Here is a 54,130-nt window from a genome sequence, read left to right as displayed (position 1 = left end):
CCAGTACCGAGTCCCAGACTCAGAATTGCAGCGGCAACGCCAAGCGCGTTCCGGATAGTGGATTTCATGGTTGTCTCCTTGTTTATCGTGTGATTGCCGATGCGGTGCATCGGCCAATGCCGCTTTGCCTTCGGTTACGGGCGCCGCATCAATCGACTGGCAAGCCGATGAAGACTTTGCCGTCTTCGGTTTTTACCGGGTGCGTAACGAGATTGATGCACACAGGTGCCCCCTTCGCTGCGCCGGTAGGAATGTGAAAGCGCCCCATGTGCATCGGACACTCGATGACCTCGCCAAACACGAGGCCCTCAGTAAGACGCGCCGTTTCATGAGTGCAAAGGCCGGCCGATGCGTAGAAGCCGCTCGGCGTGTGATAGACCGCATACAGCTTGCCGCCGTGCTGGAACTCGATCACGTCTTCTTCGTCGATGTCATCGCACGCGCAGACGTGGTGCCACTGGAGGATGTTCATTGCGTGTCTCTTTACAGTTAGTCTTTACGGTTAGCGCGCTTGAGCCACGAACGGCGTATCGTCGGTTCGCTCTGCGTCGACGGTGGCAGATTTTCCGGGCACGCGGGGCGTCACCATGTAGTCGGGATCACGCCGCTGCATCCTGAAGACATGCAGGATTTCGCCCCATGTGCTGAAAAGGCCGTCGTAGGCAGGCGCCAGATCTGCTTCGATCGCCTTGCGCAGTTGCGGTAGCGCGTGAAACGGCACGTTCGGATACATGTGATGCTCGACGTGATAGTTCATGTTCCAGTAGAGGAACTGCAGGAATCGGTTCAGCTTGATGGTTCGCGTGGAGTAGCGATGATCGAGTTCGTTTTCACGCAGCCCGGTGTGCTGGGTGATCGCCAGCAATTCGTGCAACCATGCGCCGTAAGACCGAGGCAGCAGGAGGAACAGAATTGGCAACCCGCTGTGCGCGACGATTGCCCACGCGGCCACGCCAACGTAAAGCGTCAGGATCATGCGCGAATTCCGGCACATCGCGCGATATTCGGCGGCCGGGACCACGGCTTTCGCACTCTTCGAAACGATGCCAAAGCTATGCAGGACGATGTTGCCCAGGTGATGGATGCCGTGCGAAACGCGCAGAAAATCGGTGGCTAACTTCAGGTAGTTCGGCGGACGCTTGACAGCGATTTCAACATCGGATGGCACGGTGGCCGTCAGATGCGTGTACGTGTGATGTTGCGCGTGGGACCATCGGCTGTAGATCTGCTCGCGCCATGTCATGAAGCAGATCACCCAGTGCACCGATGCGTTCAGCCATTCGCTCTTGAACGGCGTACGGTGGCGCAATTCGTGTTCCATCGCCTCGGCGAAAGCATAGAGCGTCCCGTAAAGCAGGAACGCCGGCACGCACCAGAGCGTGCCGAGCGACAGCCACGCGAGCACGCCGCTTCCCACTACCAATCCCATGAAGCCGCCGAAGTGCAGGAGAGCGTCCCGGTCGTTACGCCGCGTGACCTCCTTGAGCACCTTTCTGTCGAGCCGGCATTTATACCAGTCGTCCATAGTGATCACTTTCGTGTTGTCTTGCTGTACGGACATGAGTTGCACCCAGTGCTTGATATTTGACGTTTGACCGAGCGATGAACCGCGCGAAGCATTGATCATCGTTGAGTGCATTTAAGACTCTTAATGAGCACCAGTCAAAGATTAAAATGACTCATTTTGAGCCATTCAGGGTATTCCACGAGACTTGGGCGCTGTTTCAAATTGGACGGATGCAAGAAAAACCTCGATAGCCTCAAATTGAGGCAAAATGAGGTCTGCGCGGGCGCCTCGGCCCGCACGACAGTCTGAGGACATACGATGAAAGGCAAGCCGACGCTCAAGCAACTGATGGAGGTCACGCAGCTCAGCCGCGCGACCATCGATCGCGCACTGAATGATCGGCCCGGTGTGCATCCACGTACGCGAAGCGCTGTTGAAGCAGCGTTGAGGCAACTGAGCTCCAGCTCGCCGGCGCGGTCGTCGACTCGTGCGAGGCAGAGCGCCTACAATTTCAGGTTGTTGGCTCAGGCAGGAGACGCATTCACCGACGAGCTGACACGCACTGCGGCTGAGCTCGAACCGGAATTTGTCGCGTCCGGGGCGCGTCTCGACATCGTGAGGTGCGTTGGAGCATCCGATGACGAGGTCGCTGCCAGAGTGCGCGAGACGACCACCGAAGCCGACGGCATCGGCATCATCTGCACGAACACTGCAATGACGACCGCAGCACTGCGCGAATGCATGGCCGCAGGCAAGCCGGTCGTCACGCTGATCACTGACGTCGATGCCGATGCGCGGCATACGTATGTCGGGGTCAACAACCGGGCGGCCGGACAGTCAGCTGCATTTCTCATGGGGCGGCATCTGCAAGCGCACACTTCGCCGGATGTGGCAGTGGTCGTCGCAACGTTTTCGTACACCTGCCACGAGGATCGCGAGATTGGGTTCCGCTCACTGCTAAGGCAACGATTCCCGAACGTGAATCTGATTGAAGTGATCAAGGGCGCTGATTCCGGGGCCGCGACCTACGAAGCGACCAGACGCTTTCTGGACGAGCACAAGAAGCTCGATGGCATTTACAACGTTGCGGGAGGAAACGAAGGATTGGCGGCGGCGCTGCGCGAACACAATCTTACGGGCCGGACGATCTACGTAACCCATGAAGTCAACCGGATAACAGAACCGCTGTTGCGTTCCGACGCGATCGACTATTTGCTGACACAGGACCTTCGGCTCCTGTTGCGTACCGCTGTCAAACACTTGCGGTCTGCGCGCGAAGGCAGGGACGTTCCCACGCAAGCGATCATCCCGATAGAGACGTATTCACGCTACTCGTTGTATTAGCTTGAAACTCAATAATTCCTTGCAAAAAAAGCGTCCGAGCTACATTCGAGCTACCACAAAGGCAAACCCGTTTAACCAGATTCGGGCCGCTATCTCAAGGTCCAGGCGCCTTGCCGGTACGATCGTTCTCGTCTTCACGCCCCTGGACGTGCGCGGCTTCTGTTCTGGTTTGTTCGTCGGCGTGGAGCAACGCGGATGAAAAGAAGCAGCCCATGACTGCGGACGGGATAATGAAAATCGAGGCCGCATCGACCAGCAGTCCGAAACGCACGAAAATAAAGAAGCAGCATAAAAGATTCAGCAAATGCAGGAAGAGGCCCAGAACGGTGGAACCTTTGGGGACGGCTCTTATAAATACCGCAAACCGAGATTGGGTGCGGGGCACATACCAGATGATCAGCAGCCCGACCGCCATGATAAAGGCGCTTTCTGCCCATTTCAGCCAGGCGGGACGACGCAGGAAACGTCCCTCGAAAATCGTCTCGATGACCTGCGCTTGAATCTCGATTCCCGGCACCAGTTCCCCCAACGCGGTCGTGCGCATGTCAGTCACGCCGGTGCCCGTCAGTCCGACCAGTACCAATTTGTCCCGGATCCGTTCCGGATCGACTGTTCCCTGCAGGATGTCGCGTGCCGACACGTAGCGGCTCAGCGTCGACCGGATGGACGCGAAATGCAACCAGATGTCACCGCCGGGCTGCGTGGGTACCAGCACATCCGCGACACCCACCGCCTGCACGCCCGATGCGTCCGCAAAGACGTCGATCGCCGATGAACCCGTGGCGAGGCGGAGCATTTCCATCGGCAGACTGGGGACCAGTTTCTCCCCCAAACCCATGATGAGAGGAATATGCCGGACCACGCCTTGTTCGAGCGCCACGCTCAGCATCGCCTGCCCGTGGGCCGCCGCCTGCAATTCTGGCAGGCTGGCGAGCACATAGTCGAACCGTTGCACGTGGCCCAGCGGGTCGGTGCCATGTACGAGGATCGGCGCGCTTCGCAGATCGGTGCTGGTGGTGAAGGTGGGATGATCGAGCGCCGCGGCACCCAGTATGGTCGGCGCTGCACGCAACGAGCTGGCGAGAATGGCTTCGTGACTGGGAAGGGCCCGCAAGCCTTCGGCCAGGGCCGCAGCCGTTTCCGGCAGATTGCCAGCCACCTTGTCGGGAGAGGTCTGATCCGGCTCCGGCATGTAAATGTCGAGACCGATAACCAGCGGTTTCAGTGCCGCAATGGCATCGATCAGGCTCGCGAGTCGATTTCGCGGCCAGGGCCATTGACCGACGGTCGCCAGCGTCTCCTCATCAATCTCGACAATGGTCACGGGCTGAGCGGTCGGCTTGCGCGGGAAGCGACGTTGATACTGGTCGAACAGAATTTGCCGGGCCGTTTTAAAGGAGTCAGGAAGCGCCTCGTCAAGCGCGCCCACGAAAGCCGGACGCGCTATGTCGCTCGGCCATTCGCTGGACAGGTTGACCAGGCTCAGGCCGAACAACACCACCAGTGCCACCGGACGCCCCCGGCCCGCCTTCAGCAGACTCCTGATCCGGGCAAGCCATGGGTCGTAATAGCGTTTCATCAAAGGAAAGGCCATTCAGCGTCGATGACTGGCGCGGGTCATTGGATTGTGATGACTACGCGCCGGTTCATGTGATTGGGAACACCATCTGCCGTGCGGACCAGTGGCTCGCGCTTGCCACGGGCAGCAGTCTCTATTTGTTGAGCAGGAATCCCTTGCTTGATCAGGAACGCTGCCACAGTCTCCGCTCGCCGCCTGGACAGTCTGTCGTCGAAGTCCTGCGAGCCCGCCAGATCGGTGTGACCGACTACCACGAGCTGTGGCGCAGGCCAGGTAGCCAGGACCGCTTTTAGCTGTTTAACCGTGGCGAACGACTCGGGGGCCAGGTCGGTGGCAGAGTCGAAGAGAAAGAAAATCGTAAATGTCATGGGGCGAGGAGGCCGGGCCGCGAGTAGCTCGGCATATCGTTTCTCCACACTGGATTGGCTATCCATCGTTTTTTCGATGGCACCGCCCTTCGTGACGTCCACGCCAGCGAAAGCCTTGTTTATTGTTTGCTCTCCGGTGGCGCTGTGGACAATGACCGCTCCGACCTTGCCTTCCGGATCGGGCAATAAAATAATTCTGTCCGAGGGCGTGCTGCACCCGGACAGGACAGCCAGCATGACGAATGCCGCTGCAGATGCTTGGCCGTAACGTCGGATGAAGGCATTCAACGCGCACCCTCCCCGTTACCGCCGACTTCGATGATAAATGCAGTGCCGCGCACGCCCAGCGTGGTAGTCGGCGTGCTGAAGCGGACAGCATCCGGATTTGCCTTCGCCAGCTTTCCGGAAATCACTGCCAGGGAACCGCGTTTGACAGTGGCATCGAGCACCCCGTCATGGGTCGTGGTATTGAACGCGAATTTGTTGAGGTCGAGGATGGTATTGGCGCCGGCCGAGAGTTGGGTGTTGTCGCGCAGTGTGATACCGACGGACGATTGCGGGCCGGTCACTATGCGATCGCTGCCATAAACCTCGCTGCCGATGGCCGCGCCCGAACTTGTTCCAGCCCGCTCGACCTGCACTGTGCCCTTGAGGGTCTTGACGACGCCGGCAGCATCGGCAGCAAGTGCATCGGCGACAACCATGCACCCGCAGGCAAGAATCAAGGCATATTGCATGGTTTGAAGACGCATCGGTGGCACCTGATTGAGTAAACGCTGCTTTCCGTGCGGCGGCGCGGCTCCCCGATGTCGACCTGATGTTGTGAGCGATCTATTCCCCGACTGCTCGTAGAGCTGGGGCTTGTGAAGGACGTGCAGAAATACCGCTCTTGGAAGTCAGGTGAAGACGTTTCTGCGGTACCAAACAGAGTATGGCCCCCGACCCAAATGACTCTGTGCGCTTCCGCGCATATCGCCACCAGACACTTCTTTGACAGCCAGTTTGCAGCTACAAAAGAAACTTTCAATCAAGGCTCCGGGGCGGAATAGCGCAGTTTCTTGAGCGCAGGCTTAAGAAATGTCATTGACCATTCCGGTTGGGGGGGATTGAGTGGAGATGTCAGGCGTGCGGTGCTTCAAGCAAAGTGGCTTCGTTGCGAAGCCACGCGGTTGATTACAGCCGCGTAAAGAAAGTGTGAGCCGTCACGGCCATTTCTGCAGTCGGCTTATGGGTCGGGTACCCGCCGCTTCACGCCGCCGGATTTCATCGACGATTACATCGCGGGAATCATCACCGGAGCATCGGTATGGTCTTCCACGCCCTTGACGCCCTGCACTCTTTCCGCAGCAATGCACATGGCACGCGCTTGCTCGGGCGAGGTGACAACGCCCCATAGATGAACCGTGCCTTCATTCACAATGACGTTCTCGGCGGGCACGGCCCAGCGGTGACCGCTAAGTTCTCCAAGAACCGCCTCGCGGATGGACTGATCGGCGGCCACCAGTTTCACACCCGCTTCCTTCGGCGCGCTCGCCAAGGCCTTCACCAGATTCGCCCTGCTAACGATTCCAAGAAGCTCTCCGTCGTAGAGCACCGGAACGCGCTTGATTCGATGCCGCTCCAGAAGATCGGCTATTTCACGCACCGGCGTTGTCTCTTTCACGGTAATCACCTCGGGTGTCATGACGTCCCTCACCAACCGCGCGTTCTCCTTGATATAGGTCGCGGCAAGATCCTGAGTCGACGAAAATAACTCGAGCCACCACGAGCGTCGCCGGGCTTCTGTTCCGATCTCGGTTCTATGGAGCAAGTCGCCCTCGGTGAGCATGCCGAGCAGCCGGCCCTCGTCGTCCACTACCGGCGCACCGCTGATGTGATTGTCCGCTAATAGACGGGCTGCCTCTCGCACCGTCGTCCCGGGTCCCACGGTGATGACCGTTCTGGTCATGATATCGACTGCTCGCATACGCTTCTCCTCAATGTGATCGGGCGAACGCTTGAAAAAGGATTGACCCTCCCTCACCAGGACTCGCCTACAGTAGGAATGCTAGTGAAGGATCGCACCCCGGACTTGACTCAGATCAACCGTGCCCCCGTTCACCCCGCCAACAGAGCAACCACGATTAGAAACGCATCCCCACGCCAACGCCGACTACCAGCGGGTCGATCTTGAGCGACCCGAGGGAGACACCGTCCGCCGACGCGCTGGTGCGCATCCAGATTTTCTTGACGTCGAAGTTGAGAAACAGATTGTGGGCAACCTGCACGTCTACGCCCGCTTGCAGGGCTGGCCCGAAACTTGAGTTCTTGATCGATACGGGCGTATCTCCGGCGTGAAGCCCGTTGTTGTAGAACAGCGTGTAGTTCACGCCTGCGCCGACATAAGGGCGTACCTTCCCCGCAGCGTTGAAATAGTACTGAAGCAAGAGCGTGGGGGGCAGGACGTTCACGCCGCCAAGCGCCCCGCTGTTCGAGCTCACCTGATGACGCGACGTGGCGAGAATCAACTCAATACCAATGCTCGGGCGCACCATATAGACAAAATCGAGTTCGGGGACGATTGTGTTCTTGACCCCTGTCCCGATGGTTCCAAGCGTGCCGCCCGCGGAGACTTCGGGCTCGATGCTGATTGCCCTGACTCGCGCGAGGATGTCGCCTTGGTCGGCCCGCGCCGGCAGGCATGCCGCCGACAACGCCGCGCTCAACAAAGCCGCTGCAAATAATGAATGTTTTCTCACCAATGTTCCCCTGTTTTTTCCGGTCGCGAATGCGTTTTTCCGTCTCGGGATTGTCCGAATGCCGCCGGCGTTGCGCCATGACGTGGATCAGAAAACCGGCATAACAAGGGTGCGGCGTATTGCGCCTTTCGAGAGAGCAGCACCGTCCGCTTTCCACATCGGTGCCAAGCCCGTTCCCGGCTGGCCACCCGGCGTACCCCGCCGTATACAATTGATCCCGGGCGAACATGCTCTCAGCCAGTCCGCGCGTCGCGCGGGCGGGCCGGCTGTTTAACAACCGATACGAGCAATCCGAGCGGGAGAACCACGTGCCAGGCGATCCATTCTCTTCACCTCAGCCCGGTAGCGCGCCAGCGAGCGACGAACTGGCAAGCAAGGCCTTCCCGCATACGTTGAGCGATATCCATTTCAGGCTGCTGGTCGACGCGGTACAGGACTACGCCATCTTCATGCTGGATCCTGACGGGCGTGTCGTGAGTTGGAACCGCGGCGCGCAAAGTATCAAAGGCTACGTTGCCGGGGAAATCGTCGGACAGCACTTTTCGGTGTTCTATACACCTGAAGATGTTACGATCGGCAAGCCGCACGCGGAACTGGCGCTTGCCGCATCGGAAGGTCGCATCGAAGACGAAGGCTGGCGCATGCGCAAGGACGGCTCGCGGTTTTGGGCAAACGTAACGATCACCGCTATCCGCGCACCAGACGGCGCGCTTCACGGTTTCGCCAAAGTGACGCGCGATATGACCGATCGCCTGCGGCTGATTGAGCTTCAGCACGCCAGCGCGTTGTCCTCGCACGTGCAGAGCGCACGCGAGGAAGAAAGAACCCGGATCGCGCGCGAGCTTCACGACGATCTCGGCCAGCAACTGGTCGCACTCAAGATGGACGTCGCTTTGCTGGATCAGCCCGCGGAGGGCGACGACGGGACCGCGTGTCACGCCATCTCGCAGACGATCGCGTTGCAGGCTCAAATCGATTCGATCATCGCCTCGGCACGGCGCATTGCCGGAGGTCTGCGTCCGCCCATGCTCGACGATCTGGGCCTGGGCGCCGCGCTCGAGTGGCTCGCTGCGGAATTCCGTAACCGCTACGGCCTCGTTGTCACCGTGCAAAACACGGCGGATCAACTGCCGTTATCGGCAACGGCCGCAACCGCAATTTTTCGAGTGGTGCAGGAAGCACTGACCAACGTAACGCGTCACGCGGAAGCCACCCAGGTACGCGTCGAAATGCGGCTCGCGCAAAATGAATTCCGGCTGCACGTCGAGGATGACGGAAAAGGGACCACGCTGGACGGTCACCAAAGCAACGAGAATTTCGGATTGCTCGGCATGCAGGAGCGGGTGCGTCAGTTGCGCGGGAAGATCGCCTTCGACAGCGCGCCTGGCGATGGATTTCGAATCGACGTCCGGTTACCCATCGAAGTGGTCAAAGCAAAAGACGACGGCAACCAAGACGCCTCTCTTGCACGCCGGGCTACAGATGAATCGTTTCCGAGCGCTTGAGCTGGATCCATACCATGCCCTCGCGCAAGCCATCGAGCACCGTCTCGGACTCGGTTACGAAGATTTCCGAGTGCCGGAATCGATGCTTGAATTCACCACCCGCGCCGCCGTGGCCAACGTACACTTCGCAGCCAAAGCCGCCGTCGACCGGGAAGGTCTGGGTGGAAACGGTCCAGTCGTCCCCAGTCACTTGACCCGTGAGTGCCATGTCGTGTCTCCCTTACTCTACGACCGGACGGCCGCCCCGTGTTAGTACCGCCAACTATCCGCCGTGCCGCATGGAAGCCGGCACGGACGGGACACCATCAGCTTCTTTACGCCTCGATGATCACCTTCAGCGCATGCGTATCGGCGGCCTGAGCGAAGGTGTCGTAGGCCTTGATGACGTCGTTCAGGCCGAACCGGTGCGTGATGAGCTTGCCCGCTTCCAGGCGCCCGGAACGCACGGTCTTGAGCAGCATGGGCGTGCTGACGGTATCGACCAGCCGTGTCGTAATCGAGATGTTGCGGTCCCACAGGCATTCCATATGCAGATCGACTTTCACGCCATGCACGCCGACATTGGCGATAGTGCCCCCGGGCGCAATGATCGATTCGCATAACTCGAAGCTGGCCGGCACGCCAACCGCTTCGATCGCGCAATCCACGCCTATGTTGCCGGTCAGCTTCATGATCTCGGCGACTGGATCGCCACTCGAATTGTTCACGCACGCCGTCGCACCGAAGGTTCGCGCCACTTCCAGCCGGTTCGCATCGCGGTCGATCATGATGATTTGCGCCGGTGCGTAGAACTGCGCCGTGAGCAATGCGGCAAGTCCAATAGGACCCGAGCCCACAATGGCGACCGTGCTGCCGGGCTGCACTTTCCCGTTCAGCACGCCGCACTCGAAACCGGTCGGAAGAATGTCCGACAGCATGACCAGTGCTTCTTCGTCAGCACCGGCGGGGATGGGATACAGGCTCGTTTCCGCGTGCGGAATACGCACATATTCGGCTTGCGTGCCATCGATCCGGTTGCCGAGGATCCAGCCACCTGTCGTGCAATGGGAGTACATGCCACGGCGGCAGTAGTCACATTTTCCGCACGACGTGATGCAAGAAATAAGGACGTGGTCGCCGGGTTTGAACGTCGAAACCGCTGCCCCCACTTGCTCGATGACGCCGACGCCCTCGTGTCCCAGGATGCGGCCCGGTTCGCAAGTTGGCACGTCACCTTTCAGGATGTGCAGGTCGGTACCGCAAATCGTCGTGCGCGTGACTCTGACGATGGCGTCCGTGGCCGACATGAGCTTCGGCATCGGCCGTTCGTCGAGAGATTTGCTGCCGGGTCCGTGATACACGAGTGCCTTCATCGTCAATCTCCATTTGTCGGGGGAAAAGGGGGCTTCCACGACAAAACTTTAGGCTCGCGGACGGCGGCGCGGTTGACCTATATCAACCGATAGGGGCATGGACGAAGATGTCTGCCTGGTGAGAATGGAAAATGGCGGCGGTCCGCTCAAGATGCGCCGGCGTGCAGTTGCTTGATCTGCGTCAACGGAAAAAGAGCACGAAGTCATAGACTTTTTGTAAGCGCCCGCGGATCTCGACCGATTCTGGACCAACGCCGGTTGCTCACTCAGTCACAGACTCACTAGCCCCCTAGCCCACTAACGGAGCAATTGCGATGAGCTACAAGAGCATTGTCGTTCAACTCGACATGAGCGCGCGTGCCCATCCGCGCCTCGAATATGCGGTGCGTCTTGCCAGGCAATTCGATGCACACCTGACCGGCGTGTTCTCAGCGTTCACTCCAGATCCGCGTTCTTTCTACGTCATGGCCGGCGCGGCCGACTACTATGAAGCGCACCGCCAGTCCCGTCTGGAGCGCCACGGCGCACTCGAGCGGATCTTTCACGCGGAATTGTTGCGGGCGGGCGTGACGGGGCAATGGATCGACCACCATGAGTCCGCGAGCGAAGCGATCCCTTGCTATGCGCGCTACGCGGATCTGGTCGTGGCCGGACAGGACGATCCGGACGATCCGGAATCGTTTATTGCCGATCACTTCCCCGAAACGCTCGTGATGTCCGCGGGCCGGCCTGTGCTCTTCATTCCCTATACAGGCGTGTTTCCCGCGCTCGGCGCGAACATCATGGTTGCGTGGAACGGCAGCCGCGAGTCGGCCCGTGCTGTCCACGATGCCCTGCCGCTGCTGCAGCGGGCCGAAAACGTCACCGTTGTCAGACTCAACGAGCACAAAGACGAGCCGCGTGATAACCGCATTCCGGGAGCCGACATCGCGCTCATGCTGGCCCGGCACGGCGTCAAGGCGGAATTGGCGGCACTCGACGATGTCGGCAACCTGCCGCCGGGCGACGTGCTGCTTTCGCGCGCGTCAGACCTGGGTGCCGACCTTGTGGTCATGGGCGCGTATGGCCACTCGCGCTGGCAGGAACTCGTGATGGGCGGTGCGACGCGCAGCATGCTGGAGTCCATGACGGTGCCTGTATTGATGTCGCATTGATGTTCCGTTGAAGCCAGGGAGATTCTTCATGTACGCCCGCATTCTTGTGCCTGTCGACGGCAGCGAAACGTCGGCGCACGCCCTCGACGCCGCTCTGGAACTTGCTCGCGAACACGACGCGGAGCTCAAGCCGATTTATGTGGTGGACGCGCCGCAACTGATGTATTCGGGGCCGGTCTGCGATCCTTCGCTCATCCGCGAAGCCTTGGTCAAGGAGGGCGAGCACGTGCTCGCCGACGCTACCGCGAAGATGCTGCGCGCGGGGGTCAAAGGCTCGACACGCGTCCTCGAAGTCGAACTTGTCGGCGACGACATCTCGCAGCAGATCACGGCCGCCGCGAAAGAGTTCTGCGCCGATCTTGTCGTCATGGGCACACACGGGCGGCGCGGATGGCGGCGGCTCGTGCTGGGCAGCGTCTCTGAGCGCTTCTTGCGGATTTCAACCCTGCCGGTGCTGCTGGTTCCGCTGCATTCCGCGGAAAAGAGGGACCTCGCGCAGTGAGCATGCCGGACGTTGCCGGCGCATCCTTATGAGCGATAAGACTATCCTGATCCATCTCGACGCCCAAGCGCGGCCGCACGGCCTACCCGGACCGCGCTAGAACGCCAGTGCCGCGTCACGTTGATCGTCACGAACGGTGAGGACCGGAACATGGCTCGATCGCAAAACCGTTTCCGCAACGCTGCCCAGCAGATGCCGGCGCACGGCACGCGGTCCATGCGCGCCCATCACGATGAGATCCGCTTCGAATGCTTGAGCAGCTTGCATGAGCGCACCCGGGATGCTTGCACCGTGCGCATCGATTATCTGGGTGACGCCGCGTATCCGGTTCCGCGCGCAGAAGTCGCGCGCGTGATCGAGTTGCCGGCGTACGGTCACATCGACCGCTTCTGCTTCAACAACCCTAAGCACGGGATCGCAAATAGACACGTCGTGCGAGACAACGCGCGCCACCATCAACATCGCATCGGCGGCCTGCGCCAGCTTGAACGCCTCTTTGAGCGCAAGGCGCGCGCTGAGGCTACCGTCGAGAGCCACGAGAATTCGTTTGTACATGATCCGCTCCCCGGATGTCGTCTACGCTTTAGTAGACTCTAGTAAGCTTCAGTGTCCGCGCACAGGTCCGCGCGCCGCTTGATCCACATCAATTCACGCTGTCGGCTGGCTCATGACATGGAGCTTCATGTCCGCCCACCGCACGGAACAGGTCAAGAACGGCACGGGCTGTTCAGCGCAGCCTCGGCCGCGCGCGTTTTTTCCCCTTGTCGGAGACACCATGTCCGGGCCGCCCACCGCACGGCGTAACACGGCATCGAAGCGTAGCGATCGTCAACGGACTCGCTACGCCAGCGTGACTGGCATTGCCGGAATGGCCGGCGCCCTCCTACTCGCCGCAAGCGCGGGCTTCATGGCGCGACGGCGCGAGACGAAGAATCCAGTGCCACCCACTCCGTCACCGCTTGGCGAAGCACGACTGCTCGGCATCATCCGGTCGTCGATGGAAGCGATCATTACCATCGACGAAAAGCAGCGTATCGTCATGTTCAATCCGATGGCCGAACGTTTGTTCGACTGTCCGGCGGCAGAGGCGATCGGAACCTCGCTTGCGCGCTTCGTGCCCGAGCGCTTTCGCGCCGGGCACGAAGCGCACGTTCGTCAGTTCGGCGTGACCGGCGTGTCCGACCGGCAGATGGGCGGGCGGCGCATACTGTACGGCTTGCGCACGAATGGCGACGAGTTCCCGTTCGAAGCATCGATTTCTCAATTCGACGACGAAAACGGCAAGCTTTACACGGTGATGTTGCGCGACATCAGCCCGCAAGTCGACGCGGAACGTTCGCTGCAGCACTCGCACGAGGAACTGCGGGAGCTCTCCGCAAACCTGCTGAACATTCGCGAAGAAGAAAAGTCCCGCATTGCGAGAGAATTGCATGACGACCTGGGCCAGCAACTGACCGCGCTGAAAATGGATATATCCTCGCTCGAACTTGCGCCTGGGACGGACGCCGAGGCGCGCGCGCAATTACGCGGCATGCAGCGCCTGATCGATGCGACCGTCGCCTCGATGCGCCGGATTGCCGCCGACCTGCGGCCCGTGATGCTCGACGACCTGGGGCTGGTTCCGGCCATAGACTGGTTGGCGATCGACTTTACAAACCGGTACGGTATCGACGTCGAGCGGCGGATCGACGCAAGACATACCATTTTCAGCCGCGACGGCGCTACCGCCGTGTTCCGGATCGTGCAGGAGGCGCTCACCAACGTGGCGCGCCATGCACAAGCCACGCACGTCGATCTGGCCTTGTATCTGGAAGCGGGCCGCTGCATCCTGCGCATCGCCGACGACGGCATCGGTGCGCACGAGCGTGCCGATGCCGGGCGCAAGTCGTTCGGCCTGATCGGCATACGCGAGCGGGCGCACCGGCTGGATGGTTCGGTCGCGATCGAGTCCGGTGTCGGAAAAGGCTTCACGTTGACCGTGACCTTCCCGCTGGTCACCTTGCAACAGGACGACCCTTTCTCCGACAATCCCGACAACACCGAGGAAGAACCACTGCGATGACCCGAGTATTGATCGCCGATGACCATGCCCTCGTGCGCGACGGACTGCGCCATATCCTGCGCAGCGCGAGCGGACTGGAAGTGGCTGGCGAAGCCAGCGACGGCGCTACCACCATTGCCATGATCCGCACCACCGCGGCAGACGTGCTGGTGCTCGACCTGTCGATGCCGGGCAGGAACGGGGTCGAGCTGCTCAAGCAGATCAAGGACGAAAAGCCGGCGCTGCGCATTCTCGTCTTGACGATGCATGCGGAACAGCAATATGCGGTGCGCGCGTTCAAGGCGGGGGCATCGGGTTATCTGACCAAGGAAAGCGCGAGCGCTGAACTCGTCACAGCCGTCAGCAAGGTCGCCGCGGGCGGAGTGTACGTCAGCCTGGCCATGGCCGAGCGGCTCGCACAAAGCCTGAATGAACCGGCCGACGATCTGCCGCATCAGCGGCTTTCCGACCGCGAATTCGAAGTATTTCGACGGATCGCGGCGGGCGAAACGATCACGCAAATCGCCCAGGCGCTGTCGGTCAGCGCCAAGACAGTCAGCACATACAAAACCCGCATCCTCGAGAAAATGCAGATGCCGCACGAAACGGCGCTGGTCCGCTACGCAATGCGGCACAAGCTCTTCGACGACGACTGCGACGACTGATAAGCCTCATACGCCAGCGCCCTTCTTGCGCTGCCAGCGTGTAGTCCGATCCCTACACCGCTTCCCAAACGCCTACATCACGTCTGGCCGCTCACCGATTTTATTTTGAGATAGCTAGGAAGATACTTTGAGGCATGAGCTCAAACCGTTGCACGCCATGCTGAAGATCTTCCTTGTCGATGACTCCGGCCTTGTGCGTCGCCGCCTCTCTGCCCTGATCAGCGCGCTGGCCGGCGTGGTGATCGTCGGCGAGTCGGAAGAGGCGGACACCGCGCTTGCGTGCATCCACATGACCCGCGCCGACCTCGTGATCGTTGACCCGCATCTGGCGGGAGGCAACGGCATGGAGATTGTCGAATCGCTGGCACGCGCCACCCCGCCCGTCCTTACCATGGTGTTGACCAACCATTCGGGACCGGCGTTTCGTGCCGCCTGCCGCCGCGCCGGTGCGGGCTATTTTTTCGACAAGACGTGCGAATACGAACTGGCCCGCGACACGATCGAGCGATTAGCCAATGGATCGACCGATAAGTACGCCGCCGAGCCGACACCATGCGAGCCGGCATGACGGACCCGCTCTCAACCCGCCTCAGCTCGCCAGTCCATCCATTCACTGATCATCCGACTCTTCTGGAGACAGGCATGACCTCAGCTACCGCTTGCACGTCCGCAGTTTCGAACGTGGCGCCTTTTACTTATATGGCCCACGCGGCCAGCATGAATTCGCCTCCGGCGGCTACCCGCCCGGACACGAACTGCTCCGCTTGTTCGTTGCACTCCATCTGCATGCCGTCTCAGTTGAGCGCGACCGAACTGGCCCGGCTCGATGCCATTGTCTGCTCCACGCGGCTGGTGCGACGCGGTGAGACGCTGTACCGCGCCGGCGATGCGTTCAAAAGCATCTACGCCGTGCGGGTCGGCTGCTTCAAGACCGTCATCACGCATCGCGACGGCCACGAGCAGGTCACCGGGTTTCATATCGCGGGCGAACCGCTGGGACTTGACGGCGTGTGCTCCGATGAACAGAATTGCGATGCGATCGCACTCGAGGACAGCAAGGTGTGCGTCATCCCGTTCGACTTGCTCGAGGACCTGTGCCACGACGTGAAAGCCATGCAGCAGCATGTGCATCGCATGATGAGCGGCGAAATCGTGCGTGAATCGGGGCTCATGATGATGCTCGGCACCATGACCGCCCAGCAGCGCGTCGCTGCGTTCCTGATCAATCTTTCGTCCAGGATGAAAATGCGGGGCTACTCCGCTGCGCAATTCAACTTGCGCATGACGCGGGAAGAGATCGGCAGCTATCTCGGGTTGAAACTCGAAACCGTGAGCCGGATGTTCTCGAAGCTGCAGAAAGCAGGTGTTATCGATACAAACGGCAAGCAGGTACACATTCTCGACAGCGAGAAGCTCGCCGGAGTCTGATCGAAGCGAACAACATGCCCATAGAGTACCTGCGAGGTTTCACCCGACCGGAGCGCACCGACCAGAATAACCGGCGCCTCGGACGCTGGCTTGCGTTTATCGCGGGTGCGGCCAACGCCGGCGGCTTTCTGGCCGTCGGGCAGTACACCTCGCACATGTCGGGGATCGTGTCGGCACTCGCCGATAACCTCTCGGTAGGCGAGATCGGCCTCGTGGTCGCAGGATTCAGCTCACTCGCGGCATTCATGGCCGGCGCCGCTACCTCCGCGATCATGATCAACTGGGGCCGGCGCCGCCGGGCACAAAGCGAGTACGCACTGCCGTTGATACTGGAAGCCGTGCTGCTGCTCGTCTTCGGTCTGCTCGGCTCGCATCTGGAAAACAACCGGATCCTGTTCGTGCCTGCGACCGTGGCGTTGCTGTGCTACGTCATGGGCTTGCAAAACGCGATGATCACAAAGATCTCCAAAGCCGAGATCCGCACCACGCACGTGACCGGCCTTGTCACGGATATCGGCATCGAACTCGGCAAGCTTTTCTATTGGAATGTGTCGGAGTCAGGGCCCGGCGTTGCCGCTGTCAGGGCAGACCGGTCGAGGCTCCGGCTCCTGGCATCGCTGCTCGGCATGTTTTTTATTGGCGGCCTCGCAGGCGCACTGGGCTTCAAGTACGTGGGTTTCATATCGACCCTGCCGCTTTCGGCGATGCTGGTCGTGCTGGCCGTCGTGCCGCTGATGGACGATCTGGTAGGTCAGCGCCGGTGAGCAGTCCGAGCGCTTGGCCGAGCTTGGCGAATGCGTCTGTCCTGCCTGTTTGACCTGTATCAAAGCGATATCCATTGGGCAAACGCATAGTCGGTTAACGGCAGCGCGTTATCGACAAGCGCCGGCCGCGCGCAACCGGTGCGCTCCCCGACACGGACACTACGCGGGCTGGATCCATTTCGGGCCATCAAGAGCCCTTCCCCAAGCGACGATCCCTGTTGGCTCGCCGATCTCACGATTAAAGCGAGGAGACTATGTCTACCATCGAAACGAGCCATCACGTCCCTGCTCAGGACATTCCTTTGACAGGCCGTGCCGTGATTAAGAGCATGGAGGCTTACCGCGCGCTCGTGGAGGAGGCCGCGCAGGATCACGAAGCCTTCTGGGCGCGGCTTGCCCGCGAGCACCTGAGCTGGCGCCGTCCGTTTACGCAGATTCTCGACGACCAGAATGCGCCGTTCTACAAGTGGTTCGAGGACGGGGAACTGAACGCGTCGTACAACTGCCTCGACCGCAATCTGACCAGCGGCAACGCGAACAAGACCGCGATCATTTTCGAGTCGGACGACGGCCGGGTGTCGAGCGTCACGTATCAGGCGCTGTATCACCGGGTATGCCGGCTCGCCAACGCGCTGCGCGCTCGCGGCGTGAAGAAAGGCGACCGGGTGGTCATCTATCTGCCGATGTCGGTCGAAGGCGTTGTCGCGATGCAAGCATGCGCGCGCATTGGTGCACCGCATTGCGTCGTGTTCGGCGGGTTTTCCGCGAAGTCGCTTCATGAGCGGATAACGAACGTTGGCGCTGTGGCAATCATTACCGCGGACGAACAGGTTCGCGGCGGCAAGACCCTGCCGCTGAAGAGCATTGTTGACGAGGCGCTGGCGATGGGCGGCACCGACGCCGTCAAGACCGTCGTCATCTACCGGCGCACAGGCGGGCGGATTCCATGGATCGGCGGCCGCGATGCCTGGCTGCACGAGCTGGAGCACGCGCAGCCGGACACCTGCGAGCCCGAATGGGTGAGCGCCGAGCATCCGCTGTTCGTGTTGTATACGTCCGGGTCCACCGGCGCGCCGAAGGGCGTGCAGCACAGTACTGGCGGCTATTTGCTGTGGGCCGCCGTCACCATGAAGTGGACCTTCGACATCAAGCCGGACGATGTCTTCTGGTGTACCGCCGACATCGGCTGGATCACGGGGCATACGTACATCTGCTATGGGCCGACTGCCGTCGGCGCGACCCAGGTCATTTTCGAGGGCGTGCCGACTTACCCGAACGCGGGCCGCTTCTGGGACATGATCCAGCGCCACAAGGTGACGATTTTCTACACCGCGCCCACGGCCATCCGGTCCCTGATCAAGAGCGCCGACGCAGACCGCGCAGTGCATCCCGGCAGCTACGACCTGAGCACGCTGCGCATCCTCGGCACGGTCGGCGAACCTATCAACCCGAGCGCCTGGACGTGGTATGCGGAGCATGTCGGCGGCGGCAAGTGCCCCGTACTCGACACATTCTGGCAGACCGAAACAGGCGGTCACATGATCACGCCGTTGCCGGGTGTCACCCCGCTCGTGCCGGGATCCTGCACGCTGCCGCTGCCGGGCATAGATGCCGCGATCGTCGATGAAACCGGCCAGGAGGTACCGAACGGGCACGGTGGAGTACTGGTCATCAGAAAGCCCTGGCCTTCCATGATCCGCACCGTATGGGGCAACCCGGAGCGCTTTCGAAAGGGTTATTACCCCGACGAACTGGGCGGCAATCTGTATCTCGCCGGAGATGGCGCGATCCGCGACCCCGACACGGGCTATTTCACGATCACCGGCCGTGTTGACGATGTGCTGAATGTATCGGGACACCGGATGGGCACGATGGAAATCGAGTCGGCGCTGGCGGCCTGCCCGTTGGTTGCTGAAGCGGCGGTCGTCGGACGGCCGGACGAAACCTTCGGCGAGGCCATCGTTGCATTCGTCGTGCTGAAAGGCGAACGACCCAGCGGTGCCGACGTAAAACGCGTGGCCGACGAGTTGCGCGCGTGGGTCGGCAAGGAGATCGGCCCGATTGCCAAACCGAAGGAGATCCGCTTCGGCGACGCGATGCCAAAGACGCGCTCCGGGAAAGTCGTGCGCCGCCTGTTGCGCTCGGTCGCGAAGGGCGAACCGATCTCGCAAGACACGTCGACAGTCGAAAACCCGGCCGTGATCGCGCAGTTCGCGGACCCCGCGTAAGGCGCCTGACGGGCATGGGCCCCGACAGGCCGCGCACCCGTTCTCGCACTCGAAGCAGTCCGAACGAAGTCATTTTCAAGCTGCCGCGTGCACATTAAGTCGCGTGAGCGCAGTCCGTCTGAAGGAAGCAAATTGAACACTCGCTATCCCGTCGCCGCCATTGAAAATCCTCCCCCGACGGGCGGTGTGGAAAAGCCGAGTGCAGTCGAGCCGCTTCTGAAGTTCGACCAGGCGGCCGTTGCGCCTGAGCCATTGGTCCCGGCCGGCGGACCGCAGGGCCATGTAGTCGCGGTACGGGGCGCTATCGTGGATGTCGCTTTCGATCATGCTCCCTTGCCGCTCATCGAAGAATCGCTATCCATCTTCACCGATCGCGGGCCGCCGATCATCGCGGAAGTGCAGGCTCACCTGGACGAATGCACGGTGCGCGCGCTCGCGTTGCAGTCCACCAACGGGCTGCATCGCGGCACGCCGGTGCGCGCATCAGGCGGGCCGATCCTCGTGCCGGTGGGTGAGGCCACGCTCGGACGCCTGATCGACGTCACCGGCACGCCGGGGGACCGTGGCGCACCCTTCGCCGACGACGTCCCGCGCCGCCCGATTCATCGTGCGCCGCCGCCGTTTGCATCGCAGAGCGCAGCCACCGAGATCTTCTGGACCGGGATCAAGGTCATCGACCTGTTGACTCCGCTCGCGCAGGGCGGCAAGGCGGCGACGTTCGGCGGCGCCGGGGTCGGTAAAACCGTGCTCGTGATGGAGCTCATCCATGCGATGGTCGAACGCTATCAAGGCATCTCGGTCTTCGCCGGCGTGGGAGAGCGTTCGAGAGAAGGCCACGAGATGCTGCTCGATATGCGTGACTCCGGCGTGCTGCCGCGTACCGTGCTGGTCTACGGCCAGATGAACGAGCCGCCCGGCGCGCGCTGGCGCGTGCCGCTGACTGCGCTTACGGTCGCGGAATACTTTCGCGACGAACGGCACCAGAACGTGCTGCTGTTGATGGACAACGTCTTTCGCTTCGTCCAGGCGGGGGCCGAAGTCTCGGGCCTGCTTGGACGGCTGCCCTCGCGCGTTGGCTACCAGCCGACGCTCGCGAGCGAGGTTGCCGCGCTGCAAGAGCGCATTGTGTCGGTCGGCGGCGTATCGGTCACTGCGATCGAGGCTGTCTACGTTCCGGCGGACGACTTCACCGACCCGGCCGTGACGACCATCGCGGCGCACGTCGACAGCATGATCGTCCTGTCCCGGTCGATGGCCGCCGAGGGCATGTATCCGGCCATCGATCCGATCGCTTCGTCGTCCATTCTGCTCGACCCGGCCTTCGTCGGCGACGAGCACGCCGCGATCGCGATCGAGGTGCGCAAGACCATCGAACATTATCGGGAACTGCAGGACGTGATCTCGTTGCTCGGCGTAGAGGAGCTCGGCGTGGACGATCGCCGCATCGTCGGACGGGCGCGCCGGCTGCAGCGCTTCCTGACCCAGCCGTTCACCGTCACCGAGGCGTTTACGGGCGTCCCCGGCCGTTCCGTCGCAGTCGCCGACACGGTTGCCGGCTGCAAGGCGATCCTCGCCGGGGATTGCGACGCCTGGCAGGAAAGCTCGCTCTACATGGTCGGCACGCTTGATGAAGCCCGCGCCCGCGAGGCCGCTTCGTCAACGCCGCTTGCGGCTGACGCAAAGCCGGTGGCGGAGCACCTCGAATCATGAATGCGCTCCTGCATTTGACTATCGCCACGCCGGCGCGCGTGCTGTTCGACAGCACGGAAGTCGTCGCGCTGCGCGCCGAGGACGCCACGGGCAGTTTCGGCATTCTGCCCGGCCATGCGGCGTTCCTGACTGTGCTGGCGCCATCCGTGCTGCGTTGGCGCGCCGCCGACGGCATCGAACAATTTTGCGCTGTGAAAGAAGGCGTGCTGCGCGTTTCGGGCGGACACGAGATCGCGATTGCGTGCCGCGAAGGTGTAATGGCCACGAGCGGCACTTCGCTCGAGGTACTTGAGGCGCAAGTCGATGCTGCACGCGCGGCGCAGGTCGACGCAGTGCGGCGTGCCCGCGTCGACGAAACCCGTCTTCACGCACAGGCCGTTCGTCAGTTGCTGCGCTATCTGCGCCCGAGCGCGAGACCGGCGGACTGAACCGAACCATGACACAGCCCTCCCCTGACGGCATCGATCCCAAGCGCGACGCTGACCCTGACACCGACCGCATGGCCCGCGCTGCCTGGCAAGCAGTACAGCGCGAGCGCCAGGCGAGGGAAGAGCCGGAACCTTCTCTCGGAGCCCGCCTCGGTCAGATCGGCATTCTCGGTTGGACCATCGTCGTGCCGACGCTGCTTGGGCTCGTGCTTGGCCACTGGCTCGACCGGTACTTCAACACCGGCGTGTTTTTCTCAGCTCCGCTGCTGATGGCCGGTGCGGCTGTCGGCCTGTGGTCCGCATGGAAATGGATGCATCGGCAAACCCGGAGAGATCGGCAATGACATATCACTTCCCGCTGGCAGCCCAGATTGCGATTGGCTCGTGTGTCGGCCTTGCTGCCGGTGCGATCCACTTCGCGACCTTGCGCTGGAATGTCCGGCTGCTGGTCGCCGGCACGCCGGCCAAGGCAATCGGGCTGCAACTCCTGCGCCTCGCGGGCGTGGCCGTTCTGTTCGCCGTGCTGGCGAAGTTTGGCGCGTGGCCGCTCCTATGCGGCGCGGCCGGGCTGCTGCTGGCAAGAGGCTTCATTCTGCGACGTGTCCAGGTGACGCCATGATTGCTTCGCCTCTCGCCACGGCCACCCTCTTCCATATCGGCCCGATCGGCGTTTCAGCGCCCGTAGTGGCGACGTGGGCCATCATGGCCCTGCTCGCGGGCGGCTCCGCCTGGACCACCCGCCGGCTGTCGCTCACGCCGTCGAGAATGCAGACGGTGCTCGAACTGGTGGTCAGCACGATCGACGACCAGATTCGCGACACGATGCAAGCCGAGCCTGAACGATATCGCGCGCTGGTGGGCACGCTCTTTCTTTTCATTCTGGTCAGCAACTGGTCGTCGCTCCTGCCGGGCGTCGAGCCCCCTACCGCTCATGTCGAAACCGACGCCGCGCTGGCCTTGATCGTGTTCTGCGCAACCATTTTCTACGGCATCCGCACGCGTGGCCTCGGCCGTTACCTCGCCACCTTTGCCGAACCCACGTGGATCATGATCCCGCTCAACGTGGTCGAGCAGATCACGCGGACCTTCTCGCTGGTGGTGCGCCTGTTCGGCAACGTGATGAGCGGCGTCTTCGTGGTTGGCATTGTGCTGTCGCTTGCCGGGCTGCTCGTACCCATTCCGTTGATGGCGCTCGACCTTCTGACCGGCGCGGTGCAGGCCTACATCTTCACGGTTCTCGCAATGGTCTTCATCGGCGCCGCGCTAGCCGAAAACTCCGCAAACACTTCCAGCAAACAGGCAGGCCAGCAATGAACAATCTGATCCAGGTAGTGAGCATTCTCGCCGCGGCGCTCGCCGTCTCATTCGGCGCGATAGGACCGGCTCTCGGCGAAGGCCGCGCGGTCGCGGCCGCGATGGATGCGCTCGCGCGGCAGCCGGAATCGGCCGGCACGATTTCGCGGACGCTGTTCGTCGGTCTCGCGATGATCGAGACCATGGCAATCTACTGCCTGGTGATCGCCTTGCTCGTGTTGTTTGCGAATCCGTTCGTGAAGTGAGCGAGCACTGATCATGCACATCGACTGGTGGACTCTTCTGCTGCAGACCGTCAACGCGCTGGTGCTCGTCTGGTTGCTGGCGCGCTTTCTGTTTCGCCCGGTGGCGAAGATCGTAGCCGAGCGCCAGCACGCAGCCGCGGCGCTGATGGCCGATGCCGCCGCAGCAAAAGCCGCGGCGCTCGACGAACAGCAGAAGGCCGCCGCCAATAGCGCTCATGTCGCGGCGCTGCGCGCACATCTGCTCGATGCAGCGACGGCCGAAGCGGCGCAACTCAAGGCGTCGCTCGAGAACGCGGCACGCACCGACGCAGAGCAGATGCGCGCGGCCGCGCAAACCGCGATCGACGCGAGCCGGCGTGACGCCGCTGCTGCCGACTCCGATCGTGCATCGCAATTCGCACTCGATGTCACGGCGCGGCTACTCGATCGCCTGCCCGCCGAGGCACGGATCGCGGGTTTCATCGCCGGCCTGGCGCGTGAGCTCGCCGCACTGCCCAACGCTACCCGGGCGCAACTGACCGGCGACGATGAACCGGTCCGCCTGATCGTGCCTCGCGCACTCACCACGGCCGAACTGGCCGCGTGTCACACGGCGTTCACCCAGGCGCTCGGCCACGCGTTGCAGGTTCAGGTCACGGTCGATCCCGCCGTGATCGCAGGACTTGAACTGGAAGCGCCGCATGCACTCGTGCGCAACAGTTTTCGCCACGATCTCGCGGGCCTGAAAATGGAACTCCTCGGCTCATGACATCCATCCAGCCCAACCTGGCTTTGAGCGACAACGACTGGCTCGTCAGCAGCCGCGCCACCCTCGCTCGCTCGCGTTTTGTCGCCAAGGCTGAAACGATCGGGCGCGTAGGGCACGTGTCCGATGGCATCGCATCCGTCTCCGGCCTGCCCGATGTGCGGTTGAACGAACTGCTGCGCTTCGAGGGCGGCCGGCTGGGCTTTGCGCTCACACTGGACGCCGATGCCATCGGCGCGGTTTTGCTCGACGACGGCGACGCGATTTCCGCCGGTTCGCGAGTCACCGGAACCGGGCAGGTGGTCGAAGTGCCGGTCGGTCCGGGGCTGCTCGGACGAGTGGTCGATCCGCTCGGCAGGCCGCTTGATAGCGACGAGCCGGTGCTCGCCGAGATGCACCTGCCGATCGAGCGGCCTGCGCCTTCCATCATCGACCGGGATCTTGTCGCGCAACCGGTCGCCACCGGCATCCTGCTGATCGATGCGTTGTTCGCAATCGGGCGCGGCCAGCGCGAGTTGATCATCGGCGATCGGGCGACCGGCAAGACCTCGATAGCCATCGACACGATCGTCAACCAGAAGCACACCGACATGATCTGTGTGTATGTGGCGATCGGTCAGCGCGCCACTGCCGTGCAGCGCGTCATCGACGCCGTGCGCCGCCACGGCGCGCCCGAGCGATGCGTATTCGTGGTCGCGCCGGCGGCTGCGTCACCGGGTTTGCAATGGATTGCTCCGTTCAGCGGAGTCTCCATCGCTGAATATTTTCGTGACCGCGGGCAACATGCGCTCATCGTCATCGACGACCTGAGCAAGCATGCCGCGACGCATCGCGAACTCGCCTTGCTCACGCGCGAACCGCCCGGTCGCGAGGCGTATCCCGGCGACATTTTCTACCTGCACGCCCGGCTGCTGGAGCGTGCGGCAAAGCTGTCTGCGGAACTGGGCGGTGGTTCACTCACGGCCTTGCCGATCGCGGAAACCGATGCCGGCAATCTGTCCGCCTACATTCCCACCAACCTGATCTCGATCACCGACGGCCAGATCATGCTCGACGCAGCGCTTTTCGCAGCCAACCAGCGCCCCGCGGTGGACGTTGGCTTGAGCGTAAGCCGGGTCGGCGGCAAGGCGCAGTTACCCGCGTTGCGCAAGGTATCCGGACCTCTGCGGCTCGATTATTCGCAGTTTCTGGAGCTCGAAATGTTTACGCGCTTTGGCGGCGCGATAGAGCCGAGGGTCAAGGCGCAAGTGGTCCGCGGCGAGCGCATTCGCGCACTGATCACGCAGCCGCGCTTTGCGCCACTGCGCCCCATCGATGAAATCGCGCTGCTGGCCGCACTCGCCGATGGCGTGTTCGACACGCTGCCAGTCAGTTGCGTTGCGACGGTTCGTACCCGTCTCGCCGCACATCTCGATGCGCGCGGCGGTCCTGCGGCGGCGGCTCTCGTTGCCACGGGCTCGCTCGATGCGCCCGCGCTGACCGAGCTAGTCACGGTCGTACGCGATCTCGCCGCACAAGTTGGCGCAGCGCCTGCGCCTGAGGCCGCTTCGACATGAGTAATAAACTCAGTGAAGTTCAATCGCGCATGAACGGCGTTCGCGGGCTCGAATCCGTGGTCGGTGCAATGCGTGGCATCGCTGCAGCGCGCTCGCGTGAAGCGCGCAGCCGTCTGGACGGTATTCGGGCGTGTGCGCGCATAGTCGGAGCGGCGATCGGCGACGCGCTGCTGCTGATTGACAAACACACGTCGCACGACGCCACTGACCTGGATCGAGGTGCAGATCGGGACGCAGCCGTGGTGATTGTCCTGTGCGCAGAACAGGGTTTTGTCGGTACGTTCAACGAGCATGTCATCGACGCGGCGCTTGCATCAGCTACCGCATCAACGCGTTCCTCGTCGACGGAATATCTGATGCTCGGCGGCCGCGGCATCGTGGCGGCCGCCGAACGCGGGCTGAGCGTCGGCTGGTCGGCGCCGATGGTCACCCATGCCGACGAAGTGCCGGCGCTCGCCGATCGCCTCACCAGTGCTCTGTTCCAGCGTCTCAATGGCGGACGGGCGACCCGCGTAACCGTGGTCCACGCAACACCGAACCCGTCAGCAAGCGTCCAGACCGTGGAACAGACCTTGCTGCCGTTCGACTTCGGGCGATTCCCGATCACACCGCGTCGCGACCCGCCCCTCATTACCGTCGCGCCCCAGCGCTTGCTGACGCAGCTCGCAGAGGAATACATCTTCGCGCAGCTGTGCGAGGCCATCATGCTGTCGTTCGCCGCTGAGAACGACGCGCGTATGAGGGCCATGATCGCTGCACGCACGAACGTGGATGACAGACTCGAAGCATTGACCGGCGACTTTCGCCGGCTGAGGCAAGAGGAGATCACGTCGGAAATCGTGGAGCTTTCCGCAGGAAGCATCGCTGCCAGCAGACTTTCAAAAAAACCGGGCCCGCGCAATGGGCACGGCTCCGACCACGCCGTCTGACTACACCGAGCCATCATGGACGAGCCTGCCCAGGAATACGACGCAGAGGGCCCTGATCCGGTTATCGGCCCCACTAAACCCCATTTGCTCGGCGTGCTGGGGCCCGGCCTCATCACAGGCGCCTCCGACGACGATCCCAGCGGCATCGCCACTTACAGTCAGGTGGGCGCTGCCTTTGGCTACGGACTGTCCTGGACGCTCCTGTTCAGCTACCCGCTGATGGTCGCCATCCAGATGATCAGCGCACGCATCGGACGCACGACGGGGCACGGCATAGCAGGCGTACTGCGCCTGCACTACTCGACATGGCTGCTGCAGTGGATCGTGGCGCTGCTGCTGATTGCGAATATCGTCAATCTGGGCGCGGATCTGGGTGCAATGGCCGACGCACTCGCGCTTTTGCTGCCCGGTCCGAAGTGGCTGTATGTACTGCTGTTTTCAGTGATCTGCGTCGCGATGCAGTTGTTGCTGCAATACACGCGCTACGTGGCTGTGCTGAAGTGGTTCACGCTGTCCCTCTTCGCTTACTTTGCCGTGCTGGCGGTGGCGCATGTCGATTGGGGCCATCTTGCCAGCAGTCTGTTCCTGCCGCGTCCGGTCTGGACGTCGGCGTATCTGACCGCCGTCGTGGCAGTGTTCGGCACCACGATCAGTCCCTACCTGTTTTTTTGGCAATCCGGTGAGGAAGTCGAGGACATGCGCGTGCATCCACGCCGGCTGGATCTATTCAATTCACCTGAGCAAGGTCCTGCGGCGCTGCATCGTATCGAGGTCGATACCGTCGCCGGCATGGGATTGTCCAACGTGGTCGCACTTGCCATTTTGGCTACCACGGCGGCTACCCTCCACGCAGGCGGTATCGTCGATATTGAAACGTCGGCTCAGGCGGCGCAGGCTCTGCGGCCTATCGCCGGACCCTTCGCAGCGCTGTTTTTCACGGTTGGACTGATCGGGACCGGTCTGCTGGCTGTGCCCGTGCTCGCCGGGTCGGCGGCGTATGCGATCGGCGAAGCGCGCAACTGGCCGGTCGGTTTCACCCGCAAAATGCAGGAAGCAAAGGCTTTTTACGCCACGATCGCGATCGCTACGCTGATCGGCATGATCATCAATTTCACCTCCATCAATCCGATCAAGGCGCTCTACTGGAGCGCGGTGCTCAACGGCGTAGTCGCCGTGCCGGTAATGTTCGTGATGATGAAAATAGTGTGCCGCCCGGACATCATGGGAAAGTTTGCGGCTCGGGGCTGGCTACGGGCGCTGGGTTGGCTGGCGACTGCCGTAATGCTGGTGATTTCGGCCGCGATGCTGGTCACCTCGGTCTGAGGCTGCACGGCCGCTGCCGCGAGCGCGCACGATCGCCGCCGATGGTCACGCACGGCTGGCCATTTTTTCGCCCGGCTCCGCGTTGACCTACACTCGTTAAACGACGTGCCCTCGCCGTCGCAGCGCTTCAGCTCAGACGAAAACTCGTTCTCCTTCTCTTTTAGGTCTCACATGAAATTCAAGGACTATTACGAAGCCTTGGGAGTCGAACGCACCGCAACACACGCGGACATCAAGAAAGCTTATCGCAAGCTCGCCCACAAATATCATCCCGACGTTTCGGCGGACCCGAACAGCGAAGCGAAATTCAAGGACATCGCGGAGGCTTATGCCACGCTGAAAGATCCAGAAAAGCGCGAAGCCTACGACAACCTCGGCAAACATCCGGCCGGCGAATCGTTCACGCCGTCACCGGACTGGCAGCAACATTTCCACGCCGGCGAAGCGGGCCTCGACGACGTCGACCTCGCCGATCTTTTTTCGGCTTTTGGCCGTACCGCCGGCGGCAGTCAACGAAGACAAAGCTTTCCCGTCCCGGGACAGGACTATGAAATCGTCGCTCTCGTTTCGCTGGAGCAAATCTATAACGGCGAAGAAATCGAACTGAGCGCTGAGCTTCCCGAGTACGACGCAAATGGCCTCGCGCATCGCGTCGCGCGGACCTTTCGAATCACTATTCCCAAAGCGGCGGCCGATGGTCAGCGCCTGCGGCTGGCCGGCAAGGGCGGCCCGGGTTTTAACGGCGGCCGGCCGGGCGATCTGTATGTGTCACTTGCCCTACAGCCGCATCCGCTCTATCGGCCCGATGGCCGCGACCTCTATATCGATCTGCCGCTCGCGCCCTGGGAAGCCGTGTTGGGAGCGAGCGTGCACGTACCCACTCTTGCGGGCACGGTGGAGCTCACCGTCAAACCGGGCACTACTGCAGGGCAAAAATTGCGGCTCGCCAAACGCGGACTTGCGTCGGCCGACGGCAGCGTCGGGGCGCTCTATGCTGCGGTCAGAATAGAAGTGCCGAAAACGGTCGGCGCTCGTGAACACGAGTTGCTGAAACAACTGGCGGCGGCATCGAACTTCAACCCCCGCAAGCATTTTGCGTAAGGAGCAAAGCCATGAGCGCACCATTGAGCGATTCGATCTGGCTTAACGACGTGGACCTTTGCCCGCTTGAACATCTGGCCGAGGTGTCGGGCCTCTCGATCGATGAAATCGAAGACCTCATAGACACCGACGTCATCAAGCCAGTGGACACCGGTTCACAGACGCCCATGTTCCAGCTGCGTTACGTCGTGACGGTCAAGACAGCACGGCGGCTGCGCGACGACTTCGAACTCGACCGGCAAGGTCTTGCGTTAGCGCTGTCGCTGTTGCAACGCATCGATGAACTGCAAGCGGAGATACACGCGACGAAGGCGCGGCTAGGACGCCCCAGATGATATCGCGCAGAAACGGGCTAGCACGGGTGCGGAAACCCCATCCCCGGTCCAGTCCGACTCACGCCGGCCCTTCAGTTTTTTCCAAAGCGGTTGGTCATGCCGCTATGACTTACCGCACAAGCAGGCGGACCCTTGTTGCACCCTTATGCGAATTGCACAGCTTGCTGCGGGGCCATTGACGCCGCGGAGTGCTGCGCAGCGACGTCGGCCCTGTACGGCGATTTTGTCAAAGCAGACAGCATCGCGTGATCGTTGAAGCGAAACGAGCAAAGCAGATGATTCGACGCCGCGAATTTCACCGCTTGAGCCGAGGTAAGGTTAGCCAGAATATCGGCGACTTCCTTTGACAGCCCGAGGCGAAGCATTCCGACGGGGCCATCCTCTTGCAGCAGCTGCCGCGCGAGCGTGATGTACGAGAGGTTAAGTTCCCGAATCGATTCCAACGTGTCATTGAAAGTTTTCACTGCGTCCCCGCAATCGGTTCCAGACGCGTCACGCTGTCAGGCGGCATCGGTAGACAAAACGTAACGTCTCGTTACAGTTCGTAACATGTTGCGGATTCTGCAGTCACCGCAAACGTTCAGCAAGGGCTTTAGAGGGTATTTTTCGATGTTGTGTGAGGACGACGGCACAAATTACGCGTTGCGGAATTATTGACCGGCGCATGGCTCGCGGGGTGCCGGCACGAATCCCGGACAGAAGGTCAGCACCGCAACATCCCATGACCCCTGCCCGAGACCGCTAAAGGCTTTGCACCCCCGCGCCCGAAGACATCTTCAACGAACCGGTTCGTCTACCGCTAGTGGTCGATCCCGAGACCCGGCAGGACTCTCGTTTCTTCTTCCGCGACCGAATGCAACAGTTCCGGGTCAAGATCGAGTACGCCCAGGATCGTCGGTGCGACCTGTGTGGTCAGGACGGCCCTGGAGACGGTGCGACCGTGCTGGATTCCCTGGAACGACACGACAAGGCCCAGGTGGCTGTCGTCAGGCGCATTGCCGCCGTGCTCCTCGTCCTTCGCCGTGCTGGACGTGTAGATCACGCCCGGGTTCGGCTGCACGATGATGTCCGGGGTACGGCCTCGTGCCGGATCGCCGAACCGTGACGCGAGGTTCGGGCCGTACAGGATGTACGCCGCGGGACCATCCGCACAGATGCCGGGGGCATTGCAGCTGAGATTGTCCTTGAGCGTCGTCACCGCCGCGTCCAGCTGAGTGCGGTCACGCAGCCAGATGAGCCCGATGTCGTCGGTTTGCACCATGCCGGTGTCGACGAGTCCCGTACCGTCGTTCAGATTGCCCGACGTCGTGGCGTTCTGGCCGAAGTTGCCGTTGGGGTCCAGATAGTTATTGGCTTCCAGGAGCTTGGACAGCGTATCGCCGTTCTTGACCAGTTTCGTGTGGTCGGTCGGCGACTGCCCGTGCTTGGCCGTGACGATGATGACAGTGGACGAATAAAGGTTTCGTTCCTTCAGCTCGGACACAATGCGACCCAGCGCGTCATCCAGGTAATCAATCGCGCCAGCGACCTGCGGACCCGGCGTGAAATCGGCATCGAGGTAACCCCCACCCTTTGCCACAGGTGCCTTTTGGGCCACGCTCAAGGTCTGGAAGTTCGTGCCGAACACCGTCGGCACGGAAGCGCTTTTCCCGGTCGAGTCACGGCCATTGATCTGGTTGATGAGCGCCCGCACGTGATAGTTATCGAATTTCTCCGTGTGCGTATACGTGTCGAGGTAGTAGGTCTTGGTCGCAGGGTCGATCGAGTTGATCTCGGTGCGCGCCAGATCGTCCACGCCGCGGCCGGACGGTCCATTTAGCCAGTCATAACCCCATGCATGCTTGTCGGCCCAAGCCGTACGCGCACCGCGGATATGCTCCTTGACCACTTCGAAAACCGTATTCGTCTTGATGTAGTTATGCGGATAGACGGGCGTACAGACGCCATTGACCATCGCATTCGGAATGGCCTGCGGATTGAATGCGCCGCCGCCGTTGAGATGGATCAGCGGGCCTCCGTTCTCGCCATCGATGCCGGTCGTCTCATCGAACACGACGTTCCATCCCTGCTTGCCCGAGCAGGTCGTATCCGTCGGCGCGTAGAGGGTGCGGTCATATGACACGTCATAGAAAAGACCTACGGTCTTCGGCGAACCGCCTGTTACCAGCGCGGCCAGACCGGGAAAGGAATCAGACAGGCCCGGGGTATGCGCATTCGTGTACGTCACGCCTGATTTCGCCAGCAGCGCCAGGTTAGGGCAGGTATTCGCACCGATGCAGCGCGCGACATCCTGCTCATGCAAACCATCGAAGCTGATGAGAAGCACGCGCTTCGCGTCCTGCATCTCATGCGCTTGTGCCACCGGGGGTATGCCTGCCAGCGCCATCACGCCAGCACCGACTACTGCGCTCAACCCGGACCACTTCCTGACTTTATCCATGTCTCACCTCATTGTTGTATGACGGAACGGACCTGTGCCGAAAGACTCGGTAATATTCTTTAAGGCACGGTAACGTAATGTGGGTTCCGATTACGAACATGTGATGAAGGCAAACTTTCAACTCTCTGTCAGCTGTTTGTCTGAGGAAAACGGGGGACGCGCGGAAATGAAGACCGCGTGCGGCAAAAAGAAATGGATACCCATGCCCATTGCGCTTCAATCGATGTCGACCGTAAAGCGTCGATCCATCGAAAATTCATGGTCCGATGAAGTATTAAGGAATGCTGGCGATGCGGGGATTAGAGGAATTGCTATCGTCCGAGCTCGATCGGCTGGCCGTGCGGAGTACGTTGCGCAGCCGCCTCCCACTCATTCCGACGCTGCGAAAGCAGGCCGCTTGTCACCAGGCCCTTGTTGGCGCTGATGCGCTCCAGCGCCGTCATCCAATGGACATAGTAGGTGTTGCCACGGTCCGGGTCGCCGGCGGCCTGGGCGTCGCGGATTGCGTGGTTCAGGCATTCAGCCCATTCTGCCCATGTGAACAAACCACGCTCGTACAAGGCCAGCGTCATCGCGAAGGCCTGTGCTTCCCACGGCGCACTGAAGACGGGCCCCGCGGCGTCGCAAGGCAATTCGGGCAAGGCAATGTGCAGTTCCGGCAGGCTCGGCTTGGCAGCAGTCATGTCAGTCAGGCCCGGCATTCGGGTAGTCGAGATACGATTCCCAGCAATCGACGCATACCGACGCTGCGGTCGTATCCGCACCCCAGAGTTCAAAGGCGTCGAAACGCACGGTATAGAGCCATTGCGGTTGCTCGCCCAGCCCGATCGCGTTGGTATCGGGAAAGACGTGCGTGCCATGCGCGGCGATAATCCTCCCCCGTTTGCCGCGGCAATAGCGCGGCAGCCGCGTGTGCGTTGATGGATGCATCTGACGGGTCTGCACACTATCGCCAACCTCAAAGCGTGCCGCGGCAGTCGCCGGACGATCAGCCGGACCGCCTCTCAGCAGCGCGGCTGGCACCTGGTCGGCCATCAGGACGCGAGGGACCGGACTCGCCGCACTCTTCAACTCGCCCGCCTCGATTTCCTCAGCCGTCGCGAGCCCTGTATTCAGCAGCAGCCTTTTCAGTCCTTCGAACCAGATCTCGTAGTAACTGCTCGAGAGGTACTGCGCCGGCGGCAAGCTCTCCCGCGCGGCGCGAGATGTGTCGATGTTCCACTTGCCGGTCGCACCCATCGCGAGCGTCATTGCCAGCACCCGGCGCTCCCAGTCGGCATGAAAGAGCGAGACGTCGTCTTCAGGGTCTTCAGGGTGTATTGGGCCGAAAGCCTGCATGCCGCCCAGATCTTGCGCGCCGTTCATGTGAGCTCCCGTTTCGGTTCGGGCGTCTTCGGCAAACCGGTGCCGATCATGGAATCACGCGTCACCAGTTCAGCCAGATCCTCCTCCGATAAGCCGTCGGTTCCCGGGGGCCGCATTGGCAACACCAGATAGCGGACCTCGGCCGTGGAGTCCCACACGCGGAACTCCGTTTCGGCGGGTAGTTCGAAGCCAAACTCCCTCAACACGCCGCGCGGATCGATGACCGCGCGAGACCGGTAAGGCGCCGACTTGTACCAGACCGGCGGAAGCCCGAGCACCGGCCACGGGTAGCACGAGCACAACGTGCAGACCACCATGTTGTGCACGGCGGGCGTATTCTCCAGCGCAATCATGTGTTCGCCCTGCCTGCCGGTGTAGCCCAGCGAGGCGATTGCGGCGGTGGCGTCATCGAGCAGCCATTGCCTGTATGCCGGATCGCTCCAGGCCTTTGCAACCACGCGTGCGCCATTGCGCGGTCCAACCTTGTGCTCGTAGGTCTCGATCAGGATATCCAGCGCATTCGGATCGACGTATCCCTTCTCTACCAGCACGGATTCCAGCGCGCGCACGCGCAATTCCATCTCGGACAACTCGCTGCCGTGGTGATGGTCGTGATCGTCGGTGTGCCGATGTCCTGGTTGCTTCCCTTGAAGATTGCTCATTGAAGTTCGCCCGAGAAATTTCCAACCGGACCAGTATGGTTGGCTCAGGACGCGAATGCAAACCGACAGGATAGAGCCCGGCGTTGCGCCGCGTGCGGCGGAGCTTGCCGAGATCGGCCCGCGTATCAGCGGCACTGCACTCGATGTATGCTGGAGCGAGCCGTCGCTCGATCCGGGTTTCGCCGAACTCAACAACGTCGTGCCGCGACCGAACAGATCGAGCGCCCCGGTAGAAACCCGTACGGCAATGGCCGGCCTGGTCCGCGACAATCAGCATGCGTTCTTCAACAACCGGCCACTGCTCACCGAATACACGCAATAAACCACCCGTCTGCTCCCCGCATAACAAACCCGCCATAGCCACGCTCATGACACCCTCCAAGCCCACCGACACCCATACCGATACCGATCACAACGACACCTCCACGCCGCGCCTTCGCAGCCGCCGCTGGTTCGACGATCCCTCGAACCCCGGCATGACCGCGCTCTATCTCGAGCGCTACATGAACTACGGCATCACGCGCGAAGAACTGCAATCGGGCAAGCCGATCATCGGCATCGCCCAGACGGGTTCGGATCTCGCGCCCTGCAACCGGCATCATCTCGATCTGGCGAGCCGCGTTCGCGACGGTATCCGCGACGCAGGCGGCATCCCGCTCGAATTCCCCGTTCACCCGATTCAGGAAACCGGCAAGCGCCCCACCGCCGCGCTCGATCGCAACCTCGCTTATCTCGGTCTCGTTGAAATCCTGCATGGCTATCCTATCGATGGCGTCGTGCTCACCACCGGCTGCGACAAGACCACGCCCGCGTGCCTGATGGCTGCGGCCACGGTCAACATTCCAGCCATCGTGCTGTCAGGCGGACCGATGCTCGACGGCTGGTATCACGGCAAGCTTGCCGGCTCCGGCACGGTGATCTGGGACGCCCGCAAACGGCTGTCCGCAGGCGAGATCGACTACTCCGGGTTCATGGACATGGTCGCGTCGTCGGCGCCATCGGTCGGGCATTGCAACACGATGGGCACGGCCCTTTCCATGAACTCGCTCGCCGAGGCGCTCGGCATGTCGCTGCCGGGTTGCGCGGCGATTCCCGGACCGCATCGCGAGCGCGGCTGGATGGCGCATGCCACCGGCAAGCGCATCGTCGGCATGGTGGCGGAGAACCTGCGCCCGTCGGACATCATGACCAAGGGGGCATTCGAGAACGCCGTGGTAGCGGCTGCGGCCCTTGGGGCTTCATCGAATTGTCCGATTCACATGATCGCCATCGCGCGTCACATGGGTGTCGAGCACACGCTGGAAGACTGGCAGCGGCTTGGCCCCGAGGTACCGTTGCTGGTCGATTGCCAGCCTGCCGGACGTTTCCTCGGCGAGGCATTTCATCGTGCTGGCGGCGTGCCGGCCGTGATGAAGGAACTGCTCGATGCAGGTCGTCTGAACGCCGACGTACGCACGGTTACTGGACACACGCTGGGCGAAGATCTGGTCACAGTGCCCACGCCCGATCGCGAGGTGATCCGCGCGTATGAGAACCCGTTGAAAGAGTCGGCGGGATACGTCGTGTTGTCGGGCAACATCTTCGACAGCGCCGTCATGAAGGTCAGCGTGATCGACCAGGCGTTCCGCAAGCGCTTCCTCGCCGACCCCGATCATCCCGACGTGTTCGAGGGCAAGGTGGTCGTGTTCGAAGGCCCGGAAGACTATCACGCGCGTATTGAAGACCCAGAGACAGGAGTCGACGAACGGTCCATTCTCGTGATCCGCAACTGTGGTCCGGTAGGCTTTCCGGGTGGTGCGGAAGTGGTCAACATGCAGCCGCCGGCTGCGCTGCTCAAGCGCGGTATCGACACCCTGCCCACTCTCGGCGATGGCCGTCAAAGCGGTACATCGGCGAGTCCGTCCATTCTCAATGTATCGCCGGAAGCAGCCGTTGGCGGCGGGATTGCGTTGCTCGTATCGGGCGACAGGATCCGCATTGACCTGAAGACACGCAAGGTCGACCTGATGATCCCCGAAGCCGAGCTTGCCGAACGCCGAGCGGCATGGAAACCGCCCGTGCTGAAGAACATGACACCGTGGGAAGAGATCTACCGGAGCATGGTCGGGCAGCAAGGCAGCGGCGCGTGCCTGGAACCGGCCACGCTGTACTTGAACATCGTCGAGACGCGCGGCGAATCGCGGCATAACCACTGAGGCGCACGGACGCCCGACCCTCATCCCTCTGGAGACACGCAACATGCCTCGCGCTTTCCTCCCCTCCGATCTCGATGAAGCCTTGCTCATCGGCCGTGTCTGGCGGCCGGCACCCATCGACGGGCCGTCGGTGGTCGTCGTGCGACGCGGCGAAGTCTTCGACATCACGCCAACGGTTGCGACCACCGCCGATCTTTTCGATCGCGACGATGCGGTGGAGATCGCGCGCCACGCGCCGGGCGAATCGCTCGGACCTGTCGATGCGCTGATCCGCGCGTCGCTCGATTCATCCACCCATGCAACGCGTTTGCTCGCGCCATGCGACGTGCAAGCGATCAAGGCCTGCGGCGTGACGTTCGCGGTGAGCTTGCTGGAGCGCGTGATCGAAGAACACGCGGGCGGCGATGCAAGCAAGGCGCAGGAAACCCGCTCGATGATCAACGAGTTGATCGGTGCCGATTTATCGAAGATAGAACCCGGCTCGGAAGCTGCGGGAAAGTTGAAGGCCGAACTCGAACGGCGCGGCGCGTGGTCGCAATATATGGAAGTCGGCATTGGTCCGGATGCCGAAGTATTCTCCAAATCGCAGCCGATGTCGTCAGTCGGATTCGGTGCCGATGTGGGTTTATATCCAACGTCGAAGTGGAACAACCCCGAACCGGAAATCGTGCTGGCCGGGAACAGCGCGGGCACGATCGTGGGTGCAACGCTTGGCAACGACGTGAACCTGCGCGACGTCGAAGGCCGTTCCGCTTTGCTGCTCGGCAAAGCGAAGGACAACAACGGTTCATGCGCGATCGGTCCGTTCGTGCGGCTGTTCGACGGCACGTTCACGCTCGATACCGTGCGCGAAGCAAGCGTGTCGCTGCGCATTGAAGGTGCAGACGACGGTTTCGTACTGGACGGCGTCAGCCACATGCGCGAGATCAGCCGCGATCCGGCGGACCTCGTGGCGCAAACGCATGGCGCGCATCATCAGTATCCGGACGGCTTCATGTTATTTCTCGGCACGATGTTCTCGCCGATCAAGGATCGCGACACGGCCGGCGGTGGCTTCACGCATCATCTGGGCGACGTGGTGACCATCTCGACGCCATCGCTGGGTGCGATCGTCAACACCGTGCGTTTATCGACGGAAATTACGCCCTGGACATTCGGGGTACGTGCGCTCTATCGCAATCTGGCGGCGCGCGGCATGTTGAACGGCGCACGCGTTTCTTGATGTGAATCCATGCGGCGCATTCATCTGACGATGTTTGCCGCTGCTTGACTACGTCCTTGCGCAACAGCCCCGCAAGGACGCGTCAGTCACTCTTACTGGTTCACCAGGTCTTTGAACGCTTTACCGGCAGTAAACTTGACCGTTTTTGCGGCTGCGATCTGGATGGTGTCGCCGGTCTTGGGATTGCGACCCGTGCGCGCGGCGCGTGCGCCGGTGCTGAAGGTGCCGAAACCGACGAACTGAACGCTGTCGCCGTTGACAACGGCTTGCGTCACGGTAGAGATAAACGCATCGATAGCTTCGGCGGCTGCGGCTTTGCTCGTACCGGTGGCGGACGCCACGGCGTCAACGAGTTCTTGCTTGTTCATTTCTGTTTTCTCAAAGATGGGTACAACGCACTGCCCATGCGACTGCATGGTGGAAGCGTCACCTTACCGGACACTCCCGTTGGAGGCAAATCCGTTTTCTCCCCGGTTTGTCCCTGACCGCAGTTGGGATTTGCCTCTTCGGATCGCTACGATCCGCTCGTGCAGCGCACGAAGCAGCGCGAAAAATCGCAACGTTCATGGAATACAAATGCGAATTCGATGGTTTGCGGCGCGCCAGAGCTGTGTAAGCATTCTTGTTGCCTTCATCGTTGAAACGCGGCTAAAACTGCTGTATTTGCGCGGTTTTCTTCGCCACGGTTCACTCGCCCTGCCTTTCGCTCCTCCCTTCGCGCGCCACTCAAATGAGCAAGAAAAAGATCCTTCTGAACGCGTTCAACATGAACTGTGTCGGTCATATCAATCATGGTTTATGGACGCATCCGCGTGATCGATCACAAGATTACCGAAAGCTTTCATACTGGACGGATCTTGCAAAACTGCTCGAACGCGGACTGTTCGACGGACTCTTTATTGCGGATATCGTGGGGGCGTACGACGTTTATCAGCAATCGGTCGATGTAACGCTCAAGGAGTCGGTGCAGTTGCCGGTCAACGATCCGCTGATGCTTGTTTCCGCCATGGCGGCCGTCACGCAGCATCTTGGTTTCGGCGTCACGGTCAACCTGACTTACGAAGCGCCCTATCTTCTGGCACGACGTTTTTCCACGCTCGATCATCTCACCGAGGGGCGGATCGGCTGGAACATCGTGACCGGTTATCTCGACAGCGCCGCGCGCGCGATGGGCCTCACCGAGCAAATAGCACACGACGAGCGCTACGACCGCGCCGACGAATACCTCGATGTCACCTACAAGCTCTGGGAAGGCAGTTGGGAAGACGACGCTGTCGTGCGCGACCGAGCCGCACGCGTGTTCGCCGATCCGCAGAAGATCCACAAGGTCAATCACCACGGCCGCTACTACAACGTAGAGGGTTATCACTTATCCGAGCCGTCGCCACAACGCACGCCGGTGTTGTTCCAGGCAGGTTCGTCAGGACGAGGTCAGGCGTTTGCAATCCGTCATGCCGAGTGCGTGTTCGTATCGAGCCAGAGCAAGGAAAGCACGCGCAAGCTCGTCGATGCACTGCGCAAGCAAGCGGCCGGAGCAGGCCGCGATCCTGCCAGTCTCAAGGTCTTCATGGGTCTCACCGTCGTGGTGGGGCGCACCACGACCGAAGCCGAGGAGAAGTTCGCCGAGTACGCCCGCTATGCAAGTGCCGAAGCGGGACTCGCGCACTTTGCGGCGGGCAGTGGCATCGATTATTCGACGTTCGATCTCGACGATGAACTCGAACCGCCGGGCGGTCACAAGAGCCGCGGCATAGAGTCGTCGGTGCAACGCGTGACGGACGGACAATCCGGCTGGACCGTGCGTCGGCTGCTGGATCAGTTGAGGCTGGGTGGACGGTTTACGACTATCGTCGGCGATCCGGTTCAGGTGGCTGACGCGCTGGAATCGTGGATGGATGAAACCGGCATCGACGGTTTTAATCTGACGCGTACTGTGACGCCAGAAAGCTATGAGGATTTCGTCGACCTGGTGATTCCCGAGTTGCAAGCGCGCGGTGTCTACAAGACTTCTTACGCCGACGGCACCCTGCGCGAGAAGTTGTTTGGCCGCGGCGCGAAGCTGCCGGACGAGCATACGGGAGCGTCGTTTCGCAGGCTCCACGCGCAGTGATAGCGGCGGCAGTTGTCACGCTGCCGTCAGCCGTGTCCCGACCGGTCGCGCACTGCCCGCGTGGTCAGAATAGCCGCGATCTGGCTTTTGCATTGCGCCGATACGATCGACGTTATATCGCGTCCCAGCAGTCTCGGACCCGCGCGTTCGAAAGCGTAGTCGCAGGCCGCCAGCAATAACACTCCATGCAGGTGGTACATCAGGATATTGCGGGCCGTGGCGCCCACCACGAAATACCGCAGCCCCATCGAACCGGCGATGCGATCCATCGCGCGCAACAGCGCGCGTTGTTCAGGCGGCAGCGGTGTTTTAAGAGAAATAATGCTTATCTAGAGGAGCCAGCTTTCACGAATCAATGCGGGCGCTGACTTGAGGAGTCTGGGGTAGCTTTGACACGCCCCTTTGTTCAAGTATTTGTTTTGTTCATCTTTTCTGAACAAAACAAATACTTGAACAATCGTCCCTGAAATCCAAGCTAAATTGGCAAGATTACGTATCGATTTGACAAATTGGCTATTATTGCCATAATTACCCTATTCAGTCAGCTTTCGAGGACACCGCCATGATCACCGAACTGCCCAATATCCAGGAATTGCCCCGCCAGAACGCTTCCCAAGTGAAGAACAAGTGGGCGGACCTCGTGCGGCAGGTCCGCCAATCGGGCAGCGTGGCGGTCACCAACCACTCGGCGGTGGAAATGGTGCTGCTGGATGCCAGCACGTACCAACAACTCACTGAAGAGATTCAGGCGCTCAAGGCGCGGGAGCAAACCGCGCTGGATGAATTGACGAACCGGTTCAACGCGCGTCTGGCCGTGCTGCAGCAACCCGATGCCGCTCAGAAACTCAAGTCGCTGTTCGACGCGAAGGGCGTTTTGACGAAGCGGCCTAAGGCCGGTGCGTCGTACTGATGCCCGCTGGCGGTACAGTAACGCGGCCCTTCATCTTCGTCCTCGCCGGCGTCAATGGCGCCGGCAAAAGCTCGGTGGGTGGCGCCATGCTGGTCGAACATGGCCTCACCTGCTTCAATCCCGACACCTTTGCGCGCGAATTGATGGCGCAATTCAGCCTGACTCCTGCGGAAGCCAATAGCCGCGCCTGGGAGACCGGCCGCGCTCAACTTGAAGCGGCCATGGCGAATGGCCAGAACTACGCCTTCGAGACCACCTTAGGCGCCAGGACAATTCCCGACATGCTCGCGAGCGCCACGCGTACTCATGATGTCGTGATGCTGTTTTGCGGCCTTTCGTCCGTTGAACAACATATCGAACGCGTACGATTGCGTGTCGCCAATAGCGGTCACGCTATCCCGGAGAACAAGATCCGCGAGCGTTGGGTCACGTCCCGCGCAAACCTCATCAAACTACTGCCGCGACTCAGCCGCCTGCAGGTCTTCGACAATAGTGCCGATGCCGCTCCGGGACAGGACATTCCCGATCCTGTACTGGTGCTGGAGATGCTCGAAGGTCAGGTCGTGTTTCCCGATCAGGATGATGCGGTTGCATTGAATGCCACGCCGGAATGGGCGCGGCCGATCGTACAAGCCGCCCTCGAATCCATGCATGGATAGTGTTCTGAATACGCTGCGATGTCTTGACATCAATACTTCGCATTCCGATACAACCTGCACGCCATAATTACCGCGTCCGCGGCGACGCTTTTGGCCTTAGCTTCTGGCCTTCTCCCTAGCCGCCGTCACGCCCTTATCCAAGAACGTCCTGCCCCGGTTTTAATCCTACAAATCCTCACAAGCTTAGCGAATTTCAAGCTTTACACAGTGTTCACCGGACGCATTGGCTGCGGTATCCTCAACGCTTCCGTGCGTCGCTGCTGCACGTACTTCCCAACATTTCCGAACTACGCAATGGCTGCAGCAATACTTGCATTCGACCGGAGGCTTCGCGAAGCTTCAGCATCATGAGCGCTCCATTGAAAACACCCAAAGGCACACCACTGAACATAGTCGTGATCGGCGGCGGTTTCACCGGCGTTGCGTTCGTGATTCATGCCACTCGCGCCTGCCCCGCCGGTATCGATCTCGACTTCACTATCGTGGAGCCATCGGCGGAGCTCGGCCGGGGCATCGCCTATGGAACGTCGGAGCCGCTGCATCGAATCAATGTGCCGAGTGACCGGATGAGCCTGTTCGCGGGCGACTCCACGCACGCCACACGCTGGCTTAAAGAGCACGATGCAATCGATGCCGGCAGCTGCGACGACCGGGGGCACTACTACGTATCACGCGCGCGATACGGCGAGTACGTCGCCGCGACCTTGCATGACGTCGTGGCCGAGGCCGCTCCGCACGCGCGCGTGAACCATCGGCGTGCAACCGCTACCGGCGTGCGCAAGATCGAATCGGGCTATACGGTTACGCTCGACGATGGCTCAGAGCTGGATGCACATCGCGTCGCGCTGTGTTTTGGTCATACACCTTCGAAACCACCTGGGGTCATCGACGAACAGGCCTTGCTCGATCCACGACTGATCACGCATCCGTGGGCACAGGATGCATTAAGCACGATCCCGCTGGACGCTTCCGTACTGCTGGTAGGCACCGGCCTGACGATGGCGGACGTGGCCGTCACGCTGATCGAGCATGAACATCGCGGACGCATCACGGCAATTTCGCGACGGGGTCTGCGGGCCCAGCCGCATGGACTTTTCTCCGATGCCACCGATTTCCTCGGTAACGCCAACCCACCCGCCACCGCTCGCGAACTGGTACGCAGGCTAAGACAGAGGATCGCGCGCGACGAGGCGAGCATCGGTTGGCAACCCGCCGCCGATGCGCTGCGTTTCGACCTCCCGAGGATCTGGAACGCGCTGCCTGCACGCGAACAACGCCGCGTGGTCAATCGGCTGCTGCCGTTCTGGGAGGTGCATCGCTTTCGAATCGCGCCGCAGATTCATGCTGCTATAGAACGTGCCATCGAGACGGGTCAGATGATTGTGACCACGGCGGGTATCGCGGAGATCAGGCTGGCGGCGGAGACTTTTCGCACCGTGTTGCGACGTCCGGGCGGCGCACACGAAGAGCACGATTTCGACGCCGTGGTTTTCTGCACCGGACCGGCACGCGACATCGACAGGAATCCGTTCGTGAAGTCGCTGCTGGAGGGCGGGCTTGCACGACTGGATGCGGTGCGGATAGGACTCGACACCGACCTTCGAAGCCGGCTCAGGAACGCCGACGGCAAGGTGTCGCCGGGCCTGCTCGCGTTCGGGCCGATCACACGGGGAAGCTTCGGCGAGATGACAGGCGCGCCCGACATCGCGCGCCATCTCGAACGTGTGCTTCAAGACGGCAGCCTGCTCGCCTGACCATCGCCTTGATAGGCTAGTCAGTGCAACGCCGATGAAGAAAACCAGACATGCTCGTAAGCGACTACTGCGCTCGCATCAGGTACACGTTCCGAGCTCAGCCACACTGACCTGACTGACCACGCCATGCGGGCATCGGGCGGTTTCACGAACCCGTCGAAAGTCGATGCCCCGCCGACGCAAGGGATGAACCACGAGGAGATGAGCGGCTTCGCTGCAAAGCCCACATCGGTTCGCGTTATCAGCACGGTTAGTCCGACTTCATCGGATGGACGCCAGGGAAAAATCAAGCGGCCGTGCGGACGCAGTGCATAAAGCCAGGAACGCGGTGGCGCCACGACACCAGCGTTCACATAAATCAGATCCGATGCAGGCAAAGGCAGTTTGGTCGCGTCGCCTTGCGTCACGGTCACACCCTCGAACGCCTGCAAATTCTTGCGCGCCATCTCGGCCAGGCCGGGTTCGATTTCGAACGCTTCCACGCGGCCACCGGGAGTCGCCAGCGCTGAAAGCATGGCGGTGTAATACCCGGAACCCGCACCGATATGACACACGACATCACCCGGTTTCGGTGCAACAACACCAAGCCACGCGGCATGAAGAAACGGCTCGCCGTTATTGATTCCCTTAACCGCATCGAGCGCAACCAGGGCGTTCTGATACAGATAGACAGGGTCGGCGCTCGGGGTCTCGAAGTATTCGTTGTCCACCATGATTTTCCACGGCCCGGGCGGAAGAAATGCCTCGCGATGCACAAGTTCGAACACCCGTTCAAGCCGCGGATCGTGGGACTTGCTCGCGGCAAGCATGAGCTTTGCGTAGAACTTCCTGGCTTCCGCGATATTCGCCGTTTCCTTACGAATCACGACAACCCCTTACCATCGGATGTTTCGAAGCAAGCATTGCCTGCTTCGCTGACGCCACCTATCGTGGCAATGCATCGGTCTTGCGTCAAGTTGCGCTAAAGCGGCCGTAAATCGCTCAATAAAAGCGTTGCAATGGTGTCATTTGCTACAGTAAACGGGCTCGGTAGAACTTGAATCCGCCGTCGATCCGGTAAAGTCGTCCGAGCGCGACACAGTGACGAATGTTTACCGGATAAAATTACTTCCGCTGGACGGCAGTCAATTGTGTGCTCGCGAATGAAATGCATTACGCATTCATCAGCTGCAATTCCGCAGTATTCAGCGGTCGTCCGTAGAAGCACTCTGAAGAAATCCTATGTGCAGACAAACTGTCGACAAGGACCTTAAGGCCTTTAACAAGGCTATTATCCGGGTTGAGCACAAGCTTGCTGAGCATCCGGATTAAGTATTCAGCGTGTATTGCAGCTTTTCCGGTTTGGAAAGCTTCAATAAATATTGGCGCGGCGTACAATTGAATCGCCATAATTCCAAAAGCGCATAGCGCCGCAGCGGTTGTTTGTTACGGACGCGCTCTCGGACTTAGAGAAGTCTTGTCACAACAATGCAATGCGACGCGGCTCGGCGCTCTGGTTTTATTCTCACTCGTTAGCTCTAAATTTTTTGGATACGCTCATGGCAACCGGTACGGTCAAATGGTTCAACGATGCAAAAGGCTTCGGCTTCATCACGCCCGATGACGGCGGCGAAGATCTGTTCGCACACTTTTCGGAAATCAAGGCAGAGGGCTTCAAAAGCCTTCAGGAAAATCAGAAGGTAACGTTTGAAGTAAAACAGGGGCCCAAGGGCAAGCAGGCATCGAACATCGTGCCAGCCTGAGTTTCATCCGGCCGTCGCAACGGCTGGTTTTCGTCTGTCACGCAGATGAAGGCGGGGCATGGCCACCTTTGACCATGTCCCGTTGCGATGTCTTGCACGTCAACACATCGTGACGCGATCGTGGCTCAAGACCACGCGCTCCGTTCTCGCTTTGTTCTATCTGCCAGTCCTGGCAAATGCGTCGTCTTGCACCGCAGTTTTATCCCCATACGCCGCGTCGCGCTTTAAGCCGGGCACAGCTGTATCCGCAGTGGAATGCGCGAGACTGAATCGCTCCTCGGGCGCGGTCCCGTTCAGATGGTAATTGCCGACTGCGGCCTCGCGCTGAATAGCCGGATTGTGCGAGGCAATCACGCGTGCGTTGCGCCAGTGGCGATCGAGCCGTCGTGCTTCGCTCGTCGCCGACGCCCCGCCCACTTCAAATAACAATGTCGCCGCCTCAAGCACTTGCTCGAGCACGATCTGTTGCGCCTGATAAGCCTGGATATCGACGGCGATGTAATCCGCTGTGGTAGCCAGACCTGCGTTACGCGCCTGATGCACACGCTCGAGCGCCGCGGCTACGGACTCGACCAGCGCCTCGGCCGAATACGCGAGACTCGCGAGACGCCCCACTACGCGATGCACAAGCGGATTGTCACGCGGGCTCGACTGCCCCGCTACACCAAACGTGCGTGTACGGCCCTGAACGAATGCAACGCCATCGCGCAATACCGCACGTGCGATACCCGCGAGCGTTGCCAGATGCACGGCCTGGTAGAACGCAGTCAGCAATGAATCGCGGCGCGGCTCCGAGGCCTTGTAGCGCGACAGGATCTGGTCGACTGGAACCCGTACGTTATCGAAACGCGTGGTGCCGCTAGCCGTCAAACGCTGGCCGAAACCGTCCCAGTCGTCGTTACGTGCCACCCCCGGCGCATCGCTGCGCACGAGCACGTGAAGATCGGTCTGCGCATCGTGTGCAGCTACGTTGATCCATTCCGAATAGAGCGTCCCCGTGCTGTAGTACTTCTCACCGTTCAGAAGAACAAACCCCAGGTTCGCGTCGGGTGTGACAGTGACGCTGTTGTGCGTGGAACCGGTGCGTTCCGACGTAGCCGCCCCAATTGTCTCGCCGCGGGCGATGCGTCCCAGCCAGCGCTCGCGTGCTGCCTCATCATCGCTTTCCAGCCGCTGCTCGATGAAACCCGAATGCGCGCGAATAATCTGCGGCAGGTTCGAATCGGCTTCGCCCAGACGCGTCAGGAGACGGAAATACTGCGGCAGCGAGATACCGCCTCCACCGTATTCGCGCGGTACTCGCAAGGCGGTAAAGCCGCTGTCCTTCAACTGCTGAACAGCATCGCGAGCGAGTTCACGACTCTGCTCACGCTCGATGGCGCCTTTGCCAATGTGCTCGAATATCTCCGCGAAACGCGCGTAAAGCGCCGCGTCCGCCGGTGCTGACGTCGTCATTCACTTCTCCACAATTTAAACGGTGCAAACAATGAGGATAAGTGCCATGCCGAGCCGCCGGCAACGAACGATAGGTGCTAACCATATGCGCTTGCCGGGTTTCCCCAGCGTTGCTCAAAGCTATGCGCCAAAGCTAATGCGAATGCCGCTGGCACGCTTCCTGAGCCCATTCGGTTTAGTGCTTTAGCGTATATCGATCGGTGGATTTATTCGTGGCTCTACGCGGCTGTCCGATCAAGAATCGAAGGTCGGCTATTCAGCTTATTCAGTTATTGAGCGCTTGAGAAAGATGACCCACCTTAAAAGCACCCCGCCGCGACGCCTGCACCTCAACGTCAATATCCTGCATTCGGGTTTCGTCCCCTCTGCATGGCGGCTAGCGGAAGCCGATCCTCTGGCGTTCATCAACGTTAGTCATTACGTCCGCGTTGCACAGATCGCGGAGGCAGCCAAGTTTGACGCCGTGTTTCTCGCCGATAACGCCTCTATCGCCGACCAGATCGACTTTCGACCGATCACCGCGCTGGAGCCGACCATCCTGCTGGCCAGCATCGCGGCGGCGACCTCGCATATCGGCGTGATCGGCACTGCGTCGACGAGTTACAACGAGCCGTATAACATCGCGCGCCGTTTCGCGACGCTCGACCATGTCAGCGGCGGACGGGCGGGCTGGAACGTCGTGACCACCGCCGACCTGGGCTCAGCGCGCAATTTCGGCCGCGAGGCGGTGCCCGATCACGCTGAACGCTACGCGCGTGCTTCGGAGTTCACCAGCGTCGTCAAAGCGCTCTGGGACAGTTGGGAGGACGGCGCGGTCATCGGCGATAAAACAAGCGGACTATTCGTCGATACGGACAAGGTTCACCCGGTCTCGCATCGCGGCCCGCATTTCTCGGTGCAGGGTCCGTTGAACGTGCCGCGTTCACCGCAAGGGCATCCGGTGCTCGTGCAAGCCGGCGCTTCGGGCGACGGCCGCGAGCTTGCCGCACGCCATGCCGAGGCAGTGTTCTCGGCCTCGCAATCCTTCGACGAGTCGCTAGCCTATGGACGTGATCTCAAAGCGCGCGCAGCGGCCTTTGGACGAGGTCCCGATGCGGTGAAGGTGCTGGCCGGACTGACCACGGTCATCGGCTCGACTGAGGCTGAAGCGTTACGTCGCCGTGACGAACTGGTGGACCTGATTCCGTGGAGTTATAGCCTGACCCGGCTAGCCGGTGTCCTGGGCGTGAGCCCGGACCGCCTGAAGCTGGATGAACAACTGCCGGACAACCTGTCCTTGCCCGGCCAGGGCAATGGCAACCACACGTTCTTTCACGCGACGCTGGCACAAAGCCGCCAGCACGGCTACACCGTGCGCGAACTCATCAGGGCGCTCGCGGGCGGCGGCGGTCATCGCGTGATTGTGGGTACGCCCGAGCAGATCGCGGATGACATCGAACGCTGGTTCAACGCAGGAGCCGCGGATGGCTTCAACCTCATGCCCGATACGTTGCCGGGCGGCTTGCAGGACTTCGTCGACGGCGTCGTTCCGATCCTTCGCCGGCGCGGCATTTTTCGCACGGACTACGAAGGCGCGACGCTGCGCGAACATCTCGGTCTGGCGCGTCCCGAGAACCAGAGGTTATGGCGCAAAAGCGCTTGAGCGTTCGCTCTCGTCAAGCGGCCCCCTTTCACAAAGCATCCCGATCCCACATTCCATGACCAAGCGGACCGGACAACTGCGCCTAGGCGCCTTCGTCTATCCCGCCGGACATCACATTGCCGCGTGGCGGTATCGCGACAGCAAGATGCTGTCGCGATGCCGACCTGAACCACATCGTTGAAGCAGCTCAACTACACGTAAAACTCGATGCCGCCCCTACATCGCCGCCGGTGTAAGTCGGCTTCGACGGGTACATGCAGATGGGCCGCGTAATCGTCCCGCCCTGGTTTTGCAGCGGAATCTTGTCCGGTGCAACGCCATTCTCCACCCAACCAGCGAGCACCTGGTATAGCTGCCCGGCTGCAGGCACCGGCGGATTCGCCGCAGGATTGGCGGTACCGTTAAGGCTACCGTGACCAAAGCCCGGGATGAGGAAGAGCCGATAGAAGCTTTGCACCGACGCAAGATCTCCGCCCATCTGGTTCACGACTCGCGTGTAGTAATTGACCGATCCTTGCGGCATGATCAATTCGTCCGAGAGGCCGTGATAGTGAAGCAGTTTTCCGCCATGACTTTTGAATGCGGAAAGGTCTGGGTTGTCGGTGTTGATCTGGCCAAATTGCGACTGTAGCGCGATGCCCTGATCGAATGCATTCGACAGTTGCGCATAGGAGAGAGCCTTCCAGCCAGACGCTCCGTTACCCGTTGCATTCACGAAATTCGGTCCGGCAATGGTGGGATTCTGCAATTCCAGCGCTACCTGATCGGATGCGACAGTAAAGGGACCATTGACACCTGCCAGGCCGGTACCGCCGAAGAACGCGCCGTATAGCGACGTCCCGCGCGTCTGTCCGAACCAGCGTTGCACGCCGCTGGGGCCAGTCAGCGACGTGACCGAAGCCCATCCGTTGTCCGAACCCGGCACGGGTGCTGACCCGTCAGACGTGATGCCGTACCAGATCTTGTTGATCGCGGCGGCCTGCACCGGCGTGACGCAAGCCGGCGTACTATTCGCGCCCCCGCTCGCCGCACATAGGACATTCCGGTCCGCGGTGGGATCATATTTGCACGCGGATGGATCGAGGATGTAGCCGAGATGCTGGCCGCCCACCGAATCGCACGCGCTGATAGCCGCATTGGATACGAGGTCCTGCTGCGCCGTAGTCAGAGGCGTACCGCCGAGATCACGCTGAAAGACGATCTGCGGATAGAGTTCCCCCGTGATGAACTTGCTCCAGTTGAACGCGGGCCCACCTGCAAGGATGCCGTCGAAGTCATCTGGATTGGCTTGCGCTTCTTTCATACCCTGGCGTCCACCAGTAGAGAAGCCGTCCCAGTACGAGTACTTTGGTGCGATACCGTAATACGCTGTGGCGAGCGCCTTCGTGTCCACAGCCATTTCATGGATGGAGCGGGACGCGAAGTCGGTCCAAAGCGCAGTGTTGATCGTGCCATCCGGATTCATCGCGAACGAGCCGCCACCCGCAGTGTCAGCGTGCCCAGTGTCCGTTGACGCCGATACAGCCCCTTCAGTTTCGGCAATCGCAACGGTGCTAACAGCCACAGCTGGAAAAAGTGCTGCGAGCGGGTTAGGCAGCCCCGCGATGGCCGTTGTCGATCCTTGCACACCACCAGCCCAACCACCGCCGCCCACCACATGTACACGTTTGTTCCAGTTAGCGGGACTCGGAAGCCACACTTCGATACCGATGCCAGGTGAAGTCGACGGCGCGCCCGCGGGACCCGGGTTTCCCGGTCCGACATTCAGCTTGACCATGCACAGATCGTTGGTCGCCGTGACACCTGACGACGTGCCGCTCAGGTTGAGATCGTCGCCCTTCTTGAACGCCTTCACCAGCGTCACCGTGGTATTCACATCGGGCTTGAATGCGGTCTTCATCGAGTCGTCGCAGGTCAGCGGTTTGGTTGTCGCCGCAGTCAACGCACTGGAACTCGTATTGCCTCCGCATGCGGCAAGCAGCACGACGCTCGCGCATATCGTCACCAAAACGGGCAGACCCAGCCGCACTATCCGGCTCTGTACCAGGGGATATCGGACTCGCTTCATTACATCGTCTCCTTGCCAGTGTCTGGCCTTGTTTGTCGTGATTTTTTCGCAGGCAGGCGCGTCTTCGTTATCGGAAGCGATCCAGATCGCGATCAGTTTCGGGCACCAGGATGCCGCGTGCGGCGAGCGCCTGAATAAGCGCGGGCAAGGTAGACACTGGCGCGGCTGCTGAAGTGGATGCCGCCGGCGTTGCGGCATGAGCGTATGCCAGCGTGCTCAAGGTCGCGGACACGCCGATAAGCCGCACAACTGCCCGTACCGTCGACCCGGCGCGCTGGGTATCGTTTAACGCGGTGGAAAGGTTTTTTATTCGCCATGGCATATCGTTCACACCCCTAAGTAACGCTGTTGCAGCACGCTATCGGCCAGCAGATCGGCGGCTGCCGCTTCGACTACGACCTGCCCCTTCTCCAGCACGATCGCCCGGTCGGCATGCTCGAGGACAGTCCGGTAATTCCGGTCGACAATGATCGCGGCTATACCCGTCGCGCGCACCGTCGAGATCACCTGCCAGATCTCCTGGACGATCTTGGGTGCAAGCCCTTCGGTGGCTTCGTCGAGAATCAGGCACACGGGGTTGGTCATCAGCGCCCGGCCAATCGCGAGCATTTGCTGCTCGCCGCCCGACAACTGCGCGCCGCCGTTCGATAACCTCACTTTCAAACGCGGGAACGTATTGAGTACTCGCTCGAAGGTCCATGCCTGTTTGCCGTCCACGCCCGGCTGCCCCGCGAGCAGCAGGTTTTCCCGCACCGACAAGTTCGGAAACACCCCACGCCCCTCGGGCACGTAGCTAAGACCGCGCCGTGCGATGGCATGCGCGCGGGCCGTCGACATATCGATGCCGCCTATCTGCACGCGCCCTGTGCGACGCTTCACGTGGCCGAGCACGCTGCGCAACAACGTCGATTTGCCCATGCCGTTGCGGCCCATCAGCGCGACGGTTTCGCCTTCGCGGATCATGAGATCGACGCCGCGCAGCACATGGCTCGTTCCGTACCACGCGTTGAGCCCGGTCGATTCAAGCAGCGGCGGACGCAAGACCGCCTGAGGCGAGAGCGTTTCATTCGACATCGGCGGTCCCCAGATAGGCGCTTTGCACGGCGCGATTCGAACGTATCTCATCGCTGGTTCCCGACGCGATCACCGCGCCGTCGACCATCACCGTGACGACATCGGAGGTGGCGAACACCGCGTCCATATCGTGTTCGACGAGCAGGATCGCGTGTTCGGCGCGCAGCGACTGCAGCAACTCCAGCATGCGGGCCGTCTCTTCCGGACCCATGCCCGCGAGCGGTTCATCGAGCAGCAAGATGGCGGGCTCACCGGCCAGACACATCGCGATTTCCAGTTGCCGCTTCTGACCATGCGACAGCGTTCCCGCGATGCGCATGGCGCAGTGCGTCAGTCCCGCATGCTCGAGCGCGGCAGCGGCCAGTTCATTGCTCGCCGCACAGTGCTGCGCAGCTTCATGCAGATGCCAGGCGCGTGGCATGCGGGCTTGCGCCGCGAGGCGACAGTTCTCCATTACGCTCAGCGGCGCGAACACGTTGTTGCGTTGATAGGTCCGCCCTACTCCGGCGCGTGCGCGGCGCTGTTGCGACCATCCGCCAATGGATGCGTCGTTAAGCAGAACGTCGCCTGACGTGGGCGTAAGCTCGCCGCACAACAGGTTGATTAACGTCGACTTGCCGGCGCCATTGGTGCCGAGCACGCTATGGATCGTGCCGACGTTAACATCGAGCGACACATCGTTCACAGCGGTCAAGCCACCGAAACGGCGCGTCAGGTTGCAAGCACGCAGCGACGTAAATTGAGAGCGAGTGAGCGTCACAATGCACGCTCCTCTTTCGGCGCGGCCTTGACGGGCACGCCTCGTCTGCGTACGCACAACCGCTCGATAGCCGCGTGGCAAGCGGCCACGCCACCGGTCAGGCCAAGCGGCAGCGCCGCCACTGAAACAATGATGAGCAAGCCGAAAATGAGCTGCCAGTGTTTCGTGAGTTCCGAGAGCCAGTCGCTGAGCAGCACGAACACCAGCGCGCCCGCAATTGCGCCGCCGAAACCGGGGCCGCCAAGTATCACCATCAGTAGCACGTTGCCTGACTGATGCCACGAGAACAGTTCCGGATTAACGAAGCCATACTGGAACGCGTATAGCGAACCGGCGATACCGGCCAGCGCGCCACCTATCGCGAAGCTCGCAAGCTTGTATACAAACACCGGATAACCCGACGCCGTCATGCGTTGCTCGTTATGCCGGATACCTGCTAACGCATGCCCAAAACGTGACCGCATGACGACCCACAGCACGCCGAGCGTAAAGACCAGCACGGCAAGCACGGACCAATAGAACGCGCGGCCATCGGCGAGGTCGATCCAGGTTTTACCGAACATGCCGACGACCGGCTTGAAGTACAGATACGTGCCGTCGCTGCCGCCAAAACCCTTGCCGTCGTGGACCACGTAATAGAGCATCTGCGCGAACGCCAGCGTGACCATGATGAAGTAGATGCCGCGCGTTCTCAGCACGAGCAGGCCGATCACCACGGCGAACAGCATCGCAACGCCACCTGCGAACGCCAACGTTGCAACAAGGTTCGCAGCGCCCGCCTGCGGTGCAACGAGCGCAGTGGCATACGCGCCCACACCAAAGAACGCTGCGTGCCCGAGACTGACCAGGCCGGTGCAACCCACGAGCAATTGCAGGCTCGCGGCGAAGATCGACATGATCATCACCTTCGATAGCAATTCGAGTTCAAAGCCACCGTCCAGCATTGCCGGGGCGGCTGCCAGCGCGAGCAGGAAGAGGGTCCAGCCAGATGCGGTCCAGGCGCATCGCCGTGTGAAGAATGTCATCGCGCGGCCCTCTCCCCAAGCAATCCAGCGGGCCGCACCAGCAGGATCACCGCCATCAGGAGATAGATCGCGATACCCGCGCCTTCCTGCCACAACACCTTGCCGAAGGTATCGACGAAACCGATCAGCAACGCCGCCACGAACGCGCCGGTAATGGACCCGATGCCGCCGATCACTACCACCAGAAAACACACGATCAGCATCTGCGCGCCCATGCCCGGATAGACGGTCGACACCGGCGCGAACAACATTCCCGACATCACCGCGAGCCCGAAGCCCAACGAAAACACCACGCGGTACAGCAAGCCGATATCGATGCCAAGCGACTGCGCCATCTCGCGGTTCGACGCGCCCGCGCGGATTTTCATGCCCACGCGCGTCTTGCGGATCAGCCAGTACAACGCGAGTGCAAGCACGACGCACGCCGCCGATACAAACAGCCGGTAGACCGGATACAGCATGTCGTTGCCGATGGAAATCGACCCTGCGAGGAACGCGGGCACGGCGACCCCATGCACGTCGTCGCCTATGAGGATGCTGCGCAGTTCCTCGATCACGAGAATCAGTCCATAGGTCATCAACACCTGCTGCAAGTGATCGCGCTCGTATAGAAAACTGAAGAACACCCACTCCAGCAGGTAGCCGAAGATAAGCGACAGCACGAGGCCGAGCGCGAGCGCGACGAACAGGTTACCGGTCAGCGCGGTCAGCGAATACGCGAGGTACGCGCCGATCATGTAGAAACTGCCATGCGCCAGATTGACGATGCCCATGATCCCGAACACGAGCGTCAAGCCGCTCGCGACCAGGAACAACAGCAGGCCGTACTGCATGCTGTTCAGGCATTGCACGAAGAATGTCGCGAGAGTCATTGCTTGAATACCCCGTTGCTACTCAGTTCATCCGGCAGCCGCGCGCGGGATCGGCCAGCCCTTTCGCCGCGACCAGCACCACGCGGTTCTCATGCCCATTGACCTGACGCAGATAGATGTCCTGAACCGGGTTGTGCGCCTTCGACATCACGAACGGGCCGCGCGGACTATCGATCTTCGCCTGCTCCATGGCACGGACCATGGCGTCGCGTTGGGTCATGTCGCCCTTCACTGCCACGAGCCCCGCCCCCAGCAGTTGCGCCGCGTCGTAGCCCTGCACTGCGTAGACATCGGGCTGCAGCTTGTAGGTCTTCGCATAGTCCAGCCGGAAGCCCTGGTCGCGTGCCGATGTCAGTCCGTCCGCGTAGTGGAGCGTCGTCAGCAAGCCTTGAGCAGCGTCGCCTTGCGCTTCCAGCGTGCCGTCGGTCAGGAAGCCCGCACCGTACAGCGGGATCTTGTCCTTGAGGCCGGCAGCGGCATAGTCCTTCACGAACTTCACGGCGCCCGCGCCCGCAAAAAACACATACACGGCGTCAGGTTTAGCAGCGGCGATCTGCGTAAGCTGCGCCTGGAATTCGACGTTGGGGAATGGCACCGTCAACTCATCGACGACCTTGCCGCCCGCCGCTTCGAATGCTTCCTTGAAACCGCGCACCGATTCTTCACCGGCCGCGTATTTCCACGTCAGCGTCACCACTCGCTTCGCGCCTTTCGATGCAACCACCTTGCCCATTGCATAGGCCGGCTGCCAGTTCGAAAACGACGTGCGGAAGATGTTCGGCGCGCACAGTGGCCCGGTCACGTTGTCCGCGCCCGCATTGGGCACGATCAGCAGCGTGTTGGTGTCCTTGGCGACCTTGGCCATCGCCATGGCGACGCCTGAGTGAACCGTGCCGAGCAGCACATCGACGTGATCGCGCTTCACCAGGCGGCTCGCATTTTCGGAGGCTTTCGACGGGTCGGATTCATCGTCGAGACGAACGTAGTCGATCGTGCGCCCACCAAGACGGCCGCCCTGCTGCTGCACATACAACTTGAAGCCGTTCTCAATTGCGACGCCGAGCGGCGCGTAGGTGCCGGTGAACGGCAGCATGACGCCGACCTTGAGCGGTGCGGCGGAAGGAGCCTGAGCCTGAGCCTGAGCAGCGCCGCTCACGCACGCAAGCACGAGCGAGGCGAACGCGAGACGAAACTTCGGCGCGGAATCGAAAATCATGAGAGGTCTCCAGACCATTCCGGGGTGGCGCGATGCGGCGGCCTTCCACCCCGTTTTTTTTGTTGAATCGCTTCGATGCGCGCGCTCAGAACGCGTGG

Annotated in this window: 56 protein-coding genes and 1 pseudogene; 31 read left to right on the top strand and 26 right to left on the bottom strand. The window is 61.2% G+C overall.

Going from position 1 to position 54,130, the window contains the following annotated elements; translation table 11 throughout:
- Window positions 1-148: 148 nt before the first annotated feature.
- Window positions 149-472, bottom strand: coding sequence for a non-heme iron oxygenase ferredoxin subunit (locus tag EOS_RS25385; RefSeq protein WP_047894929.1), 324 nt, complete (start codon window positions 470-472; stop codon window positions 149-151).
- Between the two features lie 30 nt (window positions 473-502).
- Window positions 503-1,561: a fatty acid desaturase gene (locus EOS_RS25380; protein ID WP_047894941.1), complete on the bottom strand. Its 1,059-nt coding sequence runs from the start codon at window positions 1,559-1,561 to the stop codon at window positions 503-505.
- A 264-nt stretch (window positions 1,562-1,825) separates the two neighbouring features.
- Here EOS_RS25380 and EOS_RS25375 point away from each other — a divergent pair, with 264 nt between their 5' ends.
- Window positions 1,826-2,851, top strand: coding sequence for a substrate-binding domain-containing protein (locus EOS_RS25375; protein WP_047894928.1), 1,026 nt, complete (start codon window positions 1,826-1,828; stop codon window positions 2,849-2,851).
- A 94-nt stretch (window positions 2,852-2,945) separates the two neighbouring features.
- Here EOS_RS25375 and EOS_RS25370 read toward each other — a convergent pair whose 3' ends face one another.
- From EOS_RS25370 to EOS_RS25350, 5 genes are all read right to left on the bottom strand, one after another.
- Window positions 2,946-4,445 (bottom strand): CHASE2 domain-containing protein, encoded by a 1,500-nt coding sequence (locus EOS_RS25370; RefSeq protein ID WP_235442962.1) that lies wholly within the window; start codon window positions 4,443-4,445, stop codon window positions 2,946-2,948.
- A 23-nt stretch (window positions 4,446-4,468) separates the two neighbouring features.
- Entirely contained in the window at window positions 4,469-5,086 is a 618-nt protein-coding gene (locus EOS_RS25365; protein ID WP_235442961.1) for an OmpA family protein, read from the bottom strand.
- On the bottom strand, window positions 5,083-5,550 hold the full coding sequence (locus tag EOS_RS25360; protein ID WP_047894926.1) for a FecR family protein: 468 nt from the start codon (window positions 5,548-5,550) through the stop codon (window positions 5,083-5,085). The genes EOS_RS25365 and EOS_RS25360 overlap by 4 nt, the downstream gene beginning before the upstream one ends.
- Before the next feature lie 521 nt (window positions 5,551-6,071).
- Window positions 6,072-6,764 (bottom strand): CBS domain-containing protein, encoded by a 693-nt coding sequence (locus tag EOS_RS25355; protein ID WP_047894925.1) that lies wholly within the window; start codon window positions 6,762-6,764, stop codon window positions 6,072-6,074.
- Window positions 6,765-6,921: 157 nt separating this feature from the next.
- A complete protein-coding gene (locus EOS_RS25350; RefSeq protein WP_047894939.1) occupies window positions 6,922-7,536 on the bottom strand; it encodes an OmpW/AlkL family protein in 615 nt (204 codons plus the stop codon).
- A 227-nt stretch (window positions 7,537-7,763) separates the two neighbouring features.
- On the opposite strand from EOS_RS25350, the gene EOS_RS25345 reads away from it, so the two are divergent.
- Window positions 7,764-9,041, top strand: a complete 1,278-nt coding sequence (locus EOS_RS25345) for a PAS domain-containing sensor histidine kinase (RefSeq protein ID WP_063779111.1) — start codon at window positions 7,764-7,766, stop codon at window positions 9,039-9,041.
- On the opposite strand, the gene EOS_RS25340 is transcribed toward EOS_RS25345, so the two are convergent.
- Window positions 9,013-9,249, bottom strand: coding sequence for a hypothetical protein (locus tag EOS_RS25340; protein ID WP_047894924.1), 237 nt, complete (start codon window positions 9,247-9,249; stop codon window positions 9,013-9,015). The two genes, EOS_RS25345 and EOS_RS25340, sit on opposite strands and share 29 nt — an antisense overlap.
- A 106-nt stretch (window positions 9,250-9,355) precedes the next feature.
- Window positions 9,356-10,393 (bottom strand): zinc-dependent alcohol dehydrogenase family protein, encoded by a 1,038-nt coding sequence (locus EOS_RS25335; RefSeq protein WP_047894923.1) that lies wholly within the window; start codon window positions 10,391-10,393, stop codon window positions 9,356-9,358.
- Window positions 10,394-10,707: 314 nt separating this feature from the next.
- Between EOS_RS25335 and EOS_RS25330 the strand changes: the two genes are divergently transcribed.
- Entirely contained in the window at window positions 10,708-11,547 is an 840-nt protein-coding gene (locus tag EOS_RS25330) for a universal stress protein (RefSeq protein ID WP_047894922.1), read from the top strand.
- Between the two features lie 28 nt (window positions 11,548-11,575).
- Window positions 11,576-12,049: a universal stress protein gene (locus tag EOS_RS25325; protein ID WP_047894921.1), complete on the top strand. Its 474-nt coding sequence runs from the start codon at window positions 11,576-11,578 to the stop codon at window positions 12,047-12,049.
- A 96-nt stretch (window positions 12,050-12,145) separates the two neighbouring features.
- Here EOS_RS25325 and EOS_RS25320 read toward each other — a convergent pair whose 3' ends face one another.
- Complete coding sequence (locus tag EOS_RS25320) at window positions 12,146-12,604, bottom strand: universal stress protein (protein ID WP_047894920.1); 459 nt, start codon at window positions 12,602-12,604, stop codon at window positions 12,146-12,148.
- Window positions 12,605-12,740: 136 nt separating this feature from the next.
- Between EOS_RS25320 and EOS_RS25315 the strand changes: the two are divergent.
- From EOS_RS25315 to EOS_RS25230, 18 genes and pseudogenes are all read left to right on the top strand, one after another.
- A pseudogene (locus EOS_RS25315) lies at window positions 12,741-14,111 on the top strand (histidine kinase); the annotation flags it as partial.
- Window positions 14,108-14,755, top strand: coding sequence for a response regulator (locus tag EOS_RS25310; RefSeq protein ID WP_047894919.1), 648 nt, complete (start codon window positions 14,108-14,110; stop codon window positions 14,753-14,755). The pseudogene EOS_RS25315 and the gene EOS_RS25310, both read left to right, overlap by 4 nt.
- A 157-nt stretch (window positions 14,756-14,912) precedes the next feature.
- The gene (locus EOS_RS25305; protein WP_047894937.1) at window positions 14,913-15,323 is read left to right on the top strand and encodes a response regulator; all 411 of its coding nucleotides are present in this window, start codon (window positions 14,913-14,915) and stop codon (window positions 15,321-15,323) included.
- A gap of 131 nt (window positions 15,324-15,454) precedes the next feature.
- Window positions 15,455-16,183, top strand: coding sequence for a fumarate/nitrate reduction transcriptional regulator Fnr (gene fnr / locus EOS_RS25300; protein WP_235442966.1), 729 nt, complete (start codon window positions 15,455-15,457; stop codon window positions 16,181-16,183).
- A 14-nt stretch (window positions 16,184-16,197) separates the two neighbouring features.
- Entirely contained in the window at window positions 16,198-16,947 is a 750-nt protein-coding gene (locus EOS_RS25295; protein WP_047894918.1) for a YoaK family protein, read from the top strand.
- Window positions 16,948-17,201: 254 nt separating this feature from the next.
- On the top strand, window positions 17,202-19,175 hold the full coding sequence (acs, locus tag EOS_RS25290; protein WP_047894917.1) for an acetate--CoA ligase: 1,974 nt from the start codon (window positions 17,202-17,204) through the stop codon (window positions 19,173-19,175).
- A gap of 216 nt (window positions 19,176-19,391) precedes the next feature.
- Window positions 19,392-20,885, top strand: coding sequence for a F0F1 ATP synthase subunit beta (gene atpD, locus EOS_RS25285; RefSeq protein ID WP_063177463.1), 1,494 nt, complete (start codon window positions 19,392-19,394; stop codon window positions 20,883-20,885).
- Window positions 20,882-21,313, top strand: a complete 432-nt coding sequence (locus EOS_RS25280; RefSeq protein WP_047894916.1) for a F0F1 ATP synthase subunit epsilon — start codon at window positions 20,882-20,884, stop codon at window positions 21,311-21,313. Before atpD ends, EOS_RS25280 begins: the two co-directional genes overlap by 4 nt.
- Before the next feature lie 8 nt (window positions 21,314-21,321).
- Entirely contained in the window at window positions 21,322-21,657 is a 336-nt protein-coding gene (locus EOS_RS25275; protein ID WP_200908706.1) for an AtpZ/AtpI family protein, read from the top strand.
- Window positions 21,654-21,932 carry an N-ATPase subunit AtpR gene (locus EOS_RS25270; protein ID WP_047894915.1) on the top strand — a complete coding sequence of 93 codons (279 nt, stop codon included), beginning with the start codon at window positions 21,654-21,656 and terminating at the stop codon, window positions 21,930-21,932. Before EOS_RS25275 ends, EOS_RS25270 begins: the two co-directional genes overlap by 4 nt.
- Entirely contained in the window at window positions 21,929-22,627 is a 699-nt protein-coding gene (locus tag EOS_RS25265) for a F0F1 ATP synthase subunit A (protein ID WP_047894914.1), read from the top strand. Before EOS_RS25270 ends, EOS_RS25265 begins: the two co-directional genes overlap by 4 nt.
- On the top strand, window positions 22,624-22,872 hold the full coding sequence (locus EOS_RS25260; RefSeq protein ID WP_031359402.1) for a F0F1 ATP synthase subunit C: 249 nt from the start codon (window positions 22,624-22,626) through the stop codon (window positions 22,870-22,872). The genes EOS_RS25265 and EOS_RS25260 overlap by 4 nt, the downstream gene beginning before the upstream one ends.
- A 13-nt stretch (window positions 22,873-22,885) precedes the next feature.
- Window positions 22,886-23,620, top strand: a complete 735-nt coding sequence (locus tag EOS_RS25255; RefSeq protein ID WP_047894913.1) for a F0F1 ATP synthase subunit delta — start codon at window positions 22,886-22,888, stop codon at window positions 23,618-23,620.
- Complete coding sequence (locus tag EOS_RS25250; protein ID WP_047894912.1) at window positions 23,617-25,173, top strand: F0F1 ATP synthase subunit alpha; 1,557 nt, start codon at window positions 23,617-23,619, stop codon at window positions 25,171-25,173. Before EOS_RS25255 ends, EOS_RS25250 begins: the two co-directional genes overlap by 4 nt.
- Window positions 25,170-26,102 (top strand): F0F1 ATP synthase subunit gamma, encoded by a 933-nt coding sequence (locus EOS_RS25245; protein WP_047894911.1) that lies wholly within the window; start codon window positions 25,170-25,172, stop codon window positions 26,100-26,102. The genes EOS_RS25250 and EOS_RS25245 overlap by 4 nt, the downstream gene beginning before the upstream one ends.
- 15 nt (window positions 26,103-26,117) lie before the next feature.
- A complete protein-coding gene (locus EOS_RS25240; RefSeq protein WP_047894910.1) occupies window positions 26,118-27,425 on the top strand; it encodes an NRAMP family divalent metal transporter in 1,308 nt (435 codons plus the stop codon).
- 171 nt (window positions 27,426-27,596) lie between these two features.
- A complete protein-coding gene (locus EOS_RS25235) occupies window positions 27,597-28,526 on the top strand; it encodes a DnaJ C-terminal domain-containing protein (RefSeq protein ID WP_047894909.1) in 930 nt (309 codons plus the stop codon).
- Between the two features lie 11 nt (window positions 28,527-28,537).
- Window positions 28,538-28,861: a chaperone modulator CbpM gene (locus EOS_RS25230; RefSeq protein WP_047894908.1), complete on the top strand. Its 324-nt coding sequence runs from the start codon at window positions 28,538-28,540 to the stop codon at window positions 28,859-28,861.
- A 143-nt stretch (window positions 28,862-29,004) separates the two neighbouring features.
- Here the strand turns inward: EOS_RS25230 and flhD are convergent, their stop codons facing one another.
- The 5 genes from flhD to nthA all read right to left on the bottom strand — a co-directional run bounded on the left by flhD (window position 29,005) and on the right by nthA (window position 33,328).
- Window positions 29,005-29,325: a flagellar transcriptional regulator FlhD gene (flhD, locus tag EOS_RS25225; protein WP_047894907.1), complete on the bottom strand. Its 321-nt coding sequence runs from the start codon at window positions 29,323-29,325 to the stop codon at window positions 29,005-29,007.
- 335 nt (window positions 29,326-29,660) lie between these two features.
- Window positions 29,661-31,247 carry an alkaline phosphatase family protein gene (locus tag EOS_RS25220; protein WP_235442965.1) on the bottom strand — a complete coding sequence of 529 codons (1,587 nt, stop codon included), beginning with the start codon at window positions 31,245-31,247 and terminating at the stop codon, window positions 29,661-29,663.
- Between the two features lie 365 nt (window positions 31,248-31,612).
- On the bottom strand, window positions 31,613-31,984 hold the full coding sequence (locus tag EOS_RS25215; protein WP_047894933.1) for a nitrile hydratase accessory protein: 372 nt from the start codon (window positions 31,982-31,984) through the stop codon (window positions 31,613-31,615).
- 1 nt (window position 31,985) lies between these two features.
- Window positions 31,986-32,666, bottom strand: a complete 681-nt coding sequence (gene nthB, locus EOS_RS25210) for a nitrile hydratase subunit beta (protein WP_047894905.1) — start codon at window positions 32,664-32,666, stop codon at window positions 31,986-31,988.
- Window positions 32,663-33,328: a nitrile hydratase subunit alpha gene (gene nthA / locus EOS_RS25205; RefSeq protein WP_047894904.1), complete on the bottom strand. Its 666-nt coding sequence runs from the start codon at window positions 33,326-33,328 to the stop codon at window positions 32,663-32,665. The genes nthB and nthA overlap by 4 nt, the downstream gene beginning before the upstream one ends.
- A 55-nt stretch (window positions 33,329-33,383) precedes the next feature.
- Between nthA and EOS_RS25200 the strand changes: the two genes are divergently transcribed.
- Genes EOS_RS25200 through EOS_RS25190 form a run of 3 tightly spaced genes read left to right on the top strand, consistent with a single transcriptional unit; the run spans window position 33,384 to window position 36,745 of the window.
- Window positions 33,384-33,650 (top strand): hypothetical protein, encoded by a 267-nt coding sequence (locus EOS_RS25200; RefSeq protein WP_047894903.1) that lies wholly within the window; start codon window positions 33,384-33,386, stop codon window positions 33,648-33,650.
- Between the two features lie 46 nt (window positions 33,651-33,696).
- Window positions 33,697-35,523 carry an IlvD/Edd family dehydratase gene (locus tag EOS_RS25195; protein WP_047894902.1) on the top strand — a complete coding sequence of 609 codons (1,827 nt, stop codon included), beginning with the start codon at window positions 33,697-33,699 and terminating at the stop codon, window positions 35,521-35,523.
- A gap of 43 nt (window positions 35,524-35,566) precedes the next feature.
- Window positions 35,567-36,745, top strand: coding sequence for a fumarylacetoacetate hydrolase family protein (locus tag EOS_RS25190; protein WP_047894901.1), 1,179 nt, complete (start codon window positions 35,567-35,569; stop codon window positions 36,743-36,745).
- 92 nt (window positions 36,746-36,837) lie between these two features.
- On the opposite strand, the gene EOS_RS25185 is transcribed toward EOS_RS25190, so the two are convergent.
- Window positions 36,838-37,161 (bottom strand): HU family DNA-binding protein, encoded by a 324-nt coding sequence (locus EOS_RS25185; protein WP_160312527.1) that lies wholly within the window; start codon window positions 37,159-37,161, stop codon window positions 36,838-36,840.
- Between the two features lie 314 nt (window positions 37,162-37,475).
- Here EOS_RS25185 and EOS_RS25180 point away from each other — a divergent pair, with 314 nt between their 5' ends.
- A complete protein-coding gene (locus EOS_RS25180; protein WP_047894899.1) occupies window positions 37,476-38,855 on the top strand; it encodes an LLM class flavin-dependent oxidoreductase in 1,380 nt (459 codons plus the stop codon).
- Between the two features lie 26 nt (window positions 38,856-38,881).
- Here EOS_RS25180 and EOS_RS25175 read toward each other — a convergent pair whose 3' ends face one another.
- The gene (locus tag EOS_RS25175; RefSeq protein WP_047894898.1) at window positions 38,882-39,124 is read right to left on the bottom strand and encodes a hypothetical protein; all 243 of its coding nucleotides are present in this window, start codon (window positions 39,122-39,124) and stop codon (window positions 38,882-38,884) included.
- 293 nt (window positions 39,125-39,417) lie between these two features.
- Here EOS_RS25175 and EOS_RS25170 point away from each other — a divergent pair, with 293 nt between their 5' ends.
- The 3 genes from EOS_RS25170 to EOS_RS25160 all read left to right on the top strand — a co-directional run bounded on the left by EOS_RS25170 (window position 39,418) and on the right by EOS_RS25160 (window position 42,178).
- A complete protein-coding gene (locus EOS_RS25170) occupies window positions 39,418-39,765 on the top strand; it encodes a type II toxin-antitoxin system prevent-host-death family antitoxin (RefSeq protein WP_047894897.1) in 348 nt (115 codons plus the stop codon).
- Window positions 39,765-40,424, top strand: coding sequence for an AAA family ATPase (locus EOS_RS25165; protein ID WP_047894896.1), 660 nt, complete (start codon window positions 39,765-39,767; stop codon window positions 40,422-40,424). Before EOS_RS25170 ends, EOS_RS25165 begins: the two co-directional genes overlap by 1 nt.
- A gap of 359 nt (window positions 40,425-40,783) precedes the next feature.
- Window positions 40,784-42,178 carry an FAD/NAD(P)-binding protein gene (locus tag EOS_RS25160; RefSeq protein ID WP_200908705.1) on the top strand — a complete coding sequence of 465 codons (1,395 nt, stop codon included), beginning with the start codon at window positions 40,784-40,786 and terminating at the stop codon, window positions 42,176-42,178.
- A gap of 20 nt (window positions 42,179-42,198) precedes the next feature.
- Here the strand turns inward: EOS_RS25160 and EOS_RS25155 are convergent, their stop codons facing one another.
- Window positions 42,199-43,044, bottom strand: a complete 846-nt coding sequence (locus tag EOS_RS25155) for a protein-L-isoaspartate O-methyltransferase family protein (RefSeq protein ID WP_200908704.1) — start codon at window positions 43,042-43,044, stop codon at window positions 42,199-42,201.
- A gap of 672 nt (window positions 43,045-43,716) precedes the next feature.
- Between EOS_RS25155 and EOS_RS25145 the strand changes: the two genes are divergently transcribed.
- Window positions 43,717-43,920, top strand: coding sequence for a cold-shock protein (locus EOS_RS25145; protein WP_031356584.1), 204 nt, complete (start codon window positions 43,717-43,719; stop codon window positions 43,918-43,920).
- A gap of 156 nt (window positions 43,921-44,076) precedes the next feature.
- Here EOS_RS25145 and EOS_RS25140 read toward each other — a convergent pair whose 3' ends face one another.
- Complete coding sequence (locus EOS_RS25140; RefSeq protein ID WP_082163514.1) at window positions 44,077-45,375, bottom strand: acyl-CoA dehydrogenase family protein; 1,299 nt, start codon at window positions 45,373-45,375, stop codon at window positions 44,077-44,079.
- Between the two features lie 289 nt (window positions 45,376-45,664).
- Here EOS_RS25140 and EOS_RS25135 point away from each other — a divergent pair, with 289 nt between their 5' ends.
- Complete coding sequence (locus tag EOS_RS25135; protein WP_047894893.1) at window positions 45,665-47,017, top strand: LLM class flavin-dependent oxidoreductase; 1,353 nt, start codon at window positions 45,665-45,667, stop codon at window positions 47,015-47,017.
- A 187-nt stretch (window positions 47,018-47,204) separates the two neighbouring features.
- On the opposite strand, the gene EOS_RS25130 is transcribed toward EOS_RS25135, so the two are convergent.
- The 7 genes from EOS_RS25130 to EOS_RS25100 form a co-directional block, all read right to left on the bottom strand.
- Window positions 47,205-49,085 (bottom strand): tannase/feruloyl esterase family alpha/beta hydrolase, encoded by a 1,881-nt coding sequence (locus EOS_RS25130; protein ID WP_082163513.1) that lies wholly within the window; start codon window positions 49,083-49,085, stop codon window positions 47,205-47,207.
- A 67-nt stretch (window positions 49,086-49,152) separates the two neighbouring features.
- Window positions 49,153-49,407, bottom strand: a complete 255-nt coding sequence (locus EOS_RS25125) for a hypothetical protein (protein WP_152693174.1) — start codon at window positions 49,405-49,407, stop codon at window positions 49,153-49,155.
- A 5-nt stretch (window positions 49,408-49,412) separates the two neighbouring features.
- Window positions 49,413-50,159 carry an ABC transporter ATP-binding protein gene (locus EOS_RS25120; protein ID WP_047894891.1) on the bottom strand — a complete coding sequence of 249 codons (747 nt, stop codon included), beginning with the start codon at window positions 50,157-50,159 and terminating at the stop codon, window positions 49,413-49,415.
- Window positions 50,149-50,919 carry an ABC transporter ATP-binding protein gene (locus EOS_RS25115; RefSeq protein WP_047894890.1) on the bottom strand — a complete coding sequence of 257 codons (771 nt, stop codon included), beginning with the start codon at window positions 50,917-50,919 and terminating at the stop codon, window positions 50,149-50,151. The genes EOS_RS25120 and EOS_RS25115 overlap by 11 nt, the downstream gene beginning before the upstream one ends.
- On the bottom strand, window positions 50,916-51,944 hold the full coding sequence (locus EOS_RS25110) for a branched-chain amino acid ABC transporter permease (RefSeq protein ID WP_047894889.1): 1,029 nt from the start codon (window positions 51,942-51,944) through the stop codon (window positions 50,916-50,918). Before EOS_RS25110 ends, EOS_RS25115 begins: the two co-directional genes overlap by 4 nt.
- Window positions 51,941-52,816, bottom strand: a complete 876-nt coding sequence (locus tag EOS_RS25105; protein ID WP_047894888.1) for a branched-chain amino acid ABC transporter permease — start codon at window positions 52,814-52,816, stop codon at window positions 51,941-51,943. Before EOS_RS25105 ends, EOS_RS25110 begins: the two co-directional genes overlap by 4 nt.
- Before the next feature lie 22 nt (window positions 52,817-52,838).
- The gene (locus EOS_RS25100) at window positions 52,839-54,032 is read right to left on the bottom strand and encodes an ABC transporter substrate-binding protein (RefSeq protein ID WP_047894887.1); all 1,194 of its coding nucleotides are present in this window, start codon (window positions 54,030-54,032) and stop codon (window positions 52,839-52,841) included.
- Window positions 54,033-54,130 lie beyond the last annotated feature (98 nt).

Origin of the sequence: Caballeronia mineralivorans PML1(12) (genome assembly GCF_001028175.1) — a bacterium.
Lineage (GTDB): Bacteria > Pseudomonadota > Gammaproteobacteria > Burkholderiales > Burkholderiaceae > Caballeronia > Caballeronia mineralivorans.
The sequence above is the reverse complement of the archived record's forward strand: the minus strand, read 5'-3'. Positions and strand labels throughout refer to the sequence as shown.

Coding starts and splice junctions, on each gene's coding strand:
- EOS_RS25385 (WP_047894929.1), bottom strand. CDS start 472: ATGAACATCCTCCAGTGGCACCACGTCTGCGCGTGCGATGACATCGAC.
- EOS_RS25380 (WP_047894941.1), bottom strand. CDS start 1,561: ATGTCCGTACAGCAAGACAACACGAAAGTGATCACTATGGACGACTGG.
- EOS_RS25375 (WP_047894928.1), top strand. CDS start 1,826: ATGAAAGGCAAGCCGACGCTCAAGCAACTGATGGAGGTCACGCAGCTC.
- EOS_RS25370 (WP_235442962.1), bottom strand. CDS start 4,445: ATGGCCTTTCCTTTGATGAAACGCTATTACGACCCATGGCTTGCCCGG.
- EOS_RS25360 (WP_047894926.1), bottom strand. CDS start 5,550: ATGCGTCTTCAAACCATGCAATATGCCTTGATTCTTGCCTGCGGGTGC.
- EOS_RS25355 (WP_047894925.1), bottom strand. CDS start 6,764: ATGCGAGCAGTCGATATCATGACCAGAACGGTCATCACCGTGGGACCC.
- EOS_RS25345 (WP_063779111.1), top strand. CDS start 7,764: ATGCTCTCAGCCAGTCCGCGCGTCGCGCGGGCGGGCCGGCTGTTTAAC.
- EOS_RS25340 (WP_047894924.1), bottom strand. CDS start 9,249: ATGGCACTCACGGGTCAAGTGACTGGGGACGACTGGACCGTTTCCACC.
- EOS_RS25335 (WP_047894923.1), bottom strand. CDS start 10,393: ATGAAGGCACTCGTGTATCACGGACCCGGCAGCAAATCTCTCGACGAA.
- EOS_RS25330 (WP_047894922.1), top strand. CDS start 10,708: ATGAGCTACAAGAGCATTGTCGTTCAACTCGACATGAGCGCGCGTGCC.
- EOS_RS25325 (WP_047894921.1), top strand. CDS start 11,576: ATGTACGCCCGCATTCTTGTGCCTGTCGACGGCAGCGAAACGTCGGCG.
- EOS_RS25320 (WP_047894920.1), bottom strand. CDS start 12,604: ATGTACAAACGAATTCTCGTGGCTCTCGACGGTAGCCTCAGCGCGCGC.
- EOS_RS25310 (WP_047894919.1), top strand. CDS start 14,108: ATGACCCGAGTATTGATCGCCGATGACCATGCCCTCGTGCGCGACGGA.
- EOS_RS25305 (WP_047894937.1), top strand. CDS start 14,913: ATGCTGAAGATCTTCCTTGTCGATGACTCCGGCCTTGTGCGTCGCCGC.
- fnr (WP_235442966.1), top strand. CDS start 15,455: ATGGCCCACGCGGCCAGCATGAATTCGCCTCCGGCGGCTACCCGCCCG.
- EOS_RS25295 (WP_047894918.1), top strand. CDS start 16,198: ATGCCCATAGAGTACCTGCGAGGTTTCACCCGACCGGAGCGCACCGAC.
- acs (WP_047894917.1), top strand. CDS start 17,202: ATGTCTACCATCGAAACGAGCCATCACGTCCCTGCTCAGGACATTCCT.
- EOS_RS25280 (WP_047894916.1), top strand. CDS start 20,882: ATGAATGCGCTCCTGCATTTGACTATCGCCACGCCGGCGCGCGTGCTG.
- EOS_RS25275 (WP_200908706.1), top strand. CDS start 21,322: ATGACACAGCCCTCCCCTGACGGCATCGATCCCAAGCGCGACGCTGAC.
- EOS_RS25270 (WP_047894915.1), top strand. CDS start 21,654: ATGACATATCACTTCCCGCTGGCAGCCCAGATTGCGATTGGCTCGTGT.
- EOS_RS25265 (WP_047894914.1), top strand. CDS start 21,929: ATGATTGCTTCGCCTCTCGCCACGGCCACCCTCTTCCATATCGGCCCG.
- EOS_RS25260 (WP_031359402.1), top strand. CDS start 22,624: ATGAACAATCTGATCCAGGTAGTGAGCATTCTCGCCGCGGCGCTCGCC.
- EOS_RS25255 (WP_047894913.1), top strand. CDS start 22,886: ATGCACATCGACTGGTGGACTCTTCTGCTGCAGACCGTCAACGCGCTG.
- EOS_RS25250 (WP_047894912.1), top strand. CDS start 23,617: ATGACATCCATCCAGCCCAACCTGGCTTTGAGCGACAACGACTGGCTC.
- EOS_RS25245 (WP_047894911.1), top strand. CDS start 25,170: ATGAGTAATAAACTCAGTGAAGTTCAATCGCGCATGAACGGCGTTCGC.
- EOS_RS25240 (WP_047894910.1), top strand. CDS start 26,118: ATGGACGAGCCTGCCCAGGAATACGACGCAGAGGGCCCTGATCCGGTT.
- EOS_RS25235 (WP_047894909.1), top strand. CDS start 27,597: ATGAAATTCAAGGACTATTACGAAGCCTTGGGAGTCGAACGCACCGCA.
- EOS_RS25230 (WP_047894908.1), top strand. CDS start 28,538: ATGAGCGCACCATTGAGCGATTCGATCTGGCTTAACGACGTGGACCTT.
- EOS_RS25220 (WP_235442965.1), bottom strand. CDS start 31,247: ATGGCGCTGGCAGGCATACCCCCGGTGGCACAAGCGCATGAGATGCAG.
- EOS_RS25215 (WP_047894933.1), bottom strand. CDS start 31,984: ATGACTGCTGCCAAGCCGAGCCTGCCGGAACTGCACATTGCCTTGCCC.
- nthB (WP_047894905.1), bottom strand. CDS start 32,666: ATGAACGGCGCGCAAGATCTGGGCGGCATGCAGGCTTTCGGCCCAATA.
- nthA (WP_047894904.1), bottom strand. CDS start 33,328: ATGAGCAATCTTCAAGGGAAGCAACCAGGACATCGGCACACCGACGAT.
- EOS_RS25200 (WP_047894903.1), top strand. CDS start 33,384: ATGCAAACCGACAGGATAGAGCCCGGCGTTGCGCCGCGTGCGGCGGAG.
- EOS_RS25195 (WP_047894902.1), top strand. CDS start 33,697: ATGACACCCTCCAAGCCCACCGACACCCATACCGATACCGATCACAAC.
- EOS_RS25190 (WP_047894901.1), top strand. CDS start 35,567: ATGCCTCGCGCTTTCCTCCCCTCCGATCTCGATGAAGCCTTGCTCATC.
- EOS_RS25185 (WP_160312527.1), bottom strand. CDS start 37,161: ATGCAGTCGCATGGGCAGTGCGTTGTACCCATCTTTGAGAAAACAGAA.
- EOS_RS25180 (WP_047894899.1), top strand. CDS start 37,476: ATGAGCAAGAAAAAGATCCTTCTGAACGCGTTCAACATGAACTGTGTC.
- EOS_RS25175 (WP_047894898.1), bottom strand. CDS start 39,124: ATGGATCGCATCGCCGGTTCGATGGGGCTGCGGTATTTCGTGGTGGGC.
- EOS_RS25170 (WP_047894897.1), top strand. CDS start 39,418: ATGATCACCGAACTGCCCAATATCCAGGAATTGCCCCGCCAGAACGCT.
- EOS_RS25165 (WP_047894896.1), top strand. CDS start 39,765: ATGCCCGCTGGCGGTACAGTAACGCGGCCCTTCATCTTCGTCCTCGCC.
- EOS_RS25145 (WP_031356584.1), top strand. CDS start 43,717: ATGGCAACCGGTACGGTCAAATGGTTCAACGATGCAAAAGGCTTCGGC.
- EOS_RS25140 (WP_082163514.1), bottom strand. CDS start 45,375: ATGACGACGTCAGCACCGGCGGACGCGGCGCTTTACGCGCGTTTCGCG.
- EOS_RS25135 (WP_047894893.1), top strand. CDS start 45,665: ATGACCCACCTTAAAAGCACCCCGCCGCGACGCCTGCACCTCAACGTC.
- EOS_RS25130 (WP_082163513.1), bottom strand. CDS start 49,085: ATGAAGCGAGTCCGATATCCCCTGGTACAGAGCCGGATAGTGCGGCTG.
- EOS_RS25125 (WP_152693174.1), bottom strand. CDS start 49,407: ATGCCATGGCGAATAAAAAACCTTTCCACCGCGTTAAACGATACCCAG.
- EOS_RS25120 (WP_047894891.1), bottom strand. CDS start 50,159: ATGTCGAATGAAACGCTCTCGCCTCAGGCGGTCTTGCGTCCGCCGCTG.
- EOS_RS25110 (WP_047894889.1), bottom strand. CDS start 51,944: ATGACATTCTTCACACGGCGATGCGCCTGGACCGCATCTGGCTGGACC.
- EOS_RS25105 (WP_047894888.1), bottom strand. CDS start 52,816: ATGACTCTCGCGACATTCTTCGTGCAATGCCTGAACAGCATGCAGTAC.
- EOS_RS25100 (WP_047894887.1), bottom strand. CDS start 54,032: ATGATTTTCGATTCCGCGCCGAAGTTTCGTCTCGCGTTCGCCTCGCTC.